Genomic DNA, 47,196 nt, shown 5'->3' on the forward strand with positions numbered 1-47,196 from the left:
GCGACCGCCCCGGGGCACCGGGCGCGGACGCCGGCCGACCTGGTCAACGCCCACATCGCCGTGGTCCTGGGCGACGACGCCGGGGCCATCGACCCGCGGCGGTCCTTCAAGGACCTCGGCTTCACCTCCCTGATGTCGACGGACCTGCTCACCCGCCTGAAGCAGGCCACGGGGCTGCGGCTGCCCGCCACCCTGCTGTTCGACCACCCGACCCCGGCGCGCCTGACCGAGCTGCTGGCGCGCGACCTCGCCGGTCCGGGCGCCCCGGAACGGGAGGCCCGGGAGGCGGCGCCGGTGCAGGAGGCGTCCGCACCCGCCCCGGGTGCGGAGCCGGTCGCGATCGTGGGGATGGGCTGCCGCTTCCCCGGCGGCGTGCGCAGGCCCGAGGACCTGTGGCGCCTGGTCGCCGAGGGCGCCGATGCCATCACCGGCTTCCCCGACGACCGGGGCTGGGACCTCGACGCGCTCCGCGGCGCCGGACCGGGCGCCCCCGGGACCTCCGCCACCGGCCACGGCGGGTTCCTGGACGACGCCGCAGGGTTCGACCCCGCGTTCTTCGGGATCAGCCCCCGCGAGGCCAACGCCATGGACCCCCAGCAGCGGCTGCTGCTGGAGACGTCCTGGGAGGCGGTGGAGCGCGCCGGGATCCGCCCCGGGGACCTGCACGGGCGCAGCGTCGGCGTCTTCGTGGGGGCGATGGCCCAGGAGTACGGGCCGCACCTGTGGGAGCCCGCCGAGGGCACCGGCGGCCATTTGCTGACGGGGACGACGGGCTCGGTCGCATCGGGGCGGATCGCCTACGTGCTCGGCCTGGAGGGCCCGGCGTTGACCGTGGACACCGCGTGCTCCTCGTCGCTGGTCGCGCTGCACCAGGCGGTCCAGTCGCTGCGCCGGGGCGAATGCGAGATGGCGCTGGCGGGCGGCGCGGCGGTGATGTCCTCACCGGGCATGTTCATCCAGTTCAGTGCGCAGGGCGGGCTCTCGCCCGACGGCCGGTGCCGGGCGTTCGGCGCCGGTGCCGACGGGACGGGGTGGGCCGAAGGCGCCGGGATGCTGCTCATCGAGCCGCTGTCGCGGGCCCGCGAGGCGGGACACCCGGTGCTCGCCGTGATCCGCGGATCGGCGATCAACCAGGACGGCGCCAGCAACGGGCTGACCGCACCCAACGGGGCCGCGCAGGAACGCGTCATCGCCCGCGCACTCGACGACGCCGGGCTGGGCCCGGCCGACGTGGACGCCGTCGAGGCGCACGGGACCGGGACCCCGCTGGGCGACCCGATCGAGGCCAACGCGTTGATCACCGCCTACGGCCGGGACCGGCCCGCCGGGCGCCCGCTGCTGCTCGGGTCGTTGAAGTCCAATATCGGGCACGCCCAGGCCGCCGCCGGCGTGGGCGGAATCATCAAGACGGTGCTGGCGCTGCGCAACGAGGAGTTGCCGCGCACCCTGCACGCCGACACCCCGTCGCCGCACGTCGGCTGGGACACCGGCGCGCTCCGGCTGCTCACCCGGCCGGTGCCGTGGCCCCAAGGGGCGGTGCCGCGCCGGGCGGGGGTGTCCTCCTTCGGGATCAGCGGCACCAACGCCCACGTGATCGTGGAGGAGGCGCCGCCGCAGGATGCCGGAGATGCCCGCTCCGGGGACGGGCCGGGCTCGGGCGGGACCGTGCCGTGGGTGCTCTCGGCGCGGACGGCGCCGGCGCTGCGTGCGCAGGCGGGGCGGCTGGCGGGGTTCGCGGCGGAGCATCCGGGGCTGGATCCGGCCGATGTCGGGTTCTCGCTGGCGACGACCCGTACCGCCTTCGAGCACCGCGCCGTGGTCCTGGGCACCCGCCGCCAGGACCTGGTGGACGGCTTGGCCGCTCTCCGTAATGGAGACCCCGCCCCGAACGTGGTCACCGGCCGCGCCGGCGCCTCCGCCGGTCCGGTCCTGGTGTTCCCGGGGCAGGGGGCGCAGTGGGCGGGGATGGCGGTCGAGCTCCTGGACACCTCCGCGGTGTTCGCCGCACGCATGGCCGAATGCGCGGACGCTTTGGCGCCGCACACCGACTGGCCGCTGCTGGAGACGGTGCGCGGCGGGAAGGGGGCCGCCCGCCTGGAACGGGTGGACGTCATCCAGCCGGTGCTATGGGCGGTCATGGTCTCGCTGGCCGAAGTGTGGAGATCGCTCGGGGTGGTCCCCGCCGCGGTCGTGGGCCACTCCCAGGGGGAGATCGCCGCCGCCTGCGTCGCCGGAGCCCTTTCCCTGGAGGACGCCGCCAAGGTCGCCGCCCTGCGCAGCCGCGCCATCACCGCCCTCGCCGGAACCGGCGCAATGGCATCGGTCCCGCTCGGCGCGGACAAGGTGCGGCGAAGGCTGAACGGCTGGGCGGAGCGGCTGCACATAGCGGCCGTGAACGGCCCCTCCACCACGGTCGTGGCCGGTGAACGCGCCGCCCTGGAGGCGTTCACCGCCGCCTGCCGGGCCAACGGGGTGCGGGCCCGCACGGTGGACGTGGACTACGCCTCCCACACCCCGCACGTGGAGGTCCTGCACGAGCAGCTGATGGACCTGCTCGACGGCATCACCCCGGGCTCGGCCGACGTCGCGTTCCACTCCACGCTGACCGGTGGCCGCCTCGACACCGCGGGGCTCAACGCCGACTACTGGTACTGCAACCTGCGCTCCCCCGTGTGCTTCCAGCAGGCGGTGGCGTCCCTGATCGCCGACGGGCACCGGCTGTTCATCGAGGCGAGCCCGCACCCCGTGGTGGGCATCGGCGTGCAGGAGTGCCTGGACGAGGCCGGGGTGCACGGCGCCGCCATCGGCACGCTGCGCCGCGGCGAGGGCGGCTGGGACCGGATCCTGACCTCGGTGGCACAGGCCCACGTGAACGGCGCCGACGTGGACTGGGACGCCGTCTTCGCCGATCGGCCGCGGGGCCGGCGGCGCCCCCTCGACCTGCCCACCTACCCCTTCCAGCACCGCCGCCACTGGCTGGCGCCCGGGTCCGCGGCGGCGCCGGACGCCGCCTCCGGCGCCGGCGCCGGCCCGGCCGGGCATCCGATGCTGGCGGCCGTGCTCGACATGGCCGGCAGCGGCGAGACGGTCTTCACCGGGCGGCTATCGCTCGATGCCCACCCCTGGCTGGCCGACCACACCGTGGACGGCACCGCCGTGCTGCCCGGCACCGCGCTGGTCGACCTCGCCCTCCACGCCGGCCGGCACCTCGACTGTGAGCGGCTGGACGACCTCACCTTGGAGTCACCCCTGCTCCTGGACGCCGCAGGCGCCACCGACCTCCAACTCACCGTCGCCCCCGCCGATGGCACCGGGCGGCGTGCCCTCACCGTGTACGGCCGGCCCTGCGGCACCCGCGATGCCGGCGGGGCGCCCTGGACGCGCACCGGATCGGGCACCCTCGCCCCCGCCGACGCCGCCGTGCCGCCGCACGACACGGCATGGCCGCCGCCGGGCGCCCAGCAGGTGGATCTGAGCGGCGCCTATGCGCGGCTGTCCGACCAGGGGCACGGCTACGGACCGGCGTTCCAGGGGCTGCGGGCCGCGTGGCTCAGCGGCGACGGAATCCTCGCCGAGATCGCCCTGCCCCCGGTGGCCGGCGGCGGGGGGTTCGGCATCCATCCGGCGCTGCTGGACGCCGCGCTCCACCCCCTCTTGGCCCCGGTGACCGGGCGCGGCCCGGCCGCGGGCGGGCCGCAGCTGCCGTTCTCCTGGACCGGCGTGCGGCTGCACGCCACGGGCGCCACCGCGTTGCGGGTCCACATCACCCCCGCCGGCCCGGGGGCGGCCGCACTGCGCATCACCGGCCCCGACGGCGCACCCGTCGCCGATATCGCCTCGCTCACCCTGCGGCGCCCGCCCGCGGGCACGATCGCCTCCGGCACCGGCGACGGCGGCGGATCGCTCTTCCGGATGGCGTGGGCGCCCGCCGCCCCCGGCGCTGTTCACGATGTCACCGCGGGCGGTGCAGCGGTGATCGGCGGGCCGGGCCCCGGCCTGCCCGGCGCCCGCCGCTACCTCGACCTGGACGCGCTCGCCGCGGCGCTGGAGGCGGGCCTGCCCGCCCCCGGCACGGTGGTCGCCCACGCCCCGCTGCCGGGCGGCACCACCGCCGAGGCCGCCGGCGCCACCGCACGCTGGGCCCTGGGCCTGGTGCAGGGGTGGCTGGCCGACGACCGGCTGGCCGCGTCACGGCTGATCGTGACCACCACGCGAGCGGTGGCGGTGCACGACGGCGACCGCCCGGCCGGCCTGCCCGCCGCCCCCGTGTGGGGCCTGCTGCGGTCGGCGCAGAACGAGCACCCCGGCCGGTTCGCCCTGCTCGATGTGGACGAGGACGCATCGGCGGCCGACGTCGCCGCGGCCGCGGCCACCGGTGCACCCCAGGCCGCGCTGCGCTGCGGGAGCGTCCACACGCCGTCGCTGGCCGGTACGGACGCGGACGGCACCCTGCTGCCCGCGGATCCCCAATGGCGGCTGGACGCCGGGAGCGGCGGGTCCATCGACGCCCTGGCGCCGGTGGCGGCGCCCACCCGGATGCCGCTCGGCCGGGGAGAGGTGCGCGTCGCGGTGCGCGCCGCCGGGCTCAACTTCCGCGACGTCCTCATCACGCTGGGCCTCTACCCGGGCCGGGCGGTCATCGGCACCGAGGCGGCGGGGGTGGTCGAGGACACCGGCCCCGGCGTCACCGGGATGGCGCCCGGCGACCGGGTGATGGGCCTGTTCCACGGTGGCGCCTTCGGAGTGTCCGCGACCACCGACCGGCGGCTGCTCGCCCCGATCCCCGACGGCTGGTCCTTCACCCGGGCCGCCGCCGTCCCGATCGCCTTCCTGACCGCCCACCACGGACTCGTGGACCTGGCGGGGACCGGCCCCGGCCAACGGGTCCTCGTCCACGCGGCCGCCGGCGGGGTCGGCACGGCCGCCGTCCAGCTGGCCCGCTCCCTGGGGGCGGAGGTGTTCGCCACCGCCTCGCCCGGCAAATGGGACGCGCTGCGCGCGGCCGGGCTCGACGACGCGCACATCTCCGATTCGCGGACCCTGGACTTCGAGCAGCGGTTCCGGGAGGCCACCCGCGGAGCGGGCATGGACGCGGTGCTGAACACGCTCGCGGGCGAGTTCACCGACGCCTCCCTGCGGCTGCTGGCCCCCGGCGGCACGTTCGTGGAACTGGGCAAGACCGACGTCCGCGACCCCGCGCCCGAGGGCGTGGCCTACCGGCCCTTCGACCTGCTGGAGGTCGACCCCGACCGGATCGCGGAGATGCTCGCCGGCCTGGTCGCGCTCCTGGACCGCGGGGATCTGGCGGCACCGCCGACGACCGCCCTGCCCGTGTACCGCGCCCCGGAGGCGTTCCGCCGCCTCCAGCAGGCGGCGCACGTGGGCAAGATCGTGCTGACACTGCCCCCGCGGCCCGCCCCGGAGGGCACCACCCTGATCACCGGCGGGACCGGGACCCTGGGCCGCGAGGTGGCCCGCCACCTCGCGGCCCGGCACGGAGCCGGGCATCTCCTGCTCGTCGGCCGGCGCGGCGCGTCCGCCGAGGGGGCGGACGGCCTGGCCGCCGAGCTCGCCGGACTGGGGTGCGAGGTGACGTTCGCCGCCTGCGACGCCGCCGACCGCGCGGCGCTGGCGGAGGTGATCGGGTCCATCCCGGCGCGGCACCCGCTGACCTCGGTGATCCACGCGGCGGGGGTGCTGGAGGACGGCACCGTCGAAGCCCTCACCGCCGGCCACATCGACCGCGTGTTCGGCTCCAAGGTGGACGCGGCGTGGAACCTGCACGAGCTGACCCGCGACCTGCCCCTGTCGTCCTTCGTGCTGTTCTCCTCGGTGGCCGGGGTCGTGGGAACCGCGGGCCAGGCCAACTACGCCGCGGCCAACGCGTTCCTGGACGCGCTCGCCCACGAGCGCCGCGCCGAGGGCCTGCCCGCGACGTCGCTGTCATGGGGGCTGTGGGAGCAGGCCAGCGGCATGACCGGGCACCTGGACCGGGCCGACCTGGCCCGGATGGCGCGCACGGGGTTCGCCCCGGTCGCCACCGAGCGGGCACTGGAGCTGCTGGATGCGGCCCTCACGACCGGCCACCCGCACCTGGTGCCGGTGCGCCTGGACCCGTCGGTGCTGCGCGACCGGTCCGCCCACGGGGCCCTTCCCTCAGTGGTGCGCGGGCTGGTCCCCGCGCCCGAGCCGGACCGGCCCCGGCAGCAACGGGTGACGCAGGGGTCCGCATCGTCGTGGGCGGACCGCCTGGCGGGGCTCCCCGAGGCCGAGCGCGCCGTCGGGCTGGAGGCGCTGCTGCGCGCGCAGGTCGCCACGGTGCTGGGCCATGACTCGCCCGATGCGGTGGAGCCGGGCGGCACGTTCGAGGAGATGGGCTTCGACTCCCTGACCTCGGTGGAGCTGCGCAACCGGCTCAGGTCGGCGACCGGTCTGCGGCTGCCCGCCACCGTGGCGTTCGACTACCCCACGGTGGCGGACCTGGCCGGGCGGCTGCTGAGCGATCTGCGGGCGGGCTGAGGACGCTGTCCCGGCCCCGGTGTGGCCCGCGGCCCTGAGGCAGCGCGGCGGGCGGCGCCGGGGCCGGCGTCGCTTCCGGCCCTCAGTCCCCCGCGCGGCCCATCATGAGCTCCAGGGCGGTGGCGAGCGGCACGGCGGCGGCCTCCGGAGGGCCCGGGCTGCGCCAGCCGACGAACCCGTCGGGGCGGACGAGCACGGCGCCCTCGGGGCCGACACCGTAGGCGGTGTGCCAGGCCCGCCCCGTCGCGGTGAAGTCGGCGTCCTCGCGGTAGGCGTCCAGGGGGATGCCGGTGCTCCGGGCCGCCGCGCGGGCGGTGTCGCACCACGCGCCGCCCTTGCCCCCGGCGAGCAGGACCGGCCGGCTCCCGAACAGGTCGAGCAGCGACATCGCCCGCCCGTCCCGCTCGACGCGCAGGTGCGGGGCGCGCGTGCCCGGCTCTGCACTGAGCGCAACAGGGTCGGTGAAGGGCGGCTCCTCCTCGGCCCCCGCTTCGGCGGCGATGGCCGGCGAGAGGTAGCGGTAGCCGAACGTGACGGTGAGCGTGCCGAGCAGGGCCGCCTTCTGCTCGGGGCCGGCGAACCCGGCGCGGGCGGCCAGCCGCAGCCCGGCCTGGCGCATGGTGGCCTCGGCGACCGGCCGGCGCTCGGTGTCATAGGTGTCCAGCAGGGCCTCGCCGGCCACCCCGCCGACCACCGCCGCCAGTTTCCACGCCAGGTTGTGGACGTCCTGGATCCCGGTGTTGGCGCCGTACCCGCCCACCGGCGGCAGGACGTGGGCGGCGTCGCCGGCCAGGAACACCCGGCCCGAGCGGAACCGCTCGGCCACCAGCGCCGCCATCTCCCACGGCAGCGCCGAGCGGATGGCGACCTCCTGGCCGGGCACGCCGATGGCGGCGCGCACCAGCTGCGTGCAGCGCTCCTCGGTGAAGTCCTCGGGGCCCTGCCCGTCCTCGGGGCGGTAGGTGACGATCAGCGTGCCCTGGCGCAGCGAGTCGTCGTGCCCGAGCACGCCCTCGACCTGCGCGTTGCGGACCTGGCAGATCGCGAACCGGCGATCGCCCAGCACCCCGCGCAGGTCGGCGCGGAACAGGATGCTCATCTGGTGGCGCAGGGTGCCGCGTCCCCGCCGGGCGATGCCCAGCCGCTCGCGCAGCCGGCTGTGGGCGCCGTCGGCGGCGATGACATAGCGGGCGCGCACGGCGCTGCGCCGCCCGGTGGCCCGGTCGGTGAGGACGGCACGCACACCGTCGTCCCCGGGTTCGCCGAGCTCGGTGAGTTCGGTCCCGAAACGCACATCGGCGCCGAGTTCGCGGGCGCGCCGCAGCAGGATGGGCTCGATCCGGTCCTGGCTCAGCGAGACGACGCGCTCGACCGGGCTGACGTGGCCGACGTCCTCGGGGGCGGGGATGCGGCCGATGGACACCTCCCGGCCCGCCAGCGACTCCACGCGGCCGTTGAGGACGTGCCCGCTGAACCCGGCGCTCTCGGCCAGGACGGCAGACTCGACGCCCACGGTCCGCAGCAGTTCCATGGTGCGCGGGTACAGCCCCCACGCCTTGGGGTGGGTCGAGGTTCCGGTGTGGCGTTCGGCCAGCACCGAGGGGACCCCGTGCCAGGACAGGAACAGTGACGCGGACAGGCCCGCCAGCCCTCCGCCGACGATCAGCACCGGCGTGGTCTCCTCGCGCACGGCGCCCCCTTTCCTCGGTCGCGACCGGCCACAGCCTGTCACCCGCCGCTGGCCATCCCCTAGTGAACCGCTGGCGGCGCGGTGGGCGCCCTGCCCGCGCAGTCGCGGCGGCTCCGGCCGGGGCCGCCCCGGCGGGCCGGGCCCGGTAGGGCGCCGTTCAGCCGTGTACGACCCCGTGTCGATCCCGCTCTGGCACGGTCGGACCACCATCCGCGCTTCGGGACCGCACACGACGAGAAGGAGCCTTGGTGTGGACAGCACAACGGAGATCACGACCTCGGAGGCAGGCGCCCTGGTCGAGCTGGGGCAGGGGTTCTGGGCCGCGAAGACGTTCCTGACGGCGGTCGAGCTGGACCTGTTCACCGTGCTCGCCGAGAAGCCGCTCACCGAGCCGGAGGTGCGCGAGCGCCTGGGCCTGCACCCGCGCGCCACCCGCGACTTCCTGGACGCGCTGGTGGGCCTCGGGGTCCTGCTCCGCGAGGACGGCCGCTACCGCGGCAGCGCGGCGGCCGAAATGTACCTGGACAAGCACAAGCCCACCTACATCGGCGGCCGGCTGCTGCTGCTCAACTGGCGCTACGAGGTGTGGGGGCGGCTGCCCGACCTGCTGCGCAGCGGCGACCCGCAGTCCAAGAGCAGGCACGACTTCGACGCGTTCTACCGCAACCCCGAGGCGGTCAAGCGGTTCATGCTGGCCATGGACGGCGCCAACGCCGAGATCGGCCCGGCGCTGGCGCGGGCCTTCGACTGGACCGGGAAGGGGTCGTTCGTCGACATCGGCGGGGCGCGCGGCAACCTCGCCGCCGAGATCGTGAAGGCGCACCCCCACCTGACCGGGGGCTGCCTGGACCTCCCCCCGGTCGAGCCGGTCTTCGACGAGCACATGGCCCGGCTCGGGCTGGCCGACCGCGTGACGTTCCACCCGGCCGACTTCTTCACCGACCCCCTGCCCGAGACCGACGTCATGGTGTTCGGGCACGTGCTGCACGACTGGGACGACGAGAACCGGGTGCGGCTGCTGCGCCGCGCCTACGAGGCACTGCCCGAAGGCGGCGTCGCGCTCGTCTACGACGCGCTGGTCGACGACGACCGGCGCGACCCCGCCAACCTGCTCCGCAGCCTCAGCATGCGGCTGGTGACCCCGGGCGGATCGGAGTACACGGCCGCGGACTGCCGCGGCTGGCTGGAAGCCGCGGGCTTCACCGATGTCTCCACCACGCCCCTCACCCGCTCCGACGCACTGGTCGTCGCGCACAAGCAGGCGTGAACCCCGCACGCACGGGCCGTGGGCGGGCCGCCGGACCGGCGGCCCGCCCACGGCCAGACCACGTCCACGTCCTCCCCTCCGCCGGCGGAGGGGATTTCCCCGTTAGGAGTTCCGGATGAGACCCCTCTCCCCTCCCCCGCACGGCCCTTCCCGGCGCCGGCTGCTGACCGGAGCGGCGGGCGCCGCGGTGCTGGGCGCCGCGGCCACCACCATGGGTGCGCCCGCCGCCCACGCCGCCGGGCGCACCGCCGCCGATCCGATCGAGGTCGTGCTGCTGCCCGACGAGTTCACCGTCCCCGAGCGGGTGCCCAGCGGCCTGGTCACCTTCCACGTGAGCACCCCCGAGGCAGCGGGCCGCTCGCTGCTGCTGGTGCGGCTGCGTGAGGGGGCGACCGTCGACGAATTCCTGGAGGCCCTGGCCGGCACCAACGCCCAAGACCCGGCCGAGAAGGCCGCGGCCGCGCGCCGGGTCACCGCGACCGCCGAGAACCTCGGCGGCGCGGTCGTGGCGGCCGGGACCGACGCCTCGTTCACCCAGCTCCTCGGCAGGGGCGGCTACCTGCTGGTCAACTTCGGCTACAGCAGTGCGGGGTCGCGGCCGATGGTGCGCGAGATCCGGGCGGGCGCACCGTCGGGCACCCCCGCCCCGGGCGTGCACGCCTGCATCGCCCAGGTCGACGACGGCGAGGGCACGGCCTTCGAGGTCTCCCCGGGCAGGCTGCCCGCCCGCGGCACCTACAGCGTCGTCAACACGACGGCGACGCCGCAGGAGGCGATGGTGGCCCGGGTCCGCGAAGGGACGACGGCCGAGGACGTGCGCGCCTACTTCGACGCGTTGCGCAACGGCGAGCCGCCCGGCGACGTCCCGGTGCTCACCCGCCCGGTGGGGCTGGCCCCGCTGGCCGGCGACCGCTGGGGGCTGCTGCACACCGAGTTCGAGCCCGGCCCCTACGTGCTGTTCTCCTTCACCATCGATCACGACACCGGCTACGCGCACGCCCTCCAGGGCATGTTCCGGATGATCACGCTGGTCTGACACCGATGCACCGCGGCCGCAGGAACAGCGTTCCTGCGGCCGCGGTGCATTCGGCGGCGGGGCGCGCGGCGACGCTCACACGTGCAGCCGGACGCCGTACATGCCCAGCCACATGTTGAGCTGGAGCAGCATCTCGGCGTGGGTGCGGGCCACCCACACGCCGCGCCCGGCCACCAGCGACCCCGAGTCGGCGATCACCCGGGCGGCCGCCTCCCGGTCCACCAGATCGGCGACGGGCGCCGAGGGGTCGGCCAGCACCCGGGCCAGCTCGGCGCAGAGCCCCTGCGCGTAGGCGGCGTCCTGGGTGACGGGGTAGGGGGACTTGCGGCGGTCGAGCACCGACGCCGGCAGCACATCGGACAGCGCCGCGCGCAGCAGGCTCTTCTCGCGGCCGTCGAAGCCCTTCATCGCCCAGGGGGCGTTGAACACGTACTGGACCAGGCGGTGGTCGCAGTAGGGCAGGCGCAGCGCCAGCCCCACGGACTGCGCGATGGACTCGCTGTGCGGGATCAGCGTCTCCAGCCAGTTGGTGACGTTGATGTACCAGATCTCGCGCATCCGCCGTTCGCCGGAGGACTCCCCTTCCACGTGCGGCACCCGCGCCATCGCCTCCCGGTAGCGCTCGGCGGCGTAGCCGCGGACGTCCAGCGCCCCCAGCAGGTCGGCGGAGAGCAGGTCGGTGCCCAGCCCGTGTTGCGCCCCCACGCGGCCCGCCATGGCGACCCAGGGGAAGGTCTCCGCCTTGACCAGCCGGTCGTCGCCCACCCACATCACGCCGCCGAACACGCCGTCGGCGGCGTCGCCGAGGAGCGCGATCCGGGTGTGCTCGCGCACGGCGCGGAAGAGCACGTACAGCGAGGTGTTCATGTTGCCCAGCGGTGTGGGCACGTCCTTGGCGCGCAACGCGTTGCGCGCCACCAGCGGGTCGAGCAGGTCCCCGGTCCCCACGGCGATGTCGGTGTGGCGGGTCCCGGCCTTGTGCACCATCTCGGCGACGAAGGGCGCATCGGGGGTGCTCCACACCTCGTCGGCCTCGAAGTCCTCGGGGGCGCCGAAGGCGACCGAGAAGGTGCGCAGCGGACCCCGGCCGCTCCCGTCGAGGGCGCGGGCGGCCAGAGCGGTCACCCCGCTGGAGTCCAGGCCCCCGGAGAGCATCATGCCCAGCGGGACATCGGCGTCGAGCTGCCCGGCGACGGCGTCGGTGAGCAGGCCGCGCACGGTGTCGACGGTGGTGGGGAGGTCGTCGGTGTGGGGGCGACCCTCCAGCGCCCAGTAGCGTTCCTCGCGCACCCCGTCGCGGCCGACCCGGACGACGTGTCCCGGCCGGACCTGGTGCACGCCGCGGAACACGCCGTGCCCGGGGGTTCCCGCGTAGGAGAGGAGTTCCCGGAGGCCGTCCAGGTCGACGGCCGGCTCCACGAGGGGGTGGGCCAGGATCGCCTTGCGTTCGGAGGCGAAGACGGCCCCCGCCGCGGTGGGGTGGTAGAAGAGCGGCGCGTTGCCCAGCCGGTCGCGGACGAGCAGCAGCTCTTCGCGGCGGGCGTCCCACACGGCGAACGCGTAGCCGCCGGTCAGGTGCTCGGCGCACCGGTGGCCCCACTCCAGGTAGGCGGCGAGCGCCACCTCTGCGGGTCCTCGCCCCTGGAACCGGTGGCCGCGCGCCGCCAGCCGGGCGCGCACCTCCGGGGCGTTGTAGACCTCACCGGCGAAGGCGACCACCGCGGCGGTGTCTGCGTCGCGGTGGGCTTCCAGGGGCTGGGGGGTGGCGTCGCCGCCGAGGTCGAGCAGGCGGTGCCCGAGGAGCGCGTGCCGTCCGGCCCAGATCCCTTCGGCGTCGGGGCCCCGGCAGGCCATGGTGGCGGTCATCGCCCGGATCGTGCCGGTCTCCCGGGAGAGGTCGCGTTCGTAGTCCACCCAGCCCGCGATTCCGGACATGGTGTTCCTTTCGGTCGGGCCGCGATGGCGGCGTCGTGTCGGCTCGGGTCAGGAGGCGGCAGCGGGCCGCGTATCGGGCCGGGCGGCGGGTGCGTCGGGGTCTGGGCCGCCGGCGGTCCCGGCCGCCAGGCGAGTGCCGAGGGCGCGGGCGGCTGCGCCCAGGGCCACGGCGGTGGCCAGCCCGGCGGCGGCCAGCACCAGGTGGTAGCCGGATTCCGGGATCGCCTCGGCGAGGCGCGCCAGCTGCCCGCCCACGGCCGCGCCCACCGCTGCGAACAGCCAGAAGAGGCCCAGGATCTGGCCGGAGCGGCCCGTGGGCGCGACCTCGGCGGCCAGGCTCAGCCCGACCGGGGCGATCGCCAGCTCCCCGCAGACGATGAGCAGGTAGACCCCGAGCAGCCACAGTGGGGACACCGGCCCGGTCTCGGCCGCGGTGGCGGCGAGGGCCATCAGCGCGAAGGACAGCCCGCCCAGCAGCAGCCCGCCGGTGAACTTGGCGGGTGCGCTCATGCGGGCGCCCAGCCGCACCCACAGGGCGGCGAACACCGGCGCCAGCAGGAGCAGGAACAGCGGCTGGACCGACTGGAACCAGCTGGCGGGGACGACGAACCCCAGCAGCGAGCGGCGCACCGAGTCCAGGGCGAACAGGTTGAGCAGCGCGGGCCCCTGCGCGTAGAGCATCCAGAACACCGCCGAGGCGATCAGCATCCACACGAACGCGCGCAGCCGGGTCCGCTCGGCGGCCGCGAGCCCGCTGCGCCGCAGCAGGGAGGTGTAGTAGGCGGCCGGGACGCACACGACGGCCAGGCCGACGGCCATGAGCACGCGGTCGAACCCGACGAGTCCGGTGGCGACCGCAGCGGTTGCCGCCGCGGCGGGCGTGCCGCCCCACAGCAGGGTGCGGCGCAGCGCGCGCCGCCCTTCCTCGGGGCTCAGCGGGTCGGCGGGGTGGCGCCCGACGTCGCCGAGGTGGCGCATGCCCAGCACGTAGTGCAGCAGCCCGAGGGCCATTCCCGCGGCGGCGATGCCGAAGCCCAGGTGCCAGTCGATCCGTTCGGCGGCGTAGCCGGTGGCCAGCGGGGCGAACAGGGCACTGACCTGGATGCTCACATAGAAGACGGAGAACGCGGCCTCGCGGCGCTCGGGCCGGCCCCGGTACATCTGGCCGATCATCGCCGCCATGCTCGGCTTGACCAGCCCGCTGCCCGCGATGATCAGGCCCAGCCCGGGGTAGAGCGAGACGGGGACGGGCACGGCCATGCAGGCGTGCCCGGCGGCGATGAGCACGCCGCCGTAGAGGGTGGCGCGGCGCGCACCGAGTATCCGGTCGGCGACCCAGCCTCCCGGCAGCGCGGACATGAACACCAGGGACATGTAGATCCCGAACAGGCCGGCGGCGTCGCCGGTGGTCATGCCCATGCCGCCTTCGGCCGCGGGGGCCACCAGGTAGAGGTAGAGGATGGCGAGCAGCCCGTAGAAGCTGAACCGCTCCCACATGTCCACGATGAACAGGGTCCCGAACCAGCGGGGGTGCCCCAGGAAGGTGCGCTCTGCGGGGGCGGGGAGGGGGCCGGCGGCCCGGGTGCGCCGGGGGCTCATGCCGCACCGGTCCTTTCGCGCAGGGTGGGGCCGGCGGCCGTCGGCGGGGGCGGTGGGCTCAGCATCTCCACGACGGCGACCGACCACGTAAAGCCCGCTCCCACGCCCGCGAGGAGGCAGAGGTGCCCCGGCAGCAGGTGCCCGGAGTCGGCCAGATGGCCCAGGCCCGCGATCTGGTCGCCGGCCCCCAGGTGGCCGATGCGGCGCCCCCAGTCCCAGGTGGTGCGGTCGGGGTCGATGTCGAACTTGCCGTAGAAGTGCGCCGTCATCCGGGCCCGGCCGAGGTTGGGCAGCACGAACCGGTCGATGTCGCCCAGGTCGGCTCCGGCGTCGTCCAGCGCCCGCTTCAGCGCCTCGGCCTGTCCGGCGTCGATCCGGTCCAGAACGGTGTCGAGCCCGGCCTGGGCGACGTAGGCGCGGCGCTGCACCTCCACGTCGATGGGGGTGCGTGCGGTGAGCGGGGCGCAGGAGAAGGGGTCGGTGCCGCGCTGCATGGCCTCCAGCGCGGGGTCGGAGACGGTGACCAGGCTGCGCAGCCGGGCGAATCCGCTCCGGGACGACAGCACCAGGGCGGTCCCGCCGTCGGCGTAGACGGTCCCCGGGTCGCTGGCCCACCGGTCGAACCCGGGGCGGGCGAAGCGGTCGCCGGTGGTGATGAGCGCCCGCTCCCGTGCGGGGTCGGCCAGGGTGTAGGCGGCGGCCAGCTCCAGGGCGGCCAGTCCCCCGTTGGACATCTGGCGCACCTCGATGGCCGGGCAGTCGTTGCCCAGCGCCGCGCGCTGCACATACGAGGCGGGCGCCCACATGTCGTGGCCCTGGAAGTAGGTGCCGGCGTGCAGCAGCAGGGCGACGCCGGCGGGGTCGCCGCCGGATTGGCGCAGCGCCCGGCGGGCGGCGTGCACGGCCATCTCGGGGCCCGATTCCCCCGCGGAGACGCACACCGATTCGATGCCGGTCCGCCAGACCGCCCGGCGTTCGCACAGCCCGGCGCGCACGGCGTCGGCGACGGCCTGTGGCGGGGGCAGGTGGCGTCCGGTCCCGGCGATGTAGAGATTGCCGAACCTCACGGGGGTCTCCTAGGGGAACATGTCCTGCACCAGTGAGGTGCTGTGCTTGGCGTTCTGGAAGCGCGAGTGCGCGAGGATCTCGCGCAGCAGCGCGGTGGTGGTGTGCACCCCGCGGCCGGCGATGCGGAACTCGCTTAGGGCGCGGTCCATCCGGGCGATCGCGGTCTCGCGGTCGGGCCCCCAGGTGATGACCTTGGCCAGGAGGGGGTCGTAGTCGGGGGTGACCGTCCATCCGGGGTAGGCGTGGGTGTCGACGCGGGTGAAGGGGCCGCCGGGCGGGCGGAACTCCGCGAGTGTCCCGGGCGCGGGGGCGAAGCCGCGCCGGGGGTCCTCCATGTTGATCCGGCACTCGATGGCGGCACCGCGCGGGGCGGCGTCGCCGGTCTCCAGCCGGGCCCCGGCGGCCACCCGGATCTGTTCGCGGACCAGGTCGCACCCGGTGACCATCTCCGTCACGGGGTGCTCGACCTGGATGCGGCAGTTGATCTCGATGAAGGCGAAGTCGTCGCCGTCGACGAGGAATTCGACGGTGCCGGCCCCGGTGAAACCGGTCGCCAGAGCCCCGGTGACGGCCGCCCGGCACATGCGCTCGACCATGGCGGGGTCCAGGCCGGGGGCCGGTGTCTCCTCGATGAGCTTCTGGTGGCGTCGCTGCACCGAGCAGTCGCGGGCGCCCAGGTGCACGCCGTTGCCGTGCCGGTCGCAGAGCACCTGGACCTCCACGTGCCGGGCGGTCTCCACGAAGCGCTCGATGTAGACGCGGGCGTCGCCGAACAGGGACCGGGCGGCGGCACGGGTGCGCCGGTAGGCGGCGGGCAGGTCGCGGGGCTCGTGGACCACGCTCATGCCGCGTCCCCCGCCGCCCGCCGCCGCCTTGATGATGACGGGGTAGCCGATCCGTTCGGCGGCCGCAGCGGCCGCGGCGGCGCTGTCGCGGGTGCCCGCGCTCCCCTCGAGGACGGGCAGGCCGGCCCGGGCCATGATCCTGCGCGCACCCGCCTTGTCGCCCAGGCGCGCCATCACCTCGGCCGGGGGGCCGATGAACGTCAGCCCGTTGGCGGCGCAGATCTCGGCGACATCGGGGTCCTCGGACAGGAATCCGTAGCCGGGGTGCACCGCGTCGGCGCCGGTGCGGCGCGCGGCCTCGATGACGGCGGGGACGTTGAGGTAGCTCTCCTTGGCGGCGGGCGGGCCGATGCACACGGCCTCGTCGGCGAAGTCCACCACAGCGGAGTCCGCGTCGGCGGTGGAGTACACGGCGACGGTCCGGATGCCCATCTCGCGGCAGGTACGGGCGACGCGCAGGGCGATCTCGCCCCGGTTGGCTATGAGAACGGTGCCGAACATGTGCACTCCTCGTCGGCGTGCGGAGGCGGGCGGCCGCGGCCGCCGCACCCCCGGGCTCCTGCATCGGGGGTCGGTGAGGGGACCGGGTGCGGCGCCCGGTTCAGTTGCGGTCGCGGTCGGGGGTGAGGGCGACCAGCGGCCGACCGTACTCCACCGGGGTTCCGTCGGGGACGAGGATCTCCTCGACCCGCCCGCTGGTGCCCGCTTCGATGGCGTTCATCAGCTTCATCGCCTCCAGGATCCCGACCTGCCGGCCGGGTTCGACCAGGTCGCCCGGGCGGATGAAGGGGGCGGCGCCGGGCTCGCGGGCGTGGTAGAAGGTGCCGACCATGGGGGCCAGGACGTAGGTGCGCGCGTCGTCGCCGCGGCCGGCCGGGGGCGTCGGGGCCGCGGAACCGGCGGGGGCGGCCTCGGAGGGCGTGTCCCCGGCCGAGGCGGGGCGCGGCCACTCCAGCTCGACGTGGAGCTCGCCGGAGCGGATGCTGATCCGCTGCGGCGGCCCCGCTGCGGTGCGCGTCAGCTCCCCGGCCTGGCGGCAGATCTCCCGCAGGTCCGTCGCGGCTTGCGTGTGCGGCGGGGTGTCGTCGGTGGGCGTCTCGGTCACCGTTGCGGCCTCCTGTTCGACGGGGTGCCGGGCCGGCGGTAGCGGCGGCGGCGTTCGGCGACGAGTTCGGCGGGAGCGTGCCCGTCGAGCTCGGCCAGCGTCGCCGCCAAGGCGTCGCGCAGCAGCTCGGCGGTGATCACGGGGTCGGTGTGCGCGCCGTCCCCGGGTTCGGGGACCACCGCGTCGGCCACGCCCATGCGCAGCAGTTCGCGGGCGTCCAGGCGCAGTGCGGCGGCGGCCTCGGGCGCCCGGGCTCCGTCGCGCCACAGGATCGCGGCGCACCCCTCAGGGCTGATGACCGAGTAGACGGCGGCCGACAGGCACAGCACCCGGTCGGCGACGCCGAGGGCGAGTGCGCCGCCGCTGCCGCCCTCGCCGGTGACCAGGGACACGACGGGCACGTTCAGGCCCGCCATGAGCCGCAGGTTCTCGGCGATGGCGGCCGCCTGGCCGTGCTCCTCGGCGGAGACCCCGGGGTGGGCGCCGGGGGTGTCGATGAAGGTGATGACCGGGACCCCGAGCTTGGCGGCCAGCCGCATGAGCCGGGCGGCCTTGCGGTAGCCGTCGGGGGTGGGCATCCCGAAGCCGCGCCCGATGCGCTCCGCGGTGGTGTGGCCCTTCTGGTGGCCGACGACCACGACCGTCTCCCCGTTGAACGACCCCAGCCCGCCGACCACGGCCGGGCAGTCGCCCGACATCCGGTCGCCGTGCAGCTCCTGGAACTCGTCGAGCAGGTGGGTGATGTACTCCAGGGTGGTGGGGCGGTCCTCGTGGCGGGCCAGGCGGACCGCGGCCCAGGGGTCGCGCCGCGGCAGGTCCGCCGCCCGCGTCACCCGCGGGTCGGCCGCGGGCGGGCGGCGGCGCCCGGGGCGGCGCACCGCGATGAGGTGGGCCAGCACCTGGCGCAGCCCGGCGCGCGGGCACACGTCGTCGATGAGCCCGTGCTCCAGCAGGAACTCCGCGGTCTGGAAACCCTCTGGCAGGGTCTGGCCGATGGTCTGGGCGATGACGCGCGGGCCGGCGAAGCCCATGCGCGCGCCGGGCTCGGCGATGATCACGTCGGTGAGGGTGGCGAAGGACGCCGCGACCCCGCCGAAGGTCGGGTCGGTGATGACCGACACCGTGAGCAGTCCGGCGCGGTCGAGCGCCGCGAGCGCTTCGGCGGTGGCGGCCATCTGCAACAGGGCGAGGACGCCCTCCTGCATGCGGGCTCCGCCCGATGCGGTGACCAGGACGAGGGGGACCCGCTCGCGCAGGGCCGCCTCGGCGGCCTGGACGATCCGCGCGCCCACGGCGGTGCCCAGGCTGCCGCCCATGAACCTGAAGTCCATGGCGGCCAGGACGAGCGGGTGGCCCTCGACGGTGCCGGAGACGCACAGGACGGCCTCGGTGAGGCCGGTCCGCTCACGCGCCTGCGCCAGCCGCTCGGTATAGGGGCGCAGGTCGGTGAAGGACAGCGGGTCCTCGGCGGTCTCCGGCTCGGGCAGCGCGGCTGCCGATCCCGGGTCGAGCAGCTGCGCGGTCCGCTGCGGGGCGCTCAGGCGGGCATGGTGGCCGCACTCGGCGCACACGTACAGGTCGCGGGCGAACCGCTTGCCGTAGAGGAGCCTGCGGCACCGCTCGCAGGCGGTCCACGCCGGCGCCTCCCCGGCTGGAGGGGACAGGGTTTCGGTCATGCGGGGTCCTCCTTCCACGGGTCGCGGGGGGCGGGCCGCCCGGACGCATCCCGGCCGTCCGGGCGGCCCTGGTGCGGGTCGTCGTACTCGGTGCCGAAGGGGTAGGGCGAGAACATCCGCCCGTAGGCCACGAGCGCCCAGCCCACCCAGCGCAGGCCCGATCGCACGGCGCCGGCCACCGTGCGGGGCGGCCGTCCGCCGGTCCGCGCCATGGCTCCTCCCTCGTTGTGGTCGCTCTGTTGTGCGCTCGCGCCGGGGCGTCAGAACGCCGCGGCGACCTCGTACACCTCGAAAAAGCGGTCGCGCCCCCGGTCCTGGTAGGGGCGCAGCGGCGCCGTGGCCAGCCGGTGGTCGGCGCCCTTCTCCCACGTGACGAACGCGTCGAGGCTCTCCCACTCGCTCATCACCAGCAGCCGCCCTGCGTCGTCGGCGGCGCGCAGCAGCTCGTTGCCGAGCAGCCCGGGGGTGCCGGCCAGATGCCGGCTGATGTCGTCGTAGGCGCGCTCGACCGCCTCGGGTCCGGTGTCGGGCGCGCGGTGCCAGATGAGGACCCGCGCCCGGCCGCTCATCGCGCGTCCCCGGCCGTCGCGCGGGCCCGCCCGGGCAGGTCGTGGACCACGTGCATGATGGACATGGCGCCGCCGCGCCGGAAGGGGTGCAGCTTGGTGCGGTGGGTGACGTGGGCGTCGCTGTGCTCGAACTCGCGGAAGCGCGCCTCGTCGACCCAGTCGCTGATGACGTAGTAGACGCCCTCCTCCTCGGCGCTGCGCATCAGCCACTGCCCGAGGTTGGCGGGGTGCTCGGTGATGACGCTGCCGATGGACAGCCACGTCTGCTCGAAGCCCTCGTCCATGCCGGGGTGCAGCTCGAACCGCAGCATGACGCGGAACACGGGGGCGGGGGTGGTCGTGCTCATGCTCAGATGCCTCCGTCCACAGGGATGGTCGCGCCGGTGACGTAGCGGGACAGGTCGCTGGCCAGGAACAGGACGACGTCGCCGATCTCGTCGGGGGCGCCGAGGCGGCCCAGTGAGGTCAGCGCCTGATAGCGGGCCTGGAGCTGGGCGTACTTCTCCGGCGGCAGCTTGGCCGCTTCCTCGGTCTCGATGACACCGGGCTCCACCACATTGACCCGGATGCCCTTGCCGCCCAGCTCCTTGCACAGCGAGCGCGACAGGCCCACGAGCCCGGCCTTGGCGGCGGTGTAGTGGGCGCGGGTGGGGATGCCGACCGTGGCGACGCGCGAGCCGATGTTGACGATCGACGCGCCCTCGCCCAGCAGCGGCAGCGCCTTCTGGATGACGGTGAAGGCGCCGGTGAGGTGGGTGTCGATGACCCGGTGCCACTCGTCCTCGGGCAGGTCGGCGTAGGGGACGTGGCTGATCACGCCCGCGTTGTTGACGACCACGTCGAGGCCGCCCAGGCGGGTCCGGCACTCCTCGACGAGGTGGGCGACCTGGGCGGGATCGGTGACGTCGGCGCGGATGACGTGGTGATCGCCGGGGATGCCCTTGAGCTCGCGGGCGAGGCTGTCCACGGCGTCGCCGTCTCGGCGGTGGCAGGCCACGACGTTGGCGCCGGCCCGGGCCAGGGTGAGCGCGATGGCCCGCCCGATTCCGCGCGAGCCCCCCGTGACCAGGGCGTTCTTTCCGGTTATCTGGAGTGCCATGGGATCCTCATCTGGTGTCGTGACAGCGGTTTCAGCGGGGGGGTCACAGCAGGGTGGCGGCGATGACGGCGTTGATCGCCAGGGCGGCGGCCGACAGGGCGGTGCGCACCGCGTTCCAGTACCTCCACCGCTCGCGGGGGTCGACCTCGTCCCAGTCGTCGGGGAGCGCCTGGGGGTCCAGGCGGGCGACCCAGCGGTTGATGGGCACGTTCTTGGTGAGCGAGACCGCCATGGCGGCGATCAGCACCGCGGCCGCCGCCCCGGCCAGCCCGCGGGCCAGGGCCCCCGGCGCCGCGGCGATCAGCGCGAGGTCGGCCGCCAGCGCGGTGAGCAGGCAGATCGGCATGAACGGGTCCATGCGGGTGACCAGGAACATGTGCACGGGCACGTACTGATCGCGGGGCAGCCGCAGGAGCAGCGGAGCCCCGCCCAGGAAGGCGATCATCATCCCGCCGGTCACCAGCCCGTTGCCCGTCAGCGCCAGGGGAAGGAGAAACTGGTACATGCGCGTGTCCGTCCGTGTCCGTCCGCGGGCCGCCGTGGCAGGCGGCGGCCCGCGGGCGCTCAGGAGAGCGTGCTCCCGGCGGCCTTCTTCTCGACCTGCTCCTTGATGTGGGCCATCTGCACGGCGGTGTTGGCGCGCAGGTGCTCGGCCATGGCGTCGTCGTCGAACGGCATCTCGTCCTTGACGTGGAACTCCTGCACCCAGCGCATGTCGACCCCGCCGCCGGGGGCTTCGCGGTAGTCCCAGAAGATGTTCATGAACTCGAAGGGGCCGGTCTCCACGCGGTGGGCCCGCACGGTGCGCGTGGCGCGGTCGGGGGTGCGCTCGGAGACCCAGCTCCACACCTTGCCGTTCTCGTCGGGGTGCAGGGCCAGCCGGAACCGGATGGTGTCACCGTCGCGGGCCAGGACGGTCGCCTCGGCGTACTCGGTGAACAGCGACGTCCACGACTCCACGTCGTTGGTCATGTCCCAGACGGTGTCCATGGGCGCGTCGATGCGGACCGTCGCCTCGGTGCGGGCGCTCACGACCCCACCACCGCCATCCGCCGGTTGACGTAGTCCACGAACTCCCGGGGGGTCTCCAGCTCGCCGACCGCCTCCTCCGGGATGGCGACGCGGAACTCCTTCTCGACCTTGTTGGCGATCTCCAGCACCGCCAGCGAGTCGTAGCCCAGGTCGCCGAAGGGGGTCGCGGCGATGTCGCCGTCCAGGTCGACGGAGTCGTCCACCCCCACGGCCGCGCGGGTGACGCGGCGGAAGTCGTCCATGGTGAACTCGGCCATTGCGGTCCTCCTGTTCGCTGTCGGTCGGGTCAGGCGCCGGGGCCGCGGACGACGAGGGCGGAGTTGAAGCCCCCGTTGCCGCGCGCCAGCACCAGGGCGGTCCGCACCGGGGCGCTGCGCGGCTCCCCGCGGACCAGGTCGATGTCGCAGCCGGGGGCGAGCTCGGTGACGTTGGCGGTCGGCGGAAGAACGCCGTCGCGGATGGCCAGCAGAGCGGCGACCACGTCCAGCGCGCCGGCCCCGGCGTAGATGCGCCCGGTGAGCGCCTTCGGCGCGGTCACGGGGACCGCGTGGGGCCCGAAGACGGCGCTGATGGCGGCGGCCTCCTCGGCGTCGAGGGCGGGCACCCCGGCGGCGTCGGCGAAGACGACGTCCACGTCTCCGGGGGTGACACCGGCGTCGGCGAGGGCCGATTCGATGGCGCGGCGCAGGGCGGGCGGGCGCCCACTGCCGGGCCGGGGGTCGAAGGTGGCGGCGTAGCCGGAGATCTCGCCGTAGGGGGTCCCCGCCCCGCGGTCGCGGGCGGAGCCGGCGTCCTCCACGATGAGGATGGCCCCGCCCTCGCCGGGGACATAGCCCGAGGCGTCGGCGTCGAAGGGCAGGTAGGCGCGGCCGGGGTCGTCGCGGGTGCTCAGCCTGCGGGTGGGGATCTGGGCCACGATGCCGGCGGGCGACATCGCCGACTCGGTGCCCCCGGCCAGGACCATGCGCTGGCCCTGACGCAGGACCCGCCGGGCGTGGCCGATGGCGTCGAGCCCGCCGGCCTGCTCGGTGACCACCACGCCGCAGTGGCCGCGCAGCTTGTGCCGGATGGACAGCTGCCCGGTGGTGGCGGCGTAGAACCACGCGATCGACATGTAGGCGCTCATGTGGGCGGGGCCGTTGGTCCACAGGTTCTGTAATTCGCGCTGGCCGAACTCGACGCCGCCGGTGGCGTTCGCGGTGACCACGCCCAGCTCGTACTCGGGCAGCTCGGCGGGGGTGATCCGGGCGTCGGCGAGGGCCATCTCGGCGGCGGCGATCGCCAGATGGCTCATCGTGGAGGTCTCGACCAGGAGTCGGCCGGGCACGAGGTCGACGGGGTCGAAGGTGATCTCGCCGGCCAGGGACACGGGGTAGGCGGAGCAGTCGAACCGCCGGATGCGGTCGATCCCGCTCTTGCCGTCCAGGGTCGCGGACCAGTAGGCGTCGGTGGTCAGGCCGTTGGGGGCCATGACACCCATGCCGGTGACGACGGCGGACCTCATGCCCTCACCTCTCCGGGGGCGGCGACCACGATGGCGCTCTGGAACCCGCCGAACCCGCTGCCCACCGACAGCACCGCATCGGTGCGGTGCTCGCGTGCGGTCAGGGGGACGTAGTCCAGGTCGCATTCGGGGTCGCTGGTGTGCAGGTTCGCGGTGGGCGGCACGACGTCGTTCTCGATGGCCAGCGCGCAGGCCGCGATCTCGATGGCGCCGATGGCGCCCAGGGAGTGCCCGACCATGGACTTGATGCCGCTCATCGGCACGTCGTAGGCGCGGTTGCCCAGGGCGGCCTTGACGGCGGCGGTCTCGTGGCGGTCGTTCTGCTTGGTGCCCGAGCCGTGGGCGTTGACGTAGTCGATGTCGTCGGGGCCCAGCCGGGCCTGGTCCATGGCCACCCGGATGGCCTCGGCCATCTCGCGGCCGTCGGGTTTGAGCCCGGTCATGTGGAAGCCGTTGGCGCGGGTGGCGTACCCGGCGATCTCGCAGTAGACGTGGGCGCCGCGCCGCCGTGCGGCGACGGTGCTCTCCAGCACGAACATCGCCGATCCCTCGCCCAGGACGAGCCCATTGCGCTCGGCGTCGAAGGGGCGGCACGCCTCGGCGGGGCGGTCGTTGGTGACCGAGGTCGCCTTGATCGCGTCGAAGCAGGCCACGGTGATGGGCGAGATGGGGGCGTCGGTGGAGCCGGCGATGACGATGTCGGCCGCGCCCTCCTGGATGAGCCCGGCGGCGTAGCCCAGGGCGTCGATACCGGAGGTGCAGCCGGAGGACACCACCGAGGTCGGTCCCTCGGCGCCGCTGGCCCAGGCCACTTCGCGCGCCAGCGAGCTGGGCGCGAAGTAGTCGTACATGTGCGGCACGGCGTACTCGTGGTCGACGATCCAGGAGCGCCCGCTGTCGCTGACGACGGTGTACTCGTGCTCCAGGCCCATGGTGCAGCCGACGGCGTTGCCCACGGTCACCGCGGTGTGCTCGGGGACCAGGTCGCCGGTGGCCAGCCCGCTGTCGGCGATGGCCTCGCGGGCCGCCACGACCGCGAACTGGGCGCCCCGGTCCATGCGCCGGATCTCGCGGGGGGTGAGGCCGTGGGCGGCCGGGTCGAAGTCGGCCTCGGCGGCGATCTGGCAGCGGAACCCGGCGGGGTCGAAGAAGGTGATGCGGCGGGTGGCGGTGCGCCCGGCCGTGATGGCCGCCCAGAACGCGTCGCGGCCGACGCCGCCCGGGGCGACCACGCCGATGCCGGTGACCGCGACTCCTCTGCCGCTCATCTGGCGCCACCGACCTCGGGGTCCGGGGCGTCCTCGCTGCCGGGCGGCACTTCCAGGTCGATGTGGCCCAGCTCGGGCCGGGGCGCCAGCGGGCTGAGGTGGAACACGATGCGCACCGCGGTGGCGCCGGCGCGCACGCGGTGGGGCGCGCCAATGGGCACCATGAGCGCGTCGCCGGGCCCCAGCTCCACCTCGTCGGTGCCCACGCGCATCAGCACGGTGCCCTCGATGACGTGGACGAACTCCTCGGAGTAGGGGTGGATGTGCTCGCAGACGTATTCGCCGGGCTCCAGGGTGAGGACGCCGCCGAAGCCCGATGTGGACCCGACGGTCTTGGGGCTGAGCAGGACGCGCACATCGCCGCCCCGGCGCCGGTTGGCGGGGACGTCGGCCGCGGCGATCTTCTTCGCTGACGTGGTGGTCACGGTCTTCTCCTCTCGGCAGGCCGTATCGACGCGGTCGATCCTCACCTGCCGGGCGTCCACGAATAGAAGGCCTCGGCCATGGCGTCCTTGGGCTCCGACCACGCCGGGTCATAGGGGCTGATGAACTGCGCCAGCTTGGTGTGGATGTCCCCGTAAAGGGGGTGGCTGCGTGCGCGGTAGAGGTTTTCGGTGATGCTCTGATCGGCCTCGACGAGGTGGAAGTAGAGGTCGTGGAAACGGAAAAGGGTGCGCCGGTCGACGCCGATCAGGTGGGGAAGTTCGCTTGCGTCGGATTCCGCGAAGACGTTCGCCACATTGTCGGCGTCGCCCGGGTTCATCCGGGCGACGATGAGTGTCCGGTGCATGCTGGGTTCCCTCCACCTTCCGAGCCGGCCGACGGGCGCGCGGTGTCCCCGCGGTGCGGTCCGGTCTGTGCGGAACACGCTCCTCCGGCGTGGTGAGGCGATGCTTTCAGCCGGTTCTCGAAGGCCGCTGAATACCGCGTCGAACGGCGACCAGGGACCTTCGACCGGTCGTGGAGCGCATGTCGAATGCCCGCTGGAAGCATTCCCGGAGAATCGTCGTGTTGCCCGTCGGAAAATGGTGGTGCCGGTGCTGGTCCAGGCTCTCGGAATCGTCGCGATCATCGGCAGCGGAATTGTCGCGGGCGTCTTCTTCGCCGTTGCGGTGAGCGTTCTTCCCACGCTCACCGCGCTTCCCATGGGAACCTATATCCCATTGCACAAGGAACTCGGTAAGGGGTACCACCCCTCGATGCCGCTGATCGTCGGCGCGGCCGTGCTCGCTGACATCGGCCTGGTCGTGGTGGCCCCCGGGACACCGGTGCGGGTGCTGTCCGCCGCGGCGCTGCTGGCGCTGGTCGGCGTCCAGATCGTGTCGCAGTTCGGCAACGTGCCCATCAACCGGCGGGTGAACGCGGTGGACCCGGAGTCGGTGCCCGCCGATTGGCCGGACCCGCGCCCGCTGTGGCGCGGCTGGCACCGGCTGCGCACCGCCTTCGCGCTGCTCGCCCTGGTGGCCAACGCCGCCGCCGTCGCCTTGGCCGCCGCGCCGTGACCGCCACCGGGGACACCGCGCCCGCCGGGGGCGGCGCGGACCGGCCCGCACGGCCGTTCGCGCTCGCCGCGGTGCTGGTCGCCTCGTTCATGAACCAGCTCGGCGTGACCGCGGCCAACGTCGCCGTGCCCGCGATCCAGCAGGAGTTCGGCTCCGGCGCCGCGGAGATGCAGTGGGTGCTTGCCGGCTACACGCTGCCGTTCGCGCTGCTGCTGGTCACCGGCGGGCGGCTGGGGGACCTCGCCGGCCGCCGCCGGGTCTTCCTCGCCGGGGTCACCGGCTTCACGCTGGCCTCGGCCCTGGCCGGGCTGGCCGACGGCGCCGGCGTGCTGATCGCGGCCCGGGTGGCGCAGGGGATCGCGGCCGCACTGATGGGCCCGCAGGTCCTCGCGGTCATCCAGGTCATGGTGCCCGCCGTACGGCGCGGTGCGGCCATGGGCGCCTATTCCGCGGTCATCGGGCTGTCGACGGTGGGCGGCCCGGTTCTGGGGGGCCTGCTCGTCCAGGCGGACCTGTTCGGCTGGGGATGGCGGGCGATCTTCCTGCTCAACCTGCCCCTGGGGGCGGCGGTCTGGGTGATGGGCGCCGCGGCCGTGGCCGAGTCGCACGGGCCGACCGGCCGCCGCCTCGACCTGGCCGGGGCGGTCCTCGCCGCCACGGCGCTGCTGCTGCTCATCCATCCGCTGATGTACGGCGCCGACCACGGGTGGCCGCCGTGGACGTGGGGCGCGCTGGCGGCGGCGGTCCCGGCCCTCCTGCTGTTCCTCCTGGTCGAACGCCGCCGCGAACGCGCGGGCCAGGCCCCCCTGGTGCCGCTGGGGCTGTTTCGCAGCCGCGCGTTCACGGCGGGCCTGCTGGTCAACCTGATCACCGCGGCGCTGGTGGGCGGCTTCTTCCTGGTCTTCGTAGTCGTCTTGCAAAACGGCCTGGGCTTCTCGCCGGCGCGCACGGGGCTGACCGTGGCCCCATGGGCGCTGGGCACCGCGATCGCGTCCATGGCCGCCATCGGGCTGGCGCGCAGATACGGCCGCCCGGTGCTGGTGGGCGGTGCGCTGCTGACGACCGCCGGGATGGGCGCCCTGACCGCCGTCGTCCACGCGGCAGGCACGTCGGTGACCTCCGGGCAGATCGTCCCCGCGCTCCTGGCGATCGGGGTCGGCATGGGGCTGGTCGGCGCGCCGATCCTGAACGTCACGCTGGCGGCGGGGCCCGCCGCCGACGCAGGGGCCGCCGCCGCGGTGTTCACCACCTTCAAGCAGGCGGGCGGGGCCGTGGGGGTCGCCCTGATCGGAACCCTGTTCTTCACGCTGCTGGGCCCGGCCGACGCCGCCGGCCCGCAGCGCCACGTGGAAGCGGTGGTCTGGACCCTCACCGCCGACGTCGGCGTGTGCCTGCTGGTCGTGCTGCTGCTCTTCCTCCTCCCGCGCTCCGCCGGCGGGGAGGACGCCGCCTCGCCCCGGCCCGCGGCCCCGGAGCCCCGTCCGGCCCTGCGGGGCCGCCCGACAACGTAGGGAGAGCCATGCCCACCCCGTCCCGGGACGCCGCCGTCCCCTCCCCCGCCCCGGCCGTGCCCCGGCCGGAACCGGCTCCCGCCGGGCGTCCCGTCGCCCTGCTGTTCCCCGGCCAGGGGGCGCAGCACGGGCGGATGGCCGCGGGGCTCTACGACCACTGCCCGGTGTTCACCGCCACCATGGACCGCGCCTTCGCCCTGCTGGGCCGCGACGGCGACCTGCTGCGGGCGGAGTGGCTGTCCGACGAGGAGCACCACCTGTTCGACGACGTCTCACGCGCACAGCCGCTGCTCTACGCGGTCGACTATGCCCTGGGGCGCATGGTCCTGGAGTGGGGGGTCGCACCCGTGGCCCTGCTGGGGCACAGCGTCGGGGAGATGGCGGCGGCGACGCTGGCCGGCGTCATCGACTTCGCCGATGGCATGCTGATGATGCGCGACCGCATCGCCGCGTTCTCCGGCGGCCCGCCCGGCGGCATGCTGGCCGTGGCCGCCCCCGCCGCCGACCTCGCGCCCTACCTGTCGGGCCAGGTGGTCGTGGGCGCGGTCAACGCGCCCTGGCAGACGCTGCTCGCCGGGCCGGCGGCCGGACTGGAGGCGGCGCGCACGGCGCTGCGCGCCGACGGGATCACCTGCCGCCCTGCCCGCGCGCGCCAGGCGTTCCACAGCCCCATGCTGGCCGCCGCGGCCCGGGCCACGGCGCGGGCGTGGGCGGCGATCCCGCTGCGCGCGCCGGAGCTGACCGTGTACTCGGCGCGGCTCGGGGGCGTGCTCGGTGCCGGCGACGCCCGCAGCCCGGGGTTCTGGGCCGCCCAGCCGGCGGAGCCGGTGCTGTTCTGGCCGGCCTTGGACCGGCTCCTGGGCGACCACGACGTGCTGCTGGTCGAGGCGGGCCCGGGCCAGGGCCTCAGCGCCCTGGCGCGGCGGCACCCGGCGGTCTCCGCCAAGCGCAGCGCCGTGGCGCCGCTGCTGCCGGCCCGGCCGCGCGGCGCGGCGGCCGACCGCGCCGCGGTGGCACGCGCCGCGGACCTGATCCGCGCCGAGGGCCACCTGCCGGATCCGCTCGTCGCCCGGTCCTGAGGCGCGGCCGCGTCCGGAGCGGCCGCCCCACCTGAGATGCCAGCGATCGTCCAGCCGACGTCCAGCGCGGCCCGGCAGTCTGAGCGGACCGCGCCCGTGCGGCGCAGGCCGGGGCGGCCGGTCCCGCGCCGCCTTCGCATCCCCCCGGTGCGCGTGCGCACCCGAATGGAGGCACAGACCCGTGGCCACCACCGACAGCGATCCCGCACCCGTGCAGCACTCCGCAGCGAAGGACTTCGCGCTCGGGCGCGACATGGGCCCCGCCGGCCGGGTCTTCCGGCTCATCACGGGTGTCCTCGGGCTCCTCCTGCTGTATTACCGGCTGCCCCACGACGGCTCCGCCTATGGCCACGTCCTGTGGATGCTGGGCTCCTTCGCCGCCGTCGCAGCGGCGTTCATCGTGGTCTACGGCCTGCTGCGCGACCGCTTCATCGGCCGGGTGAACCCGTGGATCACGGCCGGCCTGCTCCAGGCCCCGATCCTGGTCTACCCCTTCGACATCGGGCCGGCCCCCTTCCACGACGCGCTCGCCATGTACACCTCGCTGTCGCTGCTGCTCAACGTGGTGATCGGGTACGGCGGGCTGGAGGTGGCGGCCCTGCCGTCGCTGGTGTGGGGGCGGCGCCACCCCCTCTACAGCCCGTTCAACGCGGTGGACATCGCCGAGCGCGCCTTCGCGCACCGCCCGCGCACGGCGGCCGGGCGGGCGCTGTGGGCCGCGGCGGCACTGGTCACGGCGTTCGTCTTCGTGGGCTTCTGGCTCATCGACTACGTGGTCTTCCTCCCGGCGCTGGTGGAGTCCGGGGTCGGCGCGGCCATCCGCCCGCCCGGCCCCTGGGCCGTCGTTCTACTGCTTCCGGCGGCCTACCTCGCCCTGGACGCCCGGCGGCGCCGAGCGGAGGCGGACGCCCTGCCCGGCCCCGGTGCGCGGTTCCAGGCTCTGGCGGCGGTGTTCCTCACCCTGGCCACCCCGGCGTTCATGGCCGACATGGTGCCCGAGGTGCTCTGGATCGCCGTCATCGCCGGCGGCCTGATCACCGCCGTGGCCACCCTCGTGACGTGGCCGTTGCGCCGCCGCTCCAGCGGCTGAGGGCCGTGCGGCCCGCCGTCACTCCACGAGCAGCACGAGCTTGCCGCGGGTACGGCGGGTCTCGGAGGCGCGGTGGGCGTCGGCCGCCTTCTCCAGCGGGTAGGCGCCCGACACGTGCACGCGCACCGCGCGCTGCTCGTACAGGGCGATGATCTCGCGCAGCCGCTCCGCCGACCGCCGCGAGCGGATCCCCCGGACGCCCAGCTCCGCGGCGGCCGCGTAGTCCACGATGGTGCCCACCCGGGCGCGGTCGGCGCACAGGTCCAGCGAGTCGCGCAGCGCGGCGCCGCCGACCATGTCCAGCACGGCGTCGACCCCGCCCGGCGCGACGGCGCGCACCCGTTCGACGAGCCCGTCCCCATGGGCCACCGGGACGGCGCCCAGGAAGCGCAGGAAGTCGTGGTTGTGCGGGCCGGCGGTCCCGATCACCGTGGCGCCCCACGCCCTGGCGATCTGCACCGCGAAGGCGCCCACGCCGCCCGCGGCGGCGTGCACGAGCACGGCGTCGCCGCGGCCCACGCCCAGCTCCGACAGCGCGGTGTGGGCGGTCTGGGCCGAGGCGGGCAGCGCCCCGGCCTCGGTCCACGGCATCGACGGCGGCTTGGCGACGACCTGGCCAGCGTCGACGACCACGTATTCGGCGTAGCAGGCGAGCAGCGCCCAGCCCAGGACGTCGTCGCCCACCGCGGGGGCGGCCGTGCCCGCGCCGACGCGGTCGACGGTCCCGGCGAAGTCGTTGCCGAGGATCTGCGGAGGCGTGACGGGAAAGCCGAGCGGCACGCCGCGGCGCACCGCGGTGTCAACGGGCTGCACCCCGGCGGCGCGGATGCGCACCCGCACTTGGCCGGGCCCGGGGACGGGGTCGTCGGCCTCGATGACTTCCAAGACCTCCGGCGGGCCGGGCGAGCGGAAGGCGACGGCTCTCAACTGGGCTCCCTTCTCCGGTGGGGCGCACGTGTACCGCGCCGGGTGCGGCGGCACGGGACGAGTGTGGCCCGGACCGCTGGAGCCGGGCTCGCAACCCGGTCGCACGTGCCTCCGGAGGAGGGCGGGCGATCAGACGACGGTGAAATTCGCCATCATCATCATGTCCTCGTGTTCGAGGTTGTGGCAGTGGTAGACGTAGCGGCCGGGGTAGCCGGTGAAGCGGACCAGGATCTCGGCCTCCTCACCGTCGCGCAGGTCGATGGTGTCCTTCCACCCGGCGTCATAGGGGCCGGGGTCGCCGCCGTCGCGCGAGAGCACCTGGAAGTGGGCCAGGTGCAGGTGGACGGGGTGGTGCACGTTGGTGGTGATCCGCCAGACCTCGGTGGAGCCCAGGGCGGGCTCGAAGTCGACGCGGTCGGGGTCGAACGTCTCGCCGTTGATGGTCCAGAGGTTGCCGCCGCCCCCGGGGTTGGCCGCCTCGCGGGCGAACCGCACGCGGCGGGTGGCGACGGCGTCGGCGCGCGCCAGGGTCTCGAAGTCGGCGAGCCGGTCGGGGATCTCGGTGTCGTCATCGGCTTCTTCGACGACACGGAACCGCATGACCTGCGCGGTTCCGTCCTCGCCGAAGGCGTTGACCAGCGTGACCTCACTGTCGATGGGGTAGGCGGAGAAGTCGACGACGACGTCGAAGCGCTCGGCGGGTGCGGCCTCGATGTCGTCCAGCTCGACCGGGGCGCCCAGCAGCCCGGCATCGCTGCCGATCTGGGTGAACGCAGCGCCCTCGGCGGGCGGCGGGTCCAGGGCGAGCTTGTAGCGGCGGGCGTTGGAGGCGTTGAGGATGCGGAATCTGTAGCGGGTGCCGGTGACCTCCATGTGCGGCCACGGCGCGCCGTTGACCAGGATGACGTCGCCCAGCACGCCGGACATGTAGGGGTTCTCGACCCCGGGCTCGCCCTGGAGCCCCGGGTCGAGGGAGGGGTAGGCGAACGCGCCGTCCTCCTCGAAGGCCCGGTCGCAGATCATCAGTGGGACGTCCCGGTCGCCCGTGGGGAGCGGAAGGGCGTCCTCGACGTCGTCGTGGACGATGTGGAAACCGGCGAGGCCGCGGTAGACCTGCGGTCCGGTGAAGTCCATCCGGTGGTCGTGATACCAGAGGGTGGCGGCCGGCTGCTCCAGCGGGAACTCATAGACCCGGGTGCCGTCGCTGGTGTCGCCCAACGGGACGCTCTGCCCGCCATGGGACTCGTGCCCGGAGGGCGCCGGGCCGCCGGCCGGCAGGATCATGTCGGTGGGGTAGCCGTCGTGCTCGGGTGGGGTCTTGCCGCCGTGCAAGTGCACCACGACGGGGACGGGGAGCTCGTTGCGGTGGGTGACCGCGACCGGGCGGTTGCTGCGGGAGACGATGGTGGGGCCGGGGAAGATGCCGTTGTAGCCCCACACCTCCGTCCGCAGCCCGGGCAGGATCTCGATCTCGGCCGCGCGCTGGGTGATCTCGTAGTGGTCGGTGCCGCCGTCGGTGCTGACGGGTTCCAGCACCGGGGGGATGGGCAGGGCCACCCCGAACGGCTCCGGCAGTGGCGCCGCGCTCTCCAGCAGCCGGCCGGTACTGCCCTCGTTGCTGTTGTCGCCTCCGGCGCCGCCGCCATTGCCGCACGCCGTGGCCAGGGGAGCCACGATGGCCGCCCCTCCCGCGAGCCGGATCACGCCGCGCCGGGTCAACGTCATTGTTCGACTCCTCACGAGGGCGGAGAACGCCACATGTCGCAGATGTGGTGACACCACGGGTTTTCTGGACATGTGCACCTTAGGAGAGGGCAGCGCCGGCCGTCTTCGTCCGGACGCGGGTCTTCGGCCTACACCCCCGGGCGTAGGCCGAAGACCGGGGCTACCTCCCGCGCACTATCCCGCCGGGCCCGGCACCCGCGGGGACGGGGCCCACGACCGGCAGCGGGCCTTGGCCGGGTGATCCGCGGCCGCCGCGGCCCCTGCCGTTGCGGTCACCGCGTGTGCACGTCAGGGGGCGGGAGCTCGAGGGCGCTCATGGCGTCGGCGATCCAGGCATAGGGGATGTCGTCCGCGGTCTCCGTCCCGTTGATCACCGCCACCAGCGTCTGGTACCGGTCGTGGGGGTCGTCGACGTCGGCGACCTCTTGCAGGAGCTCGGGTATCTGCCGCCATGAGTCGGCCATCCTGTCCCGTACATCGGGGGTGAGCGGCGTGCCGCCCAGTGCGTTGGCCCCTTCCATGAAGCGCAGGACGGCCTGCTGTGACCGAGGCGACCGCGGGGACTCGCCGGCGTGGTAAGCGGCGAAGAGTTCCTCGCCGAGCCGCATCCCGGTCCCGTAGATGAAGTCCTGGACCGGATCGCCGGCCATGATCCGCCCCGCCGGAGTGGAGTAGTGGTCGTGCAGGGTGGTGCGGACCGCGTCGCGAAACTCGGGGTCCGAGACCAGGTGGGCCAGCTCGATCCAGGCCTCGAGCTGGGCGACGGTGGGGTCCGCGGGCAGGACGGGGCGCAATTCCCGCAACCGGCCGATCCAGACCTCGGGGACGTCGAGGCCGGCGCTGACGTCGTCCCAGAATTCATCGATGGCCTGCTCGCGTTCCTCGTCCGACATCGAGGCGAGCCGGTGCATCAGGGCCGCCTGTTCGGCCGTGCCGCCCTGCTTGATCAGGGCCCTGAGCACCGCCCGCCTGGCCCGCAGGGTGCGCTCCTGGCGCTCGACGATCTCCAGGTGCGTGGCGAGCAGGTCGCGCAGGGTCGTGCGGCCGTCGAGCAGACGCCGGATCGCGTCCAGGTCGGTGTCCAGCTCGCGCAGGGTCCGGACGAGTTCCAGCCGGGCGACGGCGTCGATGTCGTACATCCGGTGGCCGGCCTCGTTCAGGCCCGTGGGCTCCACGACCCCGGCGTCGGCGTAGAACCGGACGGCGCTGACGCTCAGCCCGCTGCGGCGCGCGGCGTCGCCGATGGGATACAGCTCGTGTTCGTTCATGCGGGCCACTCTGGTACCTCAAGCCGCTTGAGGCGCAAGTCGATCGGCGCGCTTGCGTCAGCGCACACGCTCAGGCGGGGGCCGGTTGCGCCAGCCAGGAGTCGATGGCGCGGTGCAGCTGCTCGCGGACCGGAGCGGGGGCGAAGGACGCATCGGCGCCGGCGCGCGCGAGGCCGGCGAGGACGGCGTCGTCGTAGCCGAAGGCGTCGCGCAGCAGCGCGTACTCCCGCGTCAGCGTGGTGCCCACGATGGCCGGGACGTCGGTGTTGACCGTGACGGCCAGCCCCGCTGCGCGCAGCCGCGGCAGCGGGTGCGCTTCGAGGGAGTCCGCGAAGCCCAGGGCGACGTTGGACGACGGGCACACCTCCAGGGGGATGCCGCGTTCGCGCACCTCCGCGACCAGGCCGGGGTCGTCGAGGACCCGGATGCCGTGCCCCAGCCGCTCGGTGCGCCCGGGGCCGATGGCCTCGCGGATGCTCGCGGGGCCGCACGCCTCGCCCGCGTGGTGCACCAGGTGCACCCCGTGGTCGGCGGCCTCATCGACCACCCGGGTGAAGGGGGCCAGCGGGTGGGCCTCCTCCCCCGCCATCCCCATGCCGATCACCCCCTCGCCGGCGTAGCGCACGGCCAGGCCGAGGGTGCGGCGGGCGCGCTCGACCGAGCGGCGGCGCGAATGGTCGAGCAGGACCCGGTACTCGATGCCGTAGGCGGCCCGCCCTTCCTCCAGGCCCAGCAGGACCGCCTCCAGCGGCATCTCCGGCATCCCGAGCCGGTCGCCGTGGGAGGCGGCGGTGAAGGTCACCTCGGCGTAGCGGGTTCCCTGGGCCGCCTCGTCGGCGCAGAACTCGCGGGCGATGCGGGTGAAGTCCTCAGGGCGGCGCAGGCACTCGCGCACCAGCGCGTTGTAGTCGGCGAACGCCCGGAACCCGGCGAACGCCGCCGGGCCGCCGCCCCCGGGCGGCGCGGGGACCTCGATCCCGTTGTCCCGCGCGATCTCGCGCAGCGTCGCCCACCGCACGGTGCTCTCCAGGTGGACGTGCAGGTGGGCCTTTGGCAGCAGGGTGAGGTCGCGCACGACCGACACCCTAGAGTTCACCGTGCGCGGGCGCACGGGGTTTTCCGGGCACCGGCCGTCGTCCCGGGCGCCGGGGAACAATTCGGACCGCCGGTGCGACCATGGGACGTATCGGCCCGTGGAGAGGCGACCGTGACAGAGTGCAACGATGAGTGCCAGGAGGCCGGCCACAGGGCGGTACCGGCCGGCATCGGGATGAGCTACCTGTTCAGCCGGATCGACCGCCGGCCGGGGCAGGGGCGGCACTCCGGCGGACACCCTCGCGGCGGGGGCGTCCGCGACGCGAACGCCCCCGAGTAGCCACGGGCCGCGCCGTCCGTTGCCGGGTCAGCTCCAGCCGTAGCGCTCGCGCAGGATGGCGGCCACGGCCTGGAAGCGTTCGAGGTCCAGGACGGCGCCCTCGCGGCGAATGTCGGTCTCGTCGAGTTCGAACAGGCGGTCCAGGGCGAGGTAGGAGGTCCGCCCGCTGGAGTCCCACGGGCCCGAGCCCAGCTCGATCCAGTCGCGCTCCTCCCAGTCGTCGGGCTTGCGGCTGGAGAGCATCAGCGCGTGCAGGACACCGCGGGCGGCGCCCACGACCAGAAGGGGCCGGTCCTTGCCCTGCGACGGGTCCTCCTCGAAGGGGACCCAGGTCCACACGACCTCGCCGGCGTCGGCGCGGCCGTCGCGGTCGGGGGCATAGACCAGGCGGGTCGCGTGGCGGCCGGTCGGGACCTCGCGGATGGCGCCGTGGTGGGGGTGGACGTCGTCGGTTCCTCGTCGTTCTCGCACGCGGGGAGCCTAGCGCACGCGCGGTGCCCGCCCGCCTGCGGTCGCGGGCGGGTGGAAATTCCGACATGTCGCGCGCCCGTTCCTGCTATGCATGTGTGCCGACACCGGGGGCGCCGCGCCTCCCGAGACAGAACCGATGGTGGACCCCATGCCTTCACCCGTTCCCGACGAGCGCCCCAGCCCGCCCTCCTGCGGTGACATCGTCGGCCTGCTGGCCCAGCGCGACCGCCGCGCCGCCTTCGCCGCCGTCGAGCTCGGGGCGACGACCCCGCGCGAGGTGGCCGAGGCGACGGGGCTCCGGCCCGCTGCCGCCGCCGCGGCCCTGCACAGGCTGACGGCGGGCGGGCTGGTCGCCCTCGACGACCAGGCAGGGGCCCACGTCGTCGAGGACGCGTTCCGCAGGGCCGTCGCGGCGGAGGTGCGCATCTCGGGACGCCGGACGGGCGACGGGGCGGGCGCCTACTTCCGCCGGGGCCGCCTCACCGCGATCCCGGGCGCCCCCGAGGTGCGCGCCCGCGTGCTGGCGGTCGTGGCGGAGACGTTCACAGCGGGCGAGACCTACTCCGAGCCCAAGGTCAACGCGCTGTGCGCCGAGTGGCTGGACGACTGGGTCAGCCTGCGCCGCGCCCTGGTCGACGATGGGCTGCTGCACCGCGACGCCACGGGAACGGCCTACCGGCGCGCCTGACGATCATGACGGGGCCGCCGCCCCGGTCCCGTGGCCCCGCGGCCCGACGGAAATCCGCTTCCGGCCGTGTGGCTCCTGTGCCAGGGTGTGGCCCATGTCTGTTTCCCGCCGTGATCTGTTGCGCTGGCAGTTCGACTTCACCTGGCAGCTGTTCGAATACCACCTGGACCGCCTGAAACCGGCGGACGCCCTCTGGGAGCCCGCCCCCGTCCATTGGACGGTGCGGCCGGGCGAGGACGGGACGTGGACGCCCGACTGGGACGAGGCCGAGCCCGACCCCGTCCCGGTGCCCACGATCGGCTGGGTCACCTGGCATATCGGCTGGTGGTGGTCGGTCACCCTGGACCACGCCCAGGGGCGGACCCCGCGCGAGCGCACCGCGATCACCTGGCCCGGCGACGGCCCGGCGGCCGTCGCGTGGCTGCGCGGGTTGCGCGACGAATGGCTGTCGGTGCTCGACGGCCTCACCGACGCCGACCTGGACGCCCCCGCACCCTTCCCCTGGCAGGGCGACCCGGAGATGACCGTCGCGCACATGGTGGGCTGGGTCAACGCCGAGCTGATGAAGAACGTCTCCGAGATCGGCCAGCTCCGGATGATCCGCGCCGCATCGGCGGGATGAGGGGCACGGGCCCGGAGGGGCGGGACGCCGTCCCGCCCGCTCACGGGCTCGGGGGTCAGCGGTAGCCGGTGGCGTCGGCGGGCTTGCCGGGGCGTTCGACCTCGAGGATGTAGCGCCAGGCGTCGGGGCGGGAGCCGTCGGTGTCGGTGAACCCGTACTCCTGGGCGAGCTGCCCGCTGGACAGCGTCCGCCCCGACCACCGGGCCACATCGGGATCGGCCGCCAGCGCCGCGACGGCCTTGCCGACGTACGCGGGCGACTCCGAGATGCAGAAGTGCGGCACCTCCGAGAGGGCGTCGCGCCAGTTCTCCTCGGTCACCCCGTAGATGTCGAGCATCGCCTCCGACCGCAGCCAGCCCGGGGTGAGCGCAACGGCGGTGCCGCCCAGCGGGCGCAGCTCCTCGGCCTGCGCCAGCGCGATGCGCTGCACCGCCACCTTCACCAGGTCGTAGAAGTAGCCGCCATCGGCGCGGTAGGCGGCGTTGGCCTCGGCGGTGCCGTCGGTCATCTCCACCACCAGCCCGCCCGGTGTCCGGTTGAGCAGCGGGAGGGCGGCGTGGCTGGTGATGGCGTGGGTGTCGATGCCCAGCCGGAGCATCCGCAGGCCGTCCTCGATGGGGTGCTCCCACATCTTCCGGCTGAACTCGAGGTAGACGTCGCCGCCCCAGATGTCGTTGACCAGGACGTCCAGCCGGCCGTGGTCGGCGTCGATCCGCTCGACCAGGGCGCGCACGTCGCCGGGCACCAGGTGGTCGACCGCGACGGCGATGCCCTCTCCCCCGGCCTCGGTCACCAGTTCCGCGGTCTCCTCGATGGTCTCGGGGCGGTTCATCTCGGAGCGCCGCGCACGCGTCGTCCGCCCCGTCGCGTAGACCGTGGCGCCCGCACGCCCCAGCTCCACGGCGATCGCCCGGCCCGCTCCCCTGGTCGCCCCCGCCACCAGCGCGACCCTGCCCTTGAGACTTTCCCGCATACCGGGTCTCCCCCTGTTTCCAGTGGTCCGTTCGTTCGTGTCCTCACTGTTCTACGCGTCATACCTGCCATCTCCTGTCAGCCGCTTCGCGCTCTTTGCGGCGAATCGGCGGGCGCCACCGGGGGGCGGCGGGGACCGGTCAGTCCCCGGTGACCTGACTGCGCGCGATGAGGTCGAGGACGGCGTCCCTGGTACCGCGGAAGACGGCGGCGGTTTCGGCGGCGGCCGCGCCGATGGCCGACGCGTCAGGGACGGCGGGCGGCTCGATCAGCCGGGCCACGGTGTCGGACAGGAGTGCGTCGGGGTCGTCGACGCCGAGCGGGTCGGTGCCGGGGTCCGATCCGGCGATGCCGAATCCAGTGAGGACGGCGTGCATGACATAGGACTGGTCGGCCAGGGGCCGGTCCGGGTGGAGCAGGCCGTGGCGGTGGAGGATCGGCATGACCGCGTCGCACAGTTCTCTGGGCCGGATGCGCGCGAACAGGTCGCGGTCGCCCGGCTCCTGGGTGAGCAGCCGCACCACCTCGCCGCCACCGCTCAGCCGGGATTTGAGGGCGAGGTCGCGCCCGGTGCTGATCAGCAGCGGCGCCAGGCGGCGCGGCAGCACCGCGGCGGGGTCGGCGGTGATGCGGTCGATGACCGCGTCCACGAAGGCCAGCAGCTCGCGCGCGAACAGCCCGAGGATGAGGTCTTCCTTGGTGGCCCAGTACAGGTAGACGGTGCCCTTGCCGACGCCGGCCGTCCGGGCGATCTCGCTGACGGTGACCTTGCGGACGCCGTGATCGAGCACCAGCTCGCGCGCGCTGTCCAGGATGCGGGCGGCTTTGCGCGAGCGGTGCTCGATCAGCTGGTGCACGGGGGTCGTCCTCTTCCTTCGCGGCGCGCGCGTGGATCGCGGGGTATCACACGGCGGCGATGTCGAGTTGCTTGTTGGCCATGGACCTGCCGTTCATCCGGCCCATGGCCTGCCCGATGACCGGCGCGTTCATCAGGCGCAGCATCGCGGTGCGCGTGATCTGCTCCCGGCGGTCGTGGGGCGTGAACAGCCTACGCATGATGAGCACGCTGTCCTGCTCGGTTGCGATCCACGGCCGCATCCGGGCCTCCCACGCCCGCAGCGCTGCGGGCAGGTCGCCGGGGTGGCGCTGGAGCATGGTGCCCAGCAGCTCGCCCCCGGCCATGCCGCTGGAGGCGCCCATGCCCGCATACAGCGTGACGCACCAGGCGGCGTCGCCGACCAGCACGACGCGGCCGTTGTGCCAGCGCTCCATCTTGACCTGGTTGACGGAGTCGAACAGGTGGTCCGGGGCCTGTTCGAACGCCGTGTAGAGCTTCTCCAGCAGGGGCCCGGCGGGCTGCGGGCCGAAGGCGGCGCGGATCGACTCGATCGCCGGGCGGGTGAACTCGGCGTCGATGTCGTCGGTGCGGTAGGAGAACAGCAGGCCCGGAGGGTGGTCGGAGAAGGGGAAGGTCCACGCCGAGCGCCCGGGTTCGGCCAGGACGAGGCCCTCCCCCTGGCCGAAGCCCTCGATCTGTTCGTTGGCCACGGTGGCGCCGATCATGTAGTTCAGCGGGTGCAGGTGGTCCCCGTCGCCGAAGGCCAGCCGGCGCACGGTCGAGCGCATCCCGTCGGCGCCCACCACCAGGTCGAAGCGCTCGGTGGAGGTGGCGCCGGAGGCGGTGTCGTGCAGGGTGACCTCGGCGGCGGAGTCGTCCTGGGTGATGCGGGTGGGCACGGTGGAGTAGCGGATCTCCACGTCGTCGGGCAGTGCGGAGAAGAGGGCCTGCTCGACGTCGCCGCGCAGCACGACGCGAGGTGTGCCGGGCAGGCTGCCCGGGTTCATGCCGGGGGTGCGGCGCCCGGCCCGGTTCACCTCGACGGTGGCCGCGCGCGGAGTCCGGTCGCCGATCGCGTCGAGCACCCCCAGCCGGCGCGCGGAGGCCACACCGGTGCCGAACACCATGATGAAGTACCCGCTCGAACGGCGCGCGGCCGCCCGCTCCACCACCACCGGTTCCCAGCCCACCTGCCGCAGCCGCAGCGCGGTGGCGATCCCCGCGATCCCCAGCCCGACCACCAGCGCACGCCCGTGGCCCTTGGTCTCCGTCATGGCGACTCCCTTCGCGTCGTGTCGCCCCAACGGTATACGACCAACTGACCAGAATGGTTTCGATGGTCAGTTTTCCGCCGGCGGGTGCTTCACGGAAGCGAACTGCCCTGCGGCAAGGAGGACCACGACGAGCACGAGCGGCACGATCCACCCACTCCAGCCGAGGATCGTCGCCTGCGTGGTGTCGACGTGCTCGCCTGCCTTCGCGAAGGTGAGGTAGGTCGCGCCCGCCCCATTGAACGCGGCGTGCGCGAGCGCCGCGGGCCACACGGATCCCGATCGCAGCCGCAGCCAGCCGAAGACCGCGCCGACCGGGATGCACATGCCGACCATCGCGGCCAGGCCGAGCCAGCCCGGCGCATCGGGGTAGTTGTACCCGAGGAGGATGAGCGGGGCGTGCCAGAGGCCCCAGATGACACCCATGATCAGCAGGGCCGGGACTGTACCGAGCGGCATCAGCTTCGGCAGGAGCCACCCCCGCCAGCCGAGTTCCTCGCCCAGCGCCGGGATGAGGTTGATGAACGCCGCCGTGGGGAGCGTGGCGAGCTGGACGACGATGAGCGCGCCGATCGGGATCGGGATTTCGGCCATTCCCTCGGCGCCCACTTGCTCGTCGAGAACCTGCTGGAACCCGGAGAAGTTCACGAAATCGGCCGGATAGACCCCTAGCAGCGCGCCGACCGGGAGCGCCACCAGGACCAGCGCGATGGACACGAAGATCCCCAGCACCGCGTAGCCGATCAGTCTCCCGGCCGGTCTCAACGGGCCCAGCCCGAGCGTCCGCGCCTTGTGCTGCGGCCGCTCCACGAAGAACACGACGACGAGGGCGGCGACCGCGGGGGTCATCATCATGGCGATGGCGATGAGGGGGAACCAGGAGACGGCGAGCCCGTCGCCCAGCCAGAGCGGGAGCGCGACGAGCCAGGCGAGCGCGAACGCGAGGGCGGTGAATACGACGATGGACCGCAGATCGCCGCTGCTCATGCGGGGTCCGGGGCCGCCTCGGGTTTCGGACGCGGTCGATGCGCACGGGGTTTCGACGGTCACGACGCCTGCCCTTCGAGGATGTGCAGACCGGCGATGGTGCGGTCGTCGCGGAACGCGATCCGCGCCGTGTAGTCGCCCGCCTCCAATGCGAGCGGCGTCTTCGTGATCGTCACGTCGCCGGCCCGGGTGATCTCCGGCCCTCCAAGCCCCTCGAAGGCTCCTGACAGACCGACGATCTGCGCCCACGCGGCCGCGAGCGCGTCCTCCGACAGGGCGTCGCGCATGGCCGGATCGAACCGCTTGGTGACACGTGACCATTGCCCGGACGCGAGGTCTTCGATCACGGAGGCGGCAAGTTCGGCAACGCCGGGGAGTGGCGTGGTGTTCATGGGTTCTCCTGTTCGGGGGTCGATCGGTTTGCCATAGCGCTGGAACGCCGCCTGCCGGCTCACGCCGAGCGCATCGCCGACGACCTGCCACGTAGCGCCGTTTTGGCGTGCCTGCTGCACGACGGCACGCACGACGTCATCGGCGGCCGCCTGCATGCTCACGGCACGCCCTATCGAGTCGGCCCAGTCGTCGTCCCTCGTCAGGACACGTGAGGCGAGGAACGCGTCCATGTGCGCCTTCAAAGCCCGCAGCGCATCTGTCAATCCTTCTTGCACGCGTAAAGAATATCTTTACAAACGAGCTGTGCGTCAAGTGGATGTGCGCGACGGCGTGCGGCCGACCGGGGAGGAGACCGCGACGCCCGCGCAGAGAGGGCGTAGTGAGGGACTCCGAGCCTTGCCACGGCATGCGAGGGCGCCTGGATGCTTGACGGATAATCCGCGACGGACCTGGTTGCTACGCTGGCGGCATGACCGCAATGGCACCCCACCGCACCGAACCCGACCTGTCCTTCCTGCTGGACCACACCGGTCACGTCCTGCGGACCAAGATGGCGGCGGCGCTCGCCGAGATCGGCCTGACGGCGCGCATGCACTGCGTGCTGGTCCACGCCCTGGAAGAGGAGCGCACGCAGATCCAGCTCGCCGAGATCGGCGACATGGACAAGACCACGATGGTCGTGACTGTCGACGCCCTGGAGAAGGCGGGCCTGGCCGAGCGCCGCCCCTCCAGCACCGACCGCCGGGCCCGGATCATCGCGGTCACGGAGAAGGGCGCCGGGGTCGCCGCGCGGAGCCAGGAGATCGTCGACCGGGTGCACGCCGACGCGGTCGCGTCGCTGCCCACCGACGAGCGCGATGTCCTCCTGTGCGCCCTGAACCGGCTGGTCTCGGGGCATCTGGCGGTGCCGGCCGAGAGTCCTCAGCCGGTACGGCGGGCCCGGCAGCGCGAGAAGTAGATCCAAGAGAAATCATCTACAACGGAACAATCTGCTATGGTCTCACTGTTGTCCTGAACGACAGGGAGACCTCATGTCCGCTACGTCCGTCCACCCCGCAGCCGCGCCGGCCCTCTCGCCCGCGAAGCGCCGGGCCGCCCTCGGCGTGATCGCCACCGGCGCGCTGATGACCATCCTCGACGGCAGCATCGTGACCGTCGCGATGCCCGCCATCCAGAACGACCTCGGCTTCTCCCCCGCCGGGCTCAGCTGGGTCGTCAACGCCTACCTGATCGCCTTCGGCAGCCTGCTGTTACTCTCCGGGCGGCTCGGCGACCTGATCGGCCGCAAGCGGATGTTCCTGCTCGGCACCGTCGTGTTCACCGCCGCGTCCATCCTGGCCGGGGCCGCCGCCACACCGGCGATGCTCATCGCCGCCCGATTCCTGCAAGGAACCGGCAGCGCGATGGCCTCCGCGGTCAGCCTGGGCATCCTGGTGACCCTGTTCACCGAGGCCCGCGAGCGCGCCGGCGCCATCGCCGTGTTCAGCTTCACCGGATCCGCCGGAGCCTCCATCGGCCAGGTGCTGGGCGGAGTCCTCACCGACACGCTCGGCTGGCACTCGATTTTCCTCATCAACCTGCCCATCGGGATCGCCGTGCTCGCGGTCGCGGCCCTCGTGCTCCCGGCCGAGCGGGGGCTCGGCCTCGCCGCCGGGGCCGACGTCATCGGCGCCGCGCTGGTCACCGGCGGGCTCATGTCGGGGATCTACGCCGTCGTGCAGGTGTCGGAGCAGGGCTGGGCGTCGACCCCGGCGCTGACCACCGGCGCTCTCGCCGCCGCGCTGCTCGCCGGGTTCGTCGTCCGCCAGGCCACGACGGCGACGCCGCTGGTGCCGCTGCGGATATTCCGGTCGCCCGCCGTCTCGGGGGCCAACCTGGTGCAGATCCTGATGGTGGCGGCGCTGTTCTCCTTCCAGGTGCTGTTCGCCCTCTACCTCCAGCGGGTGGTGGGGTACGGGGCGGCGGCCACCGGGCTGGCGATGCTGCCGGCGGCGGTGACCATCGGCGTGGTGTCCCTGGGGATCTCGGCGCGGCTCAACACCCGGTTCGGGGAGCGCAAGGTGCTGCTCGTGGGGCTCGGGCTGCTGATGCTGCTGTTCGCCCTGCTCACCCGGGTCCCGGTGAACCCCGACTACCTCACCGACCTGTTCCCGGTGATGCTGCTCGCCGCCGGGTTCGGGCTCGCCATGCCCGCCCTGACGTCGCTGGGCATGTCCGGCGCAGGCAACGAGGACGCCGGCCTGGTGTCGGGGCTGTTCAACACGACTCAGCAGATCGGCATGGCCGTCGGGGTCGCGATCCTGTCCACCCTGGCGGCATCGCGCACCGACACCCTGCTCACCCGGGGCACGGCCCAGGAGGAGGCGCTGACCAGCGGGTACCACCTGGCTTTTGCCATCGGGGTGGGGCTGCTGGGGGCGGCGTTCGCGGTGGCGTTCACGGTTCTGCGCCGACGCGACTGACCGCCGGGTGTGGCTGTGGGCCCCGAGGGTCTCCTCGGGGCCCACAGCCACACCAGCGGAAACTACAGAGAGTCGATGTCGGCCAGCAGTGCCCGCCACTCGGCCGCGGGGAAGGCCAAGGTGGCGTGCTCTCTGTTGCGGGTGTCGCGAACGAGGGTTTTCGCACCCTCAGACACCTCTACGCACTCACCGCCGGAGTGACTGTAGCTCGACGTGTGAAACTCGCGGTTCATGTCAATTCCTCTATTTTCTTCCGGGACTCGGCAGGGTCCAGCGCCCAGGCAGCCAGCCGGTTCACGCCGATGCTGAACCGCTCGACTTCCGGACCATGGTCGATCACGCCACCACCGGATGCGTGCTCGACGAAGGCGACGGGCAGCCGGTCGGTGAAGCTGATCACTCGGAATGCCCCCAGTGCGGCTGCCAAGTGGATGCCGTCGGGGAGGACCTGTACCGTCGCCGATTCTGTCACCGCCAGCAGGTGGGTCAGGGCATCGGGGGCGATCTCGGTCGCCGCGCGCAGCACGCCCATGGGCACGACGACGGTGATGTGCGGCCCCTCAGGTTGAAGTAAGCGATCGGCCTTCTCAACCTTCTTCCGGGCGGCTTCGTGAACGGCATCCGGGCTGAGACCCGGGCTGCCCATCTCAATGATGGCCACCGCATAGGCCAAGCTCTGTGTCACCGCGGGGAGAATCGTGGGCTGGTTGATCCTGATCTCCGAAGCCATAGCGTCGATGTCGTCGATCTTCCGCATCCAGCTCGGTTGGGCCGCCCTTCGCCGGTCGTCCATCCAATGCCGGATGAGCATGCCCCCTGCCGCCAGCGCGTCATCGATGGCGGCCACCTGATCGCGCTTCGGGTTGGTCTTTCCCGTGGAGAACGCGGAGATCAGCGCGGGTGACCACCCCACAGTCTGAGCAAGACGACGCTGGCTGATCCCCGCGATCTCAAGCTGGGCCTTCAGTGCTGCGTGAAAGGACATGTTCATGAGTATTCAGGGCATGTCCAGGATGGGTCAGTCGATCAAGAAAAAGTCAGATAGATGTGGCCCTTATGGCAGTCCGGCCGCGCCTGAATCACTCTGAATGCGCTCCCCGAGCGTCGCTCGGGAGGCGATCACTAGCGCATTCGGAGCCCATGAAATGAAGGAACCTACCACCCATATTCGGGTGATATTCCGCGAAATGCCACCCACTACCGGACGGTGGTGATGGCGATGTCCTACAGCCGCATCTTCCCGGGATGGAACGAGCAGGTCGGCCAGGCCCGGCGGTGGGTCGAGCACCTGCTGTCCCTGCACACCGCGTTCGAGATTCCCGATGACACCATCGCCGCGACCGTCCTCCTGGTCTCGGAGGCGACGACGAACGCCCTCGCGCACACGGCCAGCGGGCGCGGCGGGGTGTTCATCGTCGGGCTGGAGGTCGACCGCGGCCGCATCACCGTCGACGTCGACGACGAGGGCAAGGCCGACGCCGTCCCCTTCCTTCGGCCCAACACCCCCATGACCGAGGGCGGACGCGGGATCGCCCTGATCGACCACTTCGCGCAGAGCTGGCGGCCCCTCCTCGCACCCCGCTCCGGGGTCAGCTTCACCCTGCTCTTCCCCGCGAACGCGACGGCTTCGTGACCCGCCGACCACGACTCGTGTGTCCCTGCCCGTACAGGAGAGGAGGGCAGGGACACACGGCCGCGCGGTCAGGAGCGCTTTTCCACCAACTGGATGAGGTTGCCGCAGGTGTCGTCGAACACCGCCGTCGTCACCGGGCCCTGCTCCAAGGGCTCCTGGGTGAACACGACGCCCAGGTCCTGGAGCCGCTTCGTCTCGGCGGCGATGTCGTCGACGGCGAAGGACGCCGCCGGGATGCCGTCGCCCACCATGGAGTCCTTGAGCCCGCGCAGGCCCGGATAGGAGTCGGGTTCGAGCAGCAACTCGGTGCCCTCAGGGTTCTCGGGCGAGACCACCGTGAGCCAGCGGTCCTGCCCGATGGGGATGTCGTGCTTCTTCACGAAGCCCAGCAGGTCGGTGTAGAACGCCAGTGCCTTGGCCTGGTCGTCGACGTGGACGCTGGTGACGTAGATCTTCATTCGTTCGGATCCCCTTCTGGTTCGGTCGTGACCCGCCACCGTTCGACGATGGCCCGCAACGGGGCAGTGTCGAGGTGGTGGAACTTGTAACGGCCCTCTCTCCGTGTACTGACCAGGCCGCACGCTTCCAGTACGGCGAGGTGCTGGGAGATCGCCTGGCGCGACAGGTCGAGATCGTGCTGATCGGCCAGCCTGGTGCACAGCTCGAAAAGCGTCTGGCCATCCCGCTCGGTCAGGGCATCGAGGATGCGCCGACGGGCCGGCGCCGCCAACGCGTGGAACAGCTCCGACATGCCCGTCACCATAGGCAAGTGGTGACTTGCCTGTCAATTCGGCGAGCGTGGGCCGGGATGGCGGGGTGATGCGCTCGTTCGACGTCGCGGCCGACGACATCCACGTGGGCGGGGGTGCACGATGGCGCCGATCCGATCCCCATTCGCCACACCCGCCGAGGCCCGTCACCTCCATGGCCGACCGTCATCCCCGGACCAAATTCACAAAGTCCAGACGGCAATCCACCCTCAAGCTGTAGCGTGAGCATCTAATCACTCAAAGTGACATTGGGGGATTTTGTGCGCCTTATCTCGAGCATCACCCGGGCCCTGACCCTTGCGGGCGCCGGCCTCAGCTGACGGCCCTGCGGATGCAGATGACCACTCGGTTCGTGCTCACGAATCGGGCGGCATGGCTGCTACCGACTCCGTGCACGTCGATTCCGGCGGGGATAGGCGGAAAAAGTTCATCCGTGACCGGGGGCGGCCATTCGAATGCGATCATCACCCATTTTTGCCTACCGTGAAGAGCCCGGGAGAATCATCCATGAGTAAGACACCACTCCGTCCGAAATCGGACCTTATGCCGGAACTTCCGGCTTCTGTGCGTTGGGTCCGGATCCTGCTGTTCATCGCCGGTGGGCTCACGCTGGTGACCGCTGTGTCCATGCTGCTGATCACCGGGGCCACCGCCTACGAACTCGGCTACAACGCGATGGCCTCGCTGCCCGGAATCGCCCAGCTCCTGCTCGCCATCTACATACGCCGTAGCGGGCGCGTCATCTTCTGGTCGGTTCTGGTCCTGGAATCCCTGCTCGGCCTGTACTCCCTGCTCACCCTCGGCGCCGACGGACGCATCACTCAGCTCATCCTGCCCGTCGCGACCCTCGTTCTCCTGCTGCGTCCCCCGGCGCGCGCCTTCTTCCTGCGCTGACCTCCCCGCCCGCCCTGTCCGGGGCAGACCCGAGGTATCTCCCCATGCTTCGACGCATCCACGATCCCGAACGCGGCGCCGGCTTCGTCGAGTACGGCGCCGTCGTCCTGCTGGTCGCCGCCATCGCCGCGGCGGTCATCACCAGCGGGGTCTCCGGCCGTGTGTCGAACCTGATCGCCTCGGCCATCGACTCGGTCGAAGACGGCAGCGCAGGCGGCGGTGATGGGAACGACCCGGGGACGACCGAGGGAAGCGACGAGAGCAGCGGATCCGCCGAGAACGACGGGGCCGGCTCCGACGACCCGGGCGGCGACGTCTCCCCGGTCGCCCACACCAACGACGACGAACAGCCCGAGGACGAACCCCAGTCCGACGGGGACACCGATGGCGGGGACGACGATGGTGGTGGCGGCGGGTTCTGGAGTTCAGTGGGCGACGGGCTCAGCACGGTCGGCAATGGGCTGGCCGACCTGGGCACGGGGGCGTGGAACGCGGTCACCGACACC

46 protein-coding genes and 1 pseudogene are annotated in these 47,196 nt (G+C 73.4%); 15 read left to right on the forward strand and 32 right to left on the reverse strand.

Annotated features, from left to right (window positions below):
• Positions 1–6,519, forward strand: a 6,519-nt coding sequence (locus ACFOVU_RS17185) for an SDR family NAD(P)-dependent oxidoreductase (RefSeq protein ID WP_378534799.1), incomplete at its 5' end; no start/stop codon positions are given.
• Between the two features lie 82 nt (positions 6,520–6,601).
• Here ACFOVU_RS17185 and ACFOVU_RS17190 read toward each other — a convergent pair.
• Complete coding sequence (locus ACFOVU_RS17190) at positions 6,602–8,209, reverse strand: FAD-dependent monooxygenase (RefSeq protein ID WP_378534801.1); 1,608 nt, start codon at positions 8,207–8,209, stop codon at positions 6,602–6,604.
• 250 nt (positions 8,210–8,459) lie between these two features.
• On the opposite strand from ACFOVU_RS17190, the gene ACFOVU_RS17195 reads away from it, so the two are divergent.
• Both ACFOVU_RS17195 and ACFOVU_RS17200 read left to right on the forward strand, forming a co-directional pair.
• Positions 8,460–9,476: a methyltransferase gene (locus tag ACFOVU_RS17195; RefSeq protein WP_378534803.1), complete on the forward strand. Its 1,017-nt coding sequence runs from the start codon at positions 8,460–8,462 to the stop codon at positions 9,474–9,476.
• 115 nt (positions 9,477–9,591) lie between these two features.
• Complete coding sequence (locus ACFOVU_RS17200; RefSeq protein ID WP_378534805.1) at positions 9,592–10,512, forward strand: hypothetical protein; 921 nt, start codon at positions 9,592–9,594, stop codon at positions 10,510–10,512.
• A gap of 75 nt (positions 10,513–10,587) precedes the next feature.
• Here the strand turns inward: ACFOVU_RS17200 and asnB are convergent, their stop codons facing one another.
• The 17 genes from asnB to ACFOVU_RS17285 all read right to left on the reverse strand — a co-directional run bounded on the left by asnB (position 10,588) and on the right by ACFOVU_RS17285 (position 25,002).
• Entirely contained in the window at positions 10,588–12,447 is a 1,860-nt protein-coding gene (asnB, locus tag ACFOVU_RS17205; RefSeq protein WP_378534807.1) for an asparagine synthase (glutamine-hydrolyzing), read from the reverse strand.
• A 48-nt stretch (positions 12,448–12,495) separates the two neighbouring features.
• Entirely contained in the window at positions 12,496–14,046 is a 1,551-nt protein-coding gene (locus ACFOVU_RS17210) for a peptide MFS transporter (RefSeq protein ID WP_378534809.1), read from the reverse strand.
• On the reverse strand, positions 14,043–15,113 hold the full coding sequence (locus tag ACFOVU_RS17215; RefSeq protein ID WP_378534811.1) for a ketoacyl-ACP synthase III family protein: 1,071 nt from the start codon (positions 15,111–15,113) through the stop codon (positions 14,043–14,045). The genes ACFOVU_RS17210 and ACFOVU_RS17215 overlap by 4 nt, the downstream gene beginning before the upstream one ends.
• Positions 15,114–15,122: 9 nt before the next feature.
• Positions 15,123–16,460: an acetyl-CoA carboxylase biotin carboxylase subunit gene (locus ACFOVU_RS17220; RefSeq protein ID WP_378534813.1), complete on the reverse strand. Its 1,338-nt coding sequence runs from the start codon at positions 16,458–16,460 to the stop codon at positions 15,123–15,125.
• A gap of 100 nt (positions 16,461–16,560) precedes the next feature.
• A complete protein-coding gene (locus ACFOVU_RS17225) occupies positions 16,561–17,064 on the reverse strand; it encodes an acetyl-CoA carboxylase biotin carboxyl carrier protein (protein ID WP_378534815.1) in 504 nt (167 codons plus the stop codon).
• Entirely contained in the window at positions 17,061–18,740 is a 1,680-nt protein-coding gene (locus tag ACFOVU_RS17230) for an acetyl-CoA carboxylase carboxyltransferase subunit alpha (protein ID WP_378534817.1), read from the reverse strand. The genes ACFOVU_RS17225 and ACFOVU_RS17230 overlap by 4 nt, the downstream gene beginning before the upstream one ends.
• A complete protein-coding gene (locus ACFOVU_RS17235) occupies positions 18,737–18,952 on the reverse strand; it encodes a hypothetical protein (protein WP_378534819.1) in 216 nt (71 codons plus the stop codon). The genes ACFOVU_RS17230 and ACFOVU_RS17235 overlap by 4 nt, the downstream gene beginning before the upstream one ends.
• A 48-nt stretch (positions 18,953–19,000) precedes the next feature.
• Positions 19,001–19,309: an antibiotic biosynthesis monooxygenase family protein gene (locus tag ACFOVU_RS17240; protein ID WP_378534821.1), complete on the reverse strand. Its 309-nt coding sequence runs from the start codon at positions 19,307–19,309 to the stop codon at positions 19,001–19,003.
• Entirely contained in the window at positions 19,306–19,656 is a 351-nt protein-coding gene (locus ACFOVU_RS17245) for an antibiotic biosynthesis monooxygenase family protein (RefSeq protein ID WP_378534823.1), read from the reverse strand. Before ACFOVU_RS17245 ends, ACFOVU_RS17240 begins: the two co-directional genes overlap by 4 nt.
• A gap of 2 nt (positions 19,657–19,658) precedes the next feature.
• Positions 19,659–20,408 carry an SDR family NAD(P)-dependent oxidoreductase gene (locus ACFOVU_RS17250; RefSeq protein WP_378534825.1) on the reverse strand — a complete coding sequence of 250 codons (750 nt, stop codon included), beginning with the start codon at positions 20,406–20,408 and terminating at the stop codon, positions 19,659–19,661.
• Positions 20,409–20,451: 43 nt separating this feature from the next.
• Positions 20,452–20,913, reverse strand: coding sequence for an anthrone oxygenase family protein (locus ACFOVU_RS17255; protein ID WP_378534827.1), 462 nt, complete (start codon positions 20,911–20,913; stop codon positions 20,452–20,454).
• Positions 20,914–20,972: 59 nt separating this feature from the next.
• On the reverse strand, positions 20,973–21,440 hold the full coding sequence (locus tag ACFOVU_RS17260; protein WP_378534829.1) for an SRPBCC family protein: 468 nt from the start codon (positions 21,438–21,440) through the stop codon (positions 20,973–20,975).
• Entirely contained in the window at positions 21,437–21,697 is a 261-nt protein-coding gene (locus tag ACFOVU_RS17265) for an acyl carrier protein (RefSeq protein ID WP_378534831.1), read from the reverse strand. The genes ACFOVU_RS17260 and ACFOVU_RS17265 overlap by 4 nt, the downstream gene beginning before the upstream one ends.
• Positions 21,698–21,726: 29 nt before the next feature.
• The gene (locus tag ACFOVU_RS17270; protein ID WP_378534833.1) at positions 21,727–22,944 is read right to left on the reverse strand and encodes a ketosynthase chain-length factor; all 1,218 of its coding nucleotides are present in this window, start codon (positions 22,942–22,944) and stop codon (positions 21,727–21,729) included.
• Entirely contained in the window at positions 22,941–24,212 is a 1,272-nt protein-coding gene (locus ACFOVU_RS17275) for a beta-ketoacyl-[acyl-carrier-protein] synthase family protein (protein ID WP_378534835.1), read from the reverse strand. The genes ACFOVU_RS17270 and ACFOVU_RS17275 overlap by 4 nt, the downstream gene beginning before the upstream one ends.
• Positions 24,209–24,637 (reverse strand): cupin domain-containing protein, encoded by a 429-nt coding sequence (locus ACFOVU_RS17280; protein ID WP_378534837.1) that lies wholly within the window; start codon positions 24,635–24,637, stop codon positions 24,209–24,211. The genes ACFOVU_RS17275 and ACFOVU_RS17280 overlap by 4 nt, the downstream gene beginning before the upstream one ends.
• A 41-nt stretch (positions 24,638–24,678) precedes the next feature.
• Positions 24,679–25,002 carry a TcmI family type II polyketide cyclase gene (locus ACFOVU_RS17285; protein WP_378534839.1) on the reverse strand — a complete coding sequence of 108 codons (324 nt, stop codon included), beginning with the start codon at positions 25,000–25,002 and terminating at the stop codon, positions 24,679–24,681.
• A 247-nt stretch (positions 25,003–25,249) separates the two neighbouring features.
• Between ACFOVU_RS17285 and ACFOVU_RS17290 the strand changes: the two genes are divergently transcribed.
• From ACFOVU_RS17290 to ACFOVU_RS17305, 4 genes are all read left to right on the forward strand, one after another.
• Entirely contained in the window at positions 25,250–25,714 is a 465-nt protein-coding gene (locus ACFOVU_RS17290) for an anthrone oxygenase family protein (protein WP_378534841.1), read from the forward strand.
• The gene (locus ACFOVU_RS17295) at positions 25,711–27,225 is read left to right on the forward strand and encodes an MFS transporter (RefSeq protein WP_378534843.1); all 1,515 of its coding nucleotides are present in this window, start codon (positions 25,711–25,713) and stop codon (positions 27,223–27,225) included. The genes ACFOVU_RS17290 and ACFOVU_RS17295 overlap by 4 nt, the downstream gene beginning before the upstream one ends.
• A gap of 8 nt (positions 27,226–27,233) precedes the next feature.
• Positions 27,234–28,304: an acyltransferase domain-containing protein gene (locus ACFOVU_RS17300; RefSeq protein WP_378534846.1), complete on the forward strand. Its 1,071-nt coding sequence runs from the start codon at positions 27,234–27,236 to the stop codon at positions 28,302–28,304.
• 181 nt (positions 28,305–28,485) lie between these two features.
• The gene (locus ACFOVU_RS17305; RefSeq protein ID WP_378534848.1) at positions 28,486–29,394 is read left to right on the forward strand and encodes a DUF6410 domain-containing protein; all 909 of its coding nucleotides are present in this window, start codon (positions 28,486–28,488) and stop codon (positions 29,392–29,394) included.
• A gap of 18 nt (positions 29,395–29,412) precedes the next feature.
• Here ACFOVU_RS17305 and ACFOVU_RS17310 read toward each other — a convergent pair whose 3' ends face one another.
• The 4 genes from ACFOVU_RS17310 to add form a co-directional block, all read right to left on the reverse strand.
• On the reverse strand, positions 29,413–30,321 hold the full coding sequence (locus tag ACFOVU_RS17310; RefSeq protein ID WP_378534850.1) for an NADP-dependent oxidoreductase: 909 nt from the start codon (positions 30,319–30,321) through the stop codon (positions 29,413–29,415).
• 129 nt (positions 30,322–30,450) lie between these two features.
• Positions 30,451–32,046 carry a multicopper oxidase family protein gene (locus tag ACFOVU_RS17315; protein ID WP_378534852.1) on the reverse strand — a complete coding sequence of 532 codons (1,596 nt, stop codon included), beginning with the start codon at positions 32,044–32,046 and terminating at the stop codon, positions 30,451–30,453.
• Positions 32,047–32,318: 272 nt separating this feature from the next.
• Positions 32,319–33,314, reverse strand: a complete 996-nt coding sequence (locus ACFOVU_RS17320) for a MerR family transcriptional regulator (protein WP_378534854.1) — start codon at positions 33,312–33,314, stop codon at positions 32,319–32,321.
• A gap of 70 nt (positions 33,315–33,384) precedes the next feature.
• A complete protein-coding gene (gene add / locus ACFOVU_RS17325; protein ID WP_378534856.1) occupies positions 33,385–34,389 on the reverse strand; it encodes an adenosine deaminase in 1,005 nt (334 codons plus the stop codon).
• Between the two features lie 132 nt (positions 34,390–34,521).
• On the opposite strand from add, the gene ACFOVU_RS17330 reads away from it, so the two are divergent.
• On the forward strand, positions 34,522–34,689 hold the full coding sequence (locus ACFOVU_RS17330) for a hypothetical protein (RefSeq protein ID WP_378534858.1): 168 nt from the start codon (positions 34,522–34,524) through the stop codon (positions 34,687–34,689).
• Between the two features lie 27 nt (positions 34,690–34,716).
• Here ACFOVU_RS17330 and ACFOVU_RS17335 read toward each other — a convergent pair whose 3' ends face one another.
• Positions 34,717–35,160 carry a type II toxin-antitoxin system PemK/MazF family toxin gene (locus ACFOVU_RS17335; RefSeq protein WP_378534860.1) on the reverse strand — a complete coding sequence of 148 codons (444 nt, stop codon included), beginning with the start codon at positions 35,158–35,160 and terminating at the stop codon, positions 34,717–34,719.
• A gap of 148 nt (positions 35,161–35,308) precedes the next feature.
• Here ACFOVU_RS17335 and ACFOVU_RS17340 point away from each other — a divergent pair, with 148 nt between their 5' ends.
• Positions 35,309–35,848: a DUF2087 domain-containing protein gene (locus tag ACFOVU_RS17340; RefSeq protein WP_378534861.1), complete on the forward strand. Its 540-nt coding sequence runs from the start codon at positions 35,309–35,311 to the stop codon at positions 35,846–35,848.
• A gap of 94 nt (positions 35,849–35,942) precedes the next feature.
• Positions 35,943–36,470, forward strand: coding sequence for a DinB family protein (locus tag ACFOVU_RS17345; protein ID WP_378534862.1), 528 nt, complete (start codon positions 35,943–35,945; stop codon positions 36,468–36,470).
• 55 nt (positions 36,471–36,525) lie between these two features.
• On the opposite strand, the gene ACFOVU_RS17350 is transcribed toward ACFOVU_RS17345, so the two are convergent.
• The 5 genes from ACFOVU_RS17350 to ACFOVU_RS17370 all read right to left on the reverse strand — a co-directional run bounded on the left by ACFOVU_RS17350 (position 36,526) and on the right by ACFOVU_RS17370 (position 41,161).
• Positions 36,526–37,443, reverse strand: coding sequence for an SDR family oxidoreductase (locus ACFOVU_RS17350; protein WP_378534863.1), 918 nt, complete (start codon positions 37,441–37,443; stop codon positions 36,526–36,528).
• A 139-nt stretch (positions 37,444–37,582) separates the two neighbouring features.
• Positions 37,583–38,299 carry a TetR/AcrR family transcriptional regulator gene (locus tag ACFOVU_RS17355; RefSeq protein WP_378534864.1) on the reverse strand — a complete coding sequence of 239 codons (717 nt, stop codon included), beginning with the start codon at positions 38,297–38,299 and terminating at the stop codon, positions 37,583–37,585.
• 46 nt (positions 38,300–38,345) lie between these two features.
• The gene (locus tag ACFOVU_RS17360) at positions 38,346–39,554 is read right to left on the reverse strand and encodes an FAD-dependent monooxygenase (RefSeq protein ID WP_378534866.1); all 1,209 of its coding nucleotides are present in this window, start codon (positions 39,552–39,554) and stop codon (positions 38,346–38,348) included.
• 66 nt (positions 39,555–39,620) lie between these two features.
• On the reverse strand, positions 39,621–40,538 hold the full coding sequence (locus tag ACFOVU_RS17365; RefSeq protein ID WP_378534868.1) for a CPBP family intramembrane glutamic endopeptidase: 918 nt from the start codon (positions 40,536–40,538) through the stop codon (positions 39,621–39,623).
• Positions 40,539–40,597: 59 nt separating this feature from the next.
• The gene (locus ACFOVU_RS17370; protein WP_378534919.1) at positions 40,598–41,161 is read right to left on the reverse strand and encodes a DUF3887 domain-containing protein; all 564 of its coding nucleotides are present in this window, start codon (positions 41,159–41,161) and stop codon (positions 40,598–40,600) included.
• A 239-nt stretch (positions 41,162–41,400) separates the two neighbouring features.
• Here ACFOVU_RS17370 and ACFOVU_RS17375 point away from each other — a divergent pair, with 239 nt between their 5' ends.
• Together ACFOVU_RS17375 and ACFOVU_RS17380 are read left to right on the forward strand one after the other, a co-directional pair.
• Positions 41,401–41,889 carry a MarR family winged helix-turn-helix transcriptional regulator gene (locus ACFOVU_RS17375; RefSeq protein WP_378534870.1) on the forward strand — a complete coding sequence of 163 codons (489 nt, stop codon included), beginning with the start codon at positions 41,401–41,403 and terminating at the stop codon, positions 41,887–41,889.
• Between the two features lie 73 nt (positions 41,890–41,962).
• Positions 41,963–43,393: an MFS transporter gene (locus tag ACFOVU_RS17380; RefSeq protein ID WP_378534871.1), complete on the forward strand. Its 1,431-nt coding sequence runs from the start codon at positions 41,963–41,965 to the stop codon at positions 43,391–43,393.
• A 62-nt stretch (positions 43,394–43,455) separates the two neighbouring features.
• Here ACFOVU_RS17380 and ACFOVU_RS17385 read toward each other — a convergent pair whose 3' ends face one another.
• Together ACFOVU_RS17385 and ACFOVU_RS17390 are read right to left on the reverse strand one after the other, a co-directional pair.
• Complete coding sequence (locus ACFOVU_RS17385) at positions 43,456–43,626, reverse strand: DUF397 domain-containing protein (RefSeq protein ID WP_378534873.1); 171 nt, start codon at positions 43,624–43,626, stop codon at positions 43,456–43,458.
• Positions 43,623–44,378 (reverse strand): helix-turn-helix domain-containing protein, encoded by a 756-nt coding sequence (locus ACFOVU_RS17390; protein ID WP_378534875.1) that lies wholly within the window; start codon positions 44,376–44,378, stop codon positions 43,623–43,625. Before ACFOVU_RS17390 ends, ACFOVU_RS17385 begins: the two co-directional genes overlap by 4 nt.
• 234 nt (positions 44,379–44,612) lie before the next feature.
• Here ACFOVU_RS17390 and ACFOVU_RS17395 point away from each other — a divergent pair, with 234 nt between their 5' ends.
• A complete protein-coding gene (locus ACFOVU_RS17395) occupies positions 44,613–45,026 on the forward strand; it encodes an ATP-binding protein (RefSeq protein ID WP_378534877.1) in 414 nt (137 codons plus the stop codon).
• A 68-nt stretch (positions 45,027–45,094) separates the two neighbouring features.
• On the opposite strand, the gene ACFOVU_RS17400 is transcribed toward ACFOVU_RS17395, so the two are convergent.
• Together ACFOVU_RS17400 and ACFOVU_RS17405 are read right to left on the reverse strand one after the other, a co-directional pair.
• Positions 45,095–45,484: a VOC family protein gene (locus ACFOVU_RS17400; RefSeq protein ID WP_378534879.1), complete on the reverse strand. Its 390-nt coding sequence runs from the start codon at positions 45,482–45,484 to the stop codon at positions 45,095–45,097.
• Positions 45,481–45,777: an ArsR/SmtB family transcription factor gene (locus ACFOVU_RS17405; RefSeq protein ID WP_378534881.1), complete on the reverse strand. Its 297-nt coding sequence runs from the start codon at positions 45,775–45,777 to the stop codon at positions 45,481–45,483. Before ACFOVU_RS17405 ends, ACFOVU_RS17400 begins: the two co-directional genes overlap by 4 nt.
• 583 nt (positions 45,778–46,360) lie before the next feature.
• On the opposite strand from ACFOVU_RS17405, the gene ACFOVU_RS17410 reads away from it, so the two are divergent.
• Entirely contained in the window at positions 46,361–46,690 is a 330-nt protein-coding gene (locus tag ACFOVU_RS17410; protein ID WP_378534883.1) for a hypothetical protein, read from the forward strand.
• 44 nt (positions 46,691–46,734) lie between these two features.
• Positions 46,735–47,196 (forward strand): annotated as a pseudogene (locus tag ACFOVU_RS17415) (hypothetical protein); the annotation flags it as partial.

Origin of the sequence: Nocardiopsis sediminis (assembly GCF_042650565.1) — a bacterium.
GTDB lineage: Bacteria > Actinomycetota > Actinomycetes > Streptosporangiales > Streptosporangiaceae > Nocardiopsis_B > Nocardiopsis_B sediminis.

What these genes read in the sequence shown, in the direction of transcription:
- ACFOVU_RS17200 (WP_378534805.1), top strand. Translation starts at nt 9,592, where the DNA reads ATGAGACCCCTCTCCCCTCCCCCGCACGGCCCTTCCCGGCGCCGGCTG.
- asnB (WP_378534807.1), bottom strand. Translation starts at nt 12,447, where the DNA reads ATGTCCGGAATCGCGGGCTGGGTGGACTACGAACGCGACCTCTCCCGG.
- ACFOVU_RS17210 (WP_378534809.1), bottom strand. Translation starts at nt 14,046, where the DNA reads ATGAGCCCCCGGCGCACCCGGGCCGCCGGCCCCCTCCCCGCCCCCGCA.
- ACFOVU_RS17220 (WP_378534813.1), bottom strand. Translation starts at nt 16,460, where the DNA reads ATGTTCGGCACCGTTCTCATAGCCAACCGGGGCGAGATCGCCCTGCGC.
- ACFOVU_RS17230 (WP_378534817.1), bottom strand. Translation starts at nt 18,740, where the DNA reads ATGACCGAAACCCTGTCCCCTCCAGCCGGGGAGGCGCCGGCGTGGACC.
- ACFOVU_RS17235 (WP_378534819.1), bottom strand. Translation starts at nt 18,952, where the DNA reads ATGGCGCGGACCGGCGGACGGCCGCCCCGCACGGTGGCCGGCGCCGTG.
- ACFOVU_RS17240 (WP_378534821.1), bottom strand. Translation starts at nt 19,309, where the DNA reads ATGAGCGGCCGGGCGCGGGTCCTCATCTGGCACCGCGCGCCCGACACC.
- ACFOVU_RS17245 (WP_378534823.1), bottom strand. Translation starts at nt 19,656, where the DNA reads ATGAGCACGACCACCCCCGCCCCCGTGTTCCGCGTCATGCTGCGGTTC.
- ACFOVU_RS17250 (WP_378534825.1), bottom strand. Translation starts at nt 20,408, where the DNA reads ATGGCACTCCAGATAACCGGAAAGAACGCCCTGGTCACGGGGGGCTCG.
- ACFOVU_RS17255 (WP_378534827.1), bottom strand. Translation starts at nt 20,913, where the DNA reads ATGTACCAGTTTCTCCTTCCCCTGGCGCTGACGGGCAACGGGCTGGTG.
- ACFOVU_RS17265 (WP_378534831.1), bottom strand. Translation starts at nt 21,697, where the DNA reads ATGGCCGAGTTCACCATGGACGACTTCCGCCGCGTCACCCGCGCGGCC.
- ACFOVU_RS17270 (WP_378534833.1), bottom strand. Translation starts at nt 22,944, where the DNA reads ATGAGGTCCGCCGTCGTCACCGGCATGGGTGTCATGGCCCCCAACGGC.
- ACFOVU_RS17275 (WP_378534835.1), bottom strand. Translation starts at nt 24,212, where the DNA reads ATGAGCGGCAGAGGAGTCGCGGTCACCGGCATCGGCGTGGTCGCCCCG.
- ACFOVU_RS17285 (WP_378534839.1), bottom strand. Translation starts at nt 25,002, where the DNA reads ATGCACCGGACACTCATCGTCGCCCGGATGAACCCGGGCGACGCCGAC.
- ACFOVU_RS17300 (WP_378534846.1), top strand. Translation starts at nt 27,234, where the DNA reads ATGCCCACCCCGTCCCGGGACGCCGCCGTCCCCTCCCCCGCCCCGGCC.
- ACFOVU_RS17315 (WP_378534852.1), bottom strand. Translation starts at nt 32,046, where the DNA reads ATGACGTTGACCCGGCGCGGCGTGATCCGGCTCGCGGGAGGGGCGGCC.
- ACFOVU_RS17320 (WP_378534854.1), bottom strand. Translation starts at nt 33,314, where the DNA reads ATGAACGAACACGAGCTGTATCCCATCGGCGACGCCGCGCGCCGCAGC.
- ACFOVU_RS17340 (WP_378534861.1), top strand. Translation starts at nt 35,309, where the DNA reads ATGCCTTCACCCGTTCCCGACGAGCGCCCCAGCCCGCCCTCCTGCGGT.
- ACFOVU_RS17345 (WP_378534862.1), top strand. Translation starts at nt 35,943, where the DNA reads ATGTCTGTTTCCCGCCGTGATCTGTTGCGCTGGCAGTTCGACTTCACC.
- ACFOVU_RS17350 (WP_378534863.1), bottom strand. Translation starts at nt 37,443, where the DNA reads ATGCGGGAAAGTCTCAAGGGCAGGGTCGCGCTGGTGGCGGGGGCGACC.
- ACFOVU_RS17360 (WP_378534866.1), bottom strand. Translation starts at nt 39,554, where the DNA reads ATGACGGAGACCAAGGGCCACGGGCGTGCGCTGGTGGTCGGGCTGGGG.
- ACFOVU_RS17365 (WP_378534868.1), bottom strand. Translation starts at nt 40,538, where the DNA reads ATGAGCAGCGGCGATCTGCGGTCCATCGTCGTATTCACCGCCCTCGCG.
- ACFOVU_RS17370 (WP_378534919.1), bottom strand. Translation starts at nt 41,161, where the DNA reads ATGGACGCGTTCCTCGCCTCACGTGTCCTGACGAGGGACGACGACTGG.
- ACFOVU_RS17375 (WP_378534870.1), top strand. Translation starts at nt 41,401, where the DNA reads ATGACCGCAATGGCACCCCACCGCACCGAACCCGACCTGTCCTTCCTG.
- ACFOVU_RS17380 (WP_378534871.1), top strand. Translation starts at nt 41,963, where the DNA reads ATGTCCGCTACGTCCGTCCACCCCGCAGCCGCGCCGGCCCTCTCGCCC.
- ACFOVU_RS17385 (WP_378534873.1), bottom strand. Translation starts at nt 43,626, where the DNA reads ATGAACCGCGAGTTTCACACGTCGAGCTACAGTCACTCCGGCGGTGAG.
- ACFOVU_RS17390 (WP_378534875.1), bottom strand. Translation starts at nt 44,378, where the DNA reads ATGTCCTTTCACGCAGCACTGAAGGCCCAGCTTGAGATCGCGGGGATC.
- ACFOVU_RS17395 (WP_378534877.1), top strand. Translation starts at nt 44,613, where the DNA reads ATGTCCTACAGCCGCATCTTCCCGGGATGGAACGAGCAGGTCGGCCAG.
- ACFOVU_RS17400 (WP_378534879.1), bottom strand. Translation starts at nt 45,484, where the DNA reads ATGAAGATCTACGTCACCAGCGTCCACGTCGACGACCAGGCCAAGGCA.
- ACFOVU_RS17405 (WP_378534881.1), bottom strand. Translation starts at nt 45,777, where the DNA reads ATGTCGGAGCTGTTCCACGCGTTGGCGGCGCCGGCCCGTCGGCGCATC.